Below are 53,989 nucleotides of genomic sequence, written 5' to 3'. Positions count from 1 at the left end.
CATCGCCACCGTTGCGGTGGTGAGCGAGGCCGACCGCGGCTCGAACGCCGAACGCCTCGCCGATGAATCGGTGGTCATCGGACCGGCTCCCGCGGGCCTGAGCTACCTCAACCACGACGCCGTCCTCTCGGCCGCCGCCGAGACCGGGGCCGACGCGATCCACCCGGGCTACGGCTTCCTCTCCGAGAACGCCGATTTCGCCCGCAAGGTCATCACCGCGGGGCTCACCTGGGTCGGCCCCGATCCCGACACGATCGTGCTGATGGGCGACAAGTCGCGCGCCCGCCGCGCGGCGATCGACGCCGGCGTGCCCGTGCTCGCGGGTACCGAGGGCGCGCTCGACGTCGAGAGCGACATCGAGGCCATCGCCGACGGCATCGGCTATCCGCTCGTGGTGAAGGCCTCGGCGGGCGGCGGCGGTCGAGGCATCCGCCGCATCAACTCGCGCGAGGAGGTGCGCAGCACCGTCGAGGTGGCGCAGGCCGAGGCGCTCGCCGCGTTCAACTCCAACGAGGTCTACTTCGAGCGCTTCGTCACCCGCGCCCGCCACGTCGAGGTGCAGGTGTTCGGCGACGGCGAGAGCTGGGTGCACCTCGGCGACCGCGACTGCTCGATGCAGCGCCGCCAGCAGAAGGTCATCGAGGAGGCCCCCGCTCCCGGCCTGCCCGACGAGCTGCGCCAGCGCATGCGCGACACCTCGGTCGAACTCGCCAGGCAGTCGGGGTACGTGGGCGCGGGCACCGTCGAGTTCCTCTACGATCCTCAGCTCCAGGAGATCGCGTTCATCGAGATGAACACCCGCCTGCAGGTGGAGCACCCCATCAGCGAGGCCATCACCGGCATCGACCTCGTGCGCGAGCAACTGCGCATCGCCGGCGGCGAGAAGCTCGGCTACACGCAGCAGGACATCGACTTCGAGGGGCACGCGTTCGAGTTCCGCATCAACGCCGAGGATCCCGACAACAACTTCATGCCGAGCCCCGGCCTGATCGAGGCGCTCGAACTCTCGGGCGGCCCCGGCGTGCGCGCCGACTTCGGCTTCTCGGCCGGCCAGACGGTCATGCCCTTCTACGACTCGCTGCTCGGCAAGCTGATCGTGTGGGATACCGACCGCGAGCGGGCGCTCGCCCGCGCGGCCCGTGCGCTCGGGGAGGCGGAGATCGTCGGCATCAAGAGCACCGTTCCCCTCATGCGCCGCCTGGTCGCGCTCGACGACTTCGCCGCCGCGCAGCACTACACGACCTACATCGAATCGGTACCCGGCCTGTTGGGAGAAGCATCATGACTCTGCCTGAGCACGCGCGCTACACCTGGGGCGGCGACGAGTTCCTGGTCGTGGAGATCGCCCCCGACATGTCGCTCGAGGCGAACTTCGTCTCGAACTCGATCGCGGTGGGTCTCGAGCAGCGCGAGCTGCCGGGCATCGTCGACATCTGCCCGGCGAACGCCTCGCTGCTGATCCGCTTCGATCCCGACGAGCTGGCGCACACCGAGCTCGAGCGCGTGGTGCGCGAACTCGAGGTCGAGGTGCGCCGGGTCGCCGGCGGCGTGCTCGAGACCCGCATCATCGAGGTGCCGGTCTGGTACGACGACCCCTACACCCGCGAGACCGGAGAACGCTTCCGCGAGGGCTACCACCAGGATCCGAGCGGCACCGACCTCGACTACGCCGCGGCGGTCAACGGGCTCGCCGACGCGCAGGAGTTCATCCGCCGTCACCACGAGCGTCCCTGGATCGTCTCGATGGTCGGGTTCGTCGCCGGCCTGCCGTTCCTCTTCCAGCTCGCGCCGAGGGAGGAGCAGCTCGAGGTGCCCAAGTACCTCAGCCCGCGCACCGACACCCCGCCGCTCACCGTCGGCTACGGCGGCTGCTTCACCGCCCACTACTCGGTGCGCGGCGCGGGCGGGTACCAGATGCTCGGCATCGCACCGGTTCCCATCTACGATCCGGAGCAGACGCTCGCCGACTTCGCCGACTTCTCCGTGCTCTTCAAGGCCGGCGACATCGTGAAGTACCGCCCGGTCGATGAGGCGGAGTACCGCGAGATCCAGGCGCAGGTGGAGGCGGGCACCTATCGCTACAGGCAGGCCCCCGTCACCTTCTCGCTCTCCGAGGCGCTCGCCGACCTCGAGGGGCACAACCGCTCACTTCTGGAGGCTCTCGATGTCGCTTGAGATCATCACCCCCGGGCTCGCGACCACGGTGCAGGATCGCGGCCGCTTCGGCTACTACCGCTTCGGCATCCCGCAGGGCGGCTCGATGGACCAGTACGCGGCCGCGCTCGCGAACCGCCTCGTCGGCAACACCGCCGACGAGGCCGTGCTCGAGTGCACGTACATGGGTCCCAAGTTCACCACCGACGCCGACGCCGTCGTCGCAGTGACCGGAGCCCCCGTCGACGTGCTCGTCAACGGCGAGCCGGTCGAGCAAAACGCGCGCCTCGAGCTGCGTGCGGGCGATGAGCTGTCGTTCGGCGTGATCAAGGGCGGCACGAAGTTCTTCATCGCGGTCGCGGGCGGCATCGACGTGCCCGTGGCGCTGGGCTCCCGCTCGACCTACCCGATCGGGCGCATCGGCGGCGTCGAGGGGCGCGCGCTCGCCGCGGGTGACGTCGTGCCCGTGGGCGCCGCGCTCCCCGAGAGCCTGCCGCGGCTCGAGCGCATTCCGGCCGATCTGCTGCCGAGCTACGAGCGGCAGGTCGAGGTGCGCATCATGCTGGGGCTCTACGACCACAAGCTCACCGAGGAGGGGCTCCGCAACCTGACCGAGGCCGAGTGGACCCTCACGCCCGTGGCCGACCGCATGGGCCTGCGCTTCGACGGCCCGGGGGTGGCGTGGAAGGACGAGCCCCAGCCCTTCGGCGCGGGGCAGGATCCCTCGAACATCACCGACGCGGGCTACCCCGTCGGTTCGATCCAGGTGCCGGGCGGAACGCAGCCGATCGTGCTGCACTACGACGCCGTGTCGGGCGGCGGCTACGCTCAGGCCTGCACGGTGATCAGCGCCGACATGGATCTCTTCGCGCGCATGTCGCCGGGCACCAGGGTGCGGTTCGTGCCGGTGACGATGGGGCAGGCCCTCGCCGCGCGCGCGGAGCGCAGAGCGAGACTCGCGCGGGTCTGGTCGTGAGGGGCGCGACATGCCGCTTGTGACCGTCAAGATGTTCGAGCACCGCCTGCAGCAGGATCCCGCGCTCGCGCAGCGCCTCGCCGTGGCGATCGACGCGCTCGTGGCCGAGCACTGCACCGGAGCCGACGGGAAGCGGCCCGACACGTGGGTGCTCGTGGAGGGAGTGCCGCGCGAGCAGTGGACCTTCAACGGAGATACCCGCTGAGGCACGATTCGGGAACCATCGGTGTGCGGGATAGTGCGAAGCCTCTGCATAGGCCATGATGAAATCATGCACCGCAATCGTGGTGCGATCCCGTTCTCTGTAAGGAGTTCTCATGGCTTCCTCCGAAACCAATCTGCTGCAGCGCGCCGGCGACGGCGTGCGCACCGCCCTCGGTGTCGGTGGCCTCATCGCAGTCGTGCTCGGCTTGCTCATCCTGTTCTTCCCCGCGAAGTCGGGCGCCGTGGCGATGCAGATCGTGGCCGCGGTGATGGCCGCATACGCGCTCGTCGTCGGCGTCGTATACATCGGATCCTCGATCTTCAGCCGCTCGCTCGGCGGCTGGGCTCGTATCGGGCACATCCTGCTCGGCCTGCTCTATGTGATCGGCGGCGTCGTGATGATGGTCAACCTCGGCGCGACCGCCGCGGTGCTCGCGATCTTCCTCTCGGTGACCATCGGCGTGCTGTGGTTGTTCGAGGGCATCATGGCGTTCACCGTGGTGAATCAGAGCGAGAACAAGGTGTGGACGATCCTCTACGGCGCGATCAGCGTGATCGCCGGCCTCAGCCTCATGTTCTCGCCGCTGCTCGGCGTCGTCACCCTGTGGCTGCTGCTCGGCATCGCGATGGTCGTGATGGGCGCGGTGCAGGTGGTGCGCGCGTTCACGCTGAAGAGCGCGGAGTAGTCGCCGGACGCGGCTCGCTGTTCGGCGGTCGCTGAGCGCATCGCGAACGGGGCCGGATCCTGCAGGATCCGGCCCCGTTCGCGTGCCGGGCGGTTCTAGCGCAGCGCTGCGAGCGTCTCCGAGGTGATGGGGTCGTCCCCCGCCGCGAGAGAGACGTACTTGCGCAGCACCACGAGCGCCGCGGAGGCCTTGTCGAACTCCGCCGCCACGAAGCGATCCGAGCTGATCAGCGCGAGTGCCTCCCGCGCCGGCATCACCGCGCCCTTGAGCTGGTCGCGGCGGTCGGCCGGAACGATGGCGCGCAACTCGTCCATCGAGGTGAAGATCGGCAGCACGAGCTGGCCCTTCGTCGAGCGGATCGTGCGCACGCGGGGGCCCTTCCGCTTCGAGGAGGTGCCCGTCACGTCGACCACCAGGTACCCCTCGCGCAGCGCCTCGAGGAACGCCGCGAGGTGCTGGTAGTCGGGCGTCTGCTGCAGCGCCCGCAGCGCCTCGCGCACCTGCTCGTTCGCGTAGTCGGCGTGCACGTCGTCGGGGATGCTCGGCTGCGCGTCAGGAGTCTCGGGGGTCTGCGATGCGTCGTCTCGAGCCATGCCCTCTAGCCTACGGGTCGCTCGGCGGCTGGCGACCCCTCACTCCTCGCCGATGCCGCGCGCGGCCAGCGCCTCGCCGGTCGCGTGCGCGTGCGCCACGGTGCGCACGACGAACGGCACCAGCAGTGCCCGCGGGTCGCGTTCGAGGCCCCGGGCGCGGGCGGCCTCGCGAGTCTCGGAGGCGATCCCGAGAATGCTCGGGATCGCGCGGATCACGAGCGAGAACGAGAGGGCCACGCGGTCCGGTTTGACGCCCAGGCCGCGCAGTGGGCCGAGCGCCCAGGTGATGGTGTCGATCATGTCCTCGACGGCGGTGCTGGCGGTGACGGCGCTCGCCGCGAGGATCAGCGCGAACAGATCGCCGACCACCTCGAATCCGCGCTCCCAGCCGTGCTGCCAGGCCTGAAACGCGAAGAGCGGGATCGCGACGAGCGCGAAGCGCCGTCCCACCCGCCAGAGATCTCGCCCGCGCAGGCCGGCGAGGATCGCGAGGGCGACGGCGATCCCGAGCCACACCGCGCTGACGAGCACACCCGAGGTCCACATCACGATGATCGCGAAGCCGAACAGCCCGAGCAGCTTGGCGCCCGGCCGCAGCCGGTGCAGCGGGCCGCGCCCGGGCCGGTAGGAGCCGAGCGGCGAGGCCGCGGTCATGAGAGGGCCTCGCTCAGGGCCCGGTAGTGCGCCACCGCCTCGCCCGGTGCGCCGTCGAAGACCACGCGCCCGGCGTCGATCACCAGCGTGCGGTCGGCCCGCGCCGCCAGCTCGAGGTCGTGGGTGACGAGCACCACCTGCTGCGGCAACGACAGCAGCAGCTCGCCGATCATGCGGGAGTTGCGCAGGTCGAGCAGGGTGGTGGGCTCGTCGGCGACGAGGATCGCGGGATCGGTCGCGAGCACCGAGGCGATCGCGAGCAGCTGCTTCTGGCCGCCCGACAGCGTGTGCACGCTGCGCTCGGCGAGCGCCTCGAGACCGAAGCGCTCAAGGGTCTCGAGCGCCGCCCGCCGCCGCTCGCGCTTGTCGCGGTGGGCGCGGCGCAGGGACAGGGCGACGTCCTCGGCGGCGGTCGGCATGATGAGCTGCGCGTCGGGGTTGGAGAAGACGAAGCCCACCTCGCGGCGCACCGCGGCGCCGTGCGCGACCGTGTCGAGGCGGCCCCGATCAGTGGTGATCGCGACGCTGCCCGCCGACGGCTCGACCACGCCGTTGACGAGGCGGGCGAGCGTCGACTTGCCCGAGCCGTTGGCCCCGATGATCGAGACGCGGCGCTCCGCGAGCGTGAGCGCGGTCGGATGCAGGATCGTCGCGGTGCCCTCTTGCGCGGGCACCGCGACTGCTGCGTGCTGGAACTCGATCACTCGGCGATCCTACGGGGTCGGCGGAACGGGGGGCGGGGATTGCGGGCCGGGAGGCGCTCAGCCCCGCTGGCGGCGGGGGAGCAGCGCCGGGAAGGCGCGATGCACCGCCGCCGCGATGATGGCGGCGAGCAGGGCCTTGACGACATCGCCGGGCAGGAAGACGACATCCACGAGCGCCGCCTGGCCGAGCGTCATATCGGCGCGCCAGACGAGGCCGAGGATGCCGAGTCCGTGGTTCACGACGACGCCGGCGAGCGCGGCGAGGAAGATGAACAGGGTGCTCAGCGCGACCCCGCGGCGCGGCAGCCGGCTCACGATGAAGCCGGTCGCGGCGGCGGCGAGCGGGAACGACACGAGGTAGCCGACCGTGGGGCCCGCGAAGGGCGCCAGGCCCGCCGATCCGCCGGCGAAGACGGGCAGTCCGATCGCGCCGATCGCGAGGTAGAGCAGCGCGGCGAGGAAGCCGCGACGGGCTCCGAGCACGGCGCCCGTCAGCAGGATCGCGAAGGTCTGCAGCGTGAACGGCACCGGGCCGGCGATCGTGATCGCGGGGATGATCGCGCACACGGCGATGAACGCGGCGAAGGTGGCGATGAGGGCGAGATCCGTCGCCGCGTTGCCGCGCTTCGGTCGCGGTGTTGCGTGATCGCCGGCTGCGGGTGCCGTGGCGGCCGCGGGTGCTGCTGCGGGTGCCGGGGCCGGCGTGGCGGCCGAGGTCGCGGGGGTCTCTTCGGCTGCGGTCTCTGGGTTCGACATGGTGTCTCCGGTCTCTGGCTCACGAGGGATCTCAGCCGTGCTCGTATCGAAGCAACCTGAACGGTGTTCAGCTGAATGGTGTTCAGGTTAGCTCGATGATGCCGGTCCGCGCAACTCGTCAGTGTTCTCGCTCGTTGCCCACCGCAGCGCGACCCGTGTTCGCGACCCGTGTTCGCTATCCGTGTTCGGACGGTCTCGGAAACGCGAAGTAGGCGTCGTGGTGCAGCCGGCATCCCGGGTTGAAGGGCGCGCCGCAGGCGGGGCAGCCGCTCGCTTCGAGGTACTCCTCGATGCGCAGCTCGTGGTCGCACACGCCGCAGAGCACCGCTCGTCGCTCGAGATCGTCGATGGCCCACCGCTCGATCGGATGAGCCGGCGTCGCGTACTCCTCGTGGCAGCGCAGGCAGGGGAAGTACGCGTCGCAGCACTTGAACCGCATGGCGATGACGTCGGTGGGGCCGTGGTAGTGGACGCACCTCGTCTGGTCGTCGACGACGCCCCCGAGCACGCGCATGATTCTCCTGCCTCGCCGGCGACGGCAGCGGCTGCAGCCGGTCGCGCTCCGCGGTGTTCGGCCGGAATTCGTTCCGCCCGAACGCGGGCGCGGGCCCGGCGCCGCCCATGTGAATGGTGTTCAGGTTACGGCTATGCTGAGGGAATGCGCAACACCCTCTCCGACGTGGTCGCCGCGGCGCTGCGGGTGCTCGATGCGCAGGGCCTCGAGGGGTGCTCGATGCGGCGGGTCGCCGCCGCCCTCGATGTGCAGCCGAGCGCGCTCTACCATCACGTGCCCAACAAGCAGACGTTGCTCGCGCTCATGGCCGACGAGATCGTGCGGGGCGTCGGCGCATCCGCTCGCGATCCGCGCGCCTTCTGCATCGAGTTGCGCGACGCGATGCTGGCGGTGCGCGATGGCGCCGACGTGGTGGCGACCGCGTCGGCGTTCCGCCTCGGAGCGTCGCAGATCGAGGATCGCCTCGCCGAACTCGCGGGCGTCGAGGGCGCCCGCACCCTGCTGCTCTACACCTTCGGCCATGCGCAGTCGACGCAGACGCACGTGCAGGCCGCGGCGCTCGGCGCGTTGCTGGCCCCCGCCGAGCCGGGCGCGCAGGGAGAGACCGCTGGCGACCCGTCGGCCGACCTCGACGCCTCGTTCGGGCGCGGCCTCGACATCATCCTCGCGGGGCTCTCCTCCGGCCGAGACTGAGCCCATTCGCCGGAACAGGGGTGTCCAGAGGCGATGACCGGCGCCGTTTCGAACAGCGGGCTCGTGTTCGACGGGAGAACCTGTTCCCCATCACGGGCGGCGCGGGTAGTGTGGCGGAATGGGAGATGCAGCGCAGGAAGACTTCTCGATCGACGATGACGTGATCGCGGTGGGCGGCGCTCGCGGCACCATCTGCGACATCCGCACGATGGCGAACGGGGTCCCCGTGTACGGGGTCCAGGATCTGACCGGCGCGGTCCGCTACTACGTCGCCGACGGGCTCAAGCGGTTCCTCTAGCCCCGGGGCGGTGCGGGTTGCGGCGGGGTGCGCCCGCGGGCCGCGGGGTGCGCCTGCGTCTTGAGTGCAGCGCGCGCAGGGGGGCATGAGTGTGCCCCCAGTCTCGCCGTTGTGACTGGGGGCCGGGTGGCCGCTGAGAGGTAGATCGCGACCGATATCGACGATAGACGGGTACCGTTTCAGGACCGTTTCGGTGCGATCACAAGAACCGGCGGAGTGCTCGAGTGGAGTGCGCCGCGCTGCCCGGGCCGTGCGGACGGCGGGCTCTGCGGACTTCGCGCGAGCAGCGGGTGCCGCAGCGGCTGCCTCCGTGGGAGCACGCGGGACCTCTCAGAACAGCGTGTTCTGGTCCTCCATGCCGCGCATCGCGTCGTAGTCGAGTACGAGGCAGCGGATCCCGCGATCCTCGGCGAGGGTGCGTGCCTGCGGCTTGATCTCCTGCGCCGCGAAGATGCCCGTGACCGGGGCCAGCTTCGGGTCGCGGTTCATGAGCTCCAGGTACCGCGTCAGCTGCTCCACGCCGTCGATGCCCCCGCGGCGCTTGATCTCGATCGCCACGGAGGCTCCCGAGGCATCGCGGGCCAGGATGTCGACGGGGCCGATCGCCGTCATGTACTCGCGGCGCACGAGCGTGTGACCCGGTCCCGCGAGCTCGATCTGATCGGCGAGCAGCTCCTGCAGGTGCGCCTCGACGCCGTCCTTGATGAGGCCGGGATCGACGCCCAGGTCGTGCGACGAGTCGTGGAAGATCTCGAACACCGAGACGACCAGCTTGTCGGCGGTCTTCTTGTGCGTCACCTGCCAGGCCTCGACGATGCCCGCGGCGGCCTGCTCCTCGTCGAGATCGAGCGCTGCGAGGGTGCAGGGCGGGCTCATCCAGTTGAGCGGCTTGTACGAGCCGCCGTCCGAGTGCACGAGGATCGAGCCGTCGTTCTTGAGCATCAGCACGCGCTTCGCCCGCGGCAGGTGGGCGGAGAGACGGCCCGCATAGTCGACGGAGCAGTCAGCAACAACGATTCGCACTCGCGGTAGTTTAGCCGCTCACCCTCGTTGCCGCTCGCGCGCCGCGCTCGCGGCGAGTCCACCGAGCAGCGCGACGGCCGCGAGCAGCCAGAACGCCGACAGCAGGCCGATGTGCTCGCCGAGGAAGCCGAAGGCCATCGGGCCGAGCAGCATCGCCGTGTAGGCGACGGCCGAAACCGCCGCGACGTCGCGCACCGCGGTCTCCGGGTTGTCGGCCGCAGCCGAGATCCCGACGGGGAAGCCGAGCGCGCAGCCGATGCCCCAGCAGATCGCGCCGATCACGATGGCCCAGGTGTGCGGCACCAGGATGACGGTCACGACGCCGACGGCGCAGAGGATCGCGCCGCCGCGCAGCACCGCAACGCGCCCGAAGCGGTGCAGGATCGGGGACCCGGCGACACGGGTGACGGTCATCGAGACGAAGAAGACGCCGAGGATCAGGGCGCCGAGCTCGTTGGAGAGGCCGCGTCCGTCGACGAGCGCGAGCGGCAGCCAGTCTGCCGCCGTGCCCTCGGCCAGGGCCATGCTCATGGCGATGAAGCCGATGAGCAGGATGCGCGGATCCGTCCACGGGCTGCGTGAGCGTGCGGCCTGCGGGGCGCCGCTGCCGGTGCCTGCGTGAGCGGCTGCCGCATCGGCGGCGGGATCGGCGGTGGGATCGGCGGAAGATTCGCCGGAGACGATCGGGATCGGGCCGGTCTTGGTCGCCGGGACGGGAGGAGCAGCGGATCGGGCGGTCTCGACACGGTCGTTCCGCGGGATCCAGCGCAGCACCGTCAGCGAGATGCCGATGATCAGCAGGAAGATGCCGATGAGGTGCAGAGGGACCGAGATCCGCAGCGCCTCGGCCGCCGCTCCGACCCCCATGGCGCTCACGCTGCCGAGGCTGAAGCCGGCGTGCAGCAGCGGCAGCCGGGCCCGCCCCAGCGCGCGTTCGGCCGAGGCGCCGCTGATGTTCATGGCGACGTCGGAGTTGCTGAAGGCGAAACCGTAGCCGAAGAGGAGCACGAGACCGAGCGGCATCTGCCCGCCCCACAGCAGGAGCACCGCCGACGGCATGAGCACGGCCTGTGCGGCGATCCCGAGCTGCAGGGCGCGCCGAGGGCCGAGCCTCGAGATGATCCGCCCGGCGAGCAGCAGCCCCGTCACCGACCCGATCGCCAGGCAGAGGCCGTAGACGCTCATCTGCAGGGTCGTCGCGTCGAGATGGTCGCGCACCGCCGGGAGCCGGGAGAGCCAGCTGCCGAACCCGAATCCGAGCATGGCGAAGATGATGACGAGCGCGGTCACCCAGCGGGTGACCGCCCTGGCATCCGAAGCGTGGTGATCGGTCACGGTACTCCTGCGCGGTCGGGGTCGAGCGAAGCCGACGATTCAGCGTAGCGCTGAACCGCACCGCACCGCCCGGCCGCGTGCGAACCCGCCGCGCCTCACATGAAGCGGCTCGGCGCGCGCTCGAACTGCACGGCCCGGATCCCGAGCGTGACGGCCCGCGCCAGCATGAACACGATCGTGAACCCGATGGTGAGCGCGACGAGCGCCGCCGTGCCGCTCGGCACCAGCGTGGTCAGGACCCAGAGCGCCGGCAGGTAGACCGCCAGGTTCACGAGGCTCGTCCACGCCAGGTAGCGGGCGTCGCCGGCACCCATGAGCACTCCGTCGAGCACGAAGACGAGGCCCGCGAGCGGCAGCGAGATCCCGAGCACCAGCGCAGCGGGCGGCAGGATCGCGAGCACCCGCTCGTCGCTCGTGAAGACGCGTCCGATCACGGGGCTCGTGGCGGCGAGAAGGATCCCGAACCCGACCCCGCAGGCGACGCCCCAGAAGACGGTGCGCCGCACGATGAGCCTGGCTCGCTGCTCGTCGCGTCGTCCGAGCGCGTCGCCCACGAGCGCCTGGGCGGCGATCGCCAGCGCGTCGAGCGCGAAGGCCGCGGTCGAGAACACGGTGAACACCACCTGGTAGCCGGCGGTCGCCGCGGTGCCGTGGCTCGTCGCCGCGAATACGGTCGCCAGCAGCGCCGCCCGCAGCCCGATCGTGCGGATGAACAGCCAGCCGCCGCTGCGTCCCGCGTGCGCGATCCCGTCGCGGTGGGGGAGGAGGCCGGATCCGGCCCGCCGCGCGTGCCGCACGATCACCAGGAGGTAGACGGCCACCATGCCCCACTGCGCGAGCACCGTTCCCCACGCGCTGCCCGCGATCCCGAACCCGAGGCCGTAGATGAACCACCAGTTCAGCAGGGCGTTCGCGGTGAAGCCGATGCCGGCGACCGCGAGCGGAGTGCGGGTGTCCTGCAGGCCCCGCAGCAGGCCGCTCGCGGCGAACACCACGAGCATGGCGGGGATGCCGATGCACGAGATCGTGAGATAGGTGAGGGCCTGCTCGGAGGTCTCGGGCGATGCCCCGAAGGCGGTCACCAGCGGCCCGCTCGCCGCCCACAGGACGGCACCGACCGCGATCCCGATCCCGAGCGCCAGCCACAGTCCGTCCACGCCCACCTGCACCGCGCCGCGCAGGTCGCCGGCTCCGCGGCGGCGCGCGACGAGCGGGGTCGTGGAGTAGGCGAGGAAGATCATGAGACCGACGGCGGTCTGCAGGATCGCGGCCGCCACCGCCAGCCCCGCCAGCGGCGCCGCGCCGAGGTGCCCCACGAGCGCGGAGTCGACCACGAGGAACAGCGGCTCGGCGATGAGCGCGCCGAGGGCCGGAAACGCGAGGTTCGCGATGCTGCGATCGATGCGCTTGCGGTCGGTGGGCTCGTGCGCGACCCGCGCGGAGCCGGCGTGCGGCGTCTGGCGCGCCTCCTGGCGCTCGTCGAAATGCGGGTCTGGCATGTCGACCACGCTAGCGCCCTCCTCTGACGTCGAGGGTGCGGTTGGTCGAGGGCGCGGCTACGAACATCCTCACGGTGTTCTGCCGCCGCGTCTGATGCGGAATGATGTCAGGGCCTGCGGATAGGCTGGGCCCATGACCGACGCAGCTCCCGCCTCGCCCGCTTCAGGTATCGACCTCGCCGAACTCGACCCCGCCGTCCGCCCGCAGGACGACCTCTTCCGGCACGTCAACGGCAAGTGGATCGAGCGCACCGAGATCCCCTCCGATAAAGCGCGCTACGGATCGTTCGCGGTGCTCGCCGAGAACGCTGAGGAAGCGGTGCGCGACATCATCACGGGCACCGCCGCGCCCGCTGCCGGCCTGGTCGAGGGCGGCACCGACGCCGAGGCCGACAAGGTGGCCGCGCTCTACGCGAGCTTCATGGACGTGGAGCGGGCCGACGAACTGGGTGCGGCACCCATCGCGGCGGATATCGCGCGGGCGCTCGCCGTCGCATCGGTGCCCGAGCTGGTGGCGCTCGTCGGCGAGCTCGAGCGGCAGGGGCTCGGCGGCTTCTACGGCATGTTCGTCGACAACGACCCGGGTGATCCCTCGCGCTACATCGTGTTCGTGATGCAGGGCGGTATCGGGCTGCCCGACGAGTCGTACTACCGCGAGGAGCAGTTCGAGTCGATCCGCGAGCAGTACCGCGCGCACATCGCGCGCATGCTCGGCCTCGCGGGAGTGGCCGACGCCGAGCGGCTCGCCGGCCTGGCCTACGAGCTCGAGCGCCGTATCGCCGCATCGCACTGGGACAAGGTCGCCAGCCGCGACATTCAGAAGCTGTACAACCTGCGCACCTTCGAGGGGCTGCGCGAGATCACGCCGCAGCTCGACTGGCCCGCATACCTCGCCGCGATGGGGGCGCCGGAGACGGCCTTCGCAGAGGTCGTCGCGGCCCAGCCCGAGGCGCTCGCGGGGCTCGCGGAGCTGCTGGCCGACGAGGAGCTGGAGGCCTGGCGCGCGTGGCTGGTCTGGGCGATCGTGCGAGGATCGGCCGCGCTGCTGTCGCAGGAGATCTCGCGGGCCAACTTCGACTTCTACGGCACCGCGCTCACGGGAGCGCCCGAGCAGCGGGACCGCTGGCGCCGCGGCGTCTCCTTCGTAGAGGGGGCGATGGGCGAGGCCGTGGGCCGGCTCTACGTGGAGCGCCACTTCGACGAGTCGTCGAAGGCCGTGATGGACGAGCTCGTGGGTCACCTCATCGAGGCCTACCGCGATTCGATCCAGCGGCTCGAGTGGATGGGGGCCGACACGCGCGCCCGCGCACTCGAGAAGCTCGACCGCTTCACCCCCAAGATCGGCTACCCCGTCAAGTGGCGCGACTACTCGGTGCTCGCCGTCGACTCGGGCGACCTCGTGGGCAACTCGCGCCGCGTCTCCGAGTACGAGTTCAAGCGGGAGCTGGACAAGGTGGGTCGACCGATCGACCGCGACGAGTGGTTCATGACGCCGCAGACGGTCAACGCCTATTACAACCCCGGGTTCAACGAGATCGTGTTCCCCGCCGCGATCCTGCAGCCGCCGTTCTTCGACGCCTCGTGGGATGCGGCCGTCAACTTCGGTGCCATCGGAGCGGTGATCGGCCACGAGATCGGGCACGGCTTCGACGACCAGGGATCCCGCTACGACGGTGACGGCAAGCTCACCGACTGGTGGACCGAATCGGACCGCGAGGCGTTCGAAGCGCTGACCGGCGCGCTCATCGGCCAGTACAACGCGCTCTCGCCCGAGGGCGCCGACGGCCAGACCGTCAACGGCGAGCTGACGATCGGCGAGAACATCGGCGACCTGTCGGGGCTCGAGATCGCGTGGAAGGCCTACCTGCGCTCGATCGAGGGTGCCGAGCCCCCGGTGGTCGACGGGCTCACGGGCGCCGAGCGCTTCTTCCTGGCGTGGGCGCAGGCGTGGCAGCAGAAGTCGCGGCCGGAGGAGACGGTGCGGCTGCTGACGATCGACCCGCACTCGCCCAACGAGTTCCGCTGCAACCAGATCGTGCGCAACCTCGCGCCGTTCCACGAGGCCTACGGCACGCAGCCGGGCGACGGCCTCTGGCTCGATCCGGCGGAGCGCGTCAGCATCTGGTAGCCGGCGTCGTGTAGCAGCGCACTGCGCTACACTCGCAGGCAAGTGACACGGGGTGCCGCCATGCGCGGCTGAGATCACACCCGTCGAACCTGATCTAGTTCGTACTAGCGAAGGGATGTCGCAATGAGCGATCCTGTTTTCCGCACGCCCGGCGACCTCGTGGAGGCCGCAGCCGACCTGCTCGCAGAGCTCAGGCGGCGCCAGCCGCTGACGCACAGCATCACCAACAGTGTGGTGACGAATTTCACGGCCAATGCGCTGCTCGCACTGGGCGCCGCCCCGGCGATGGTCGACATCGTGGGCGAGGCGGGCCCCTTCGCGAGGGTCGCCGACGGGCTGCTCGTGAACCTCGGCACCCCGACACCCGAACAGCGCGACGCCATGCGCGAGGCGGTCGCGGCCGCCGCGGATGGCGGCACGCCGTGGGTGCTGGATCCGGTCGCCATCGGCGCGCTGCCGATCCGCACCGCGCTCGCCGCAGAGCTGGCGGCGGAGCGCCCCACCGCGGTGCGCGGCAACGCCTCCGAGATCCTCGCCCTCGCCGGTCTCGGCGCCGGAGGCCGCGGAGTCGACGCCGCCGACAGCCCAGATGCGGCCGGCCCCGGCGCCCTCGCCCTCGCGCAGCGCCTCGGTGGCGTGGTCGCGGTGTCGGGGCCGGAAGACCTCATCACCGACGGCGCGACTATCGTGCGCGTCGCGAACGGGCACGAGCTGCTCACGCGGGTGACGGGCGGCGGGTGCGCGCTCGGCGCCGTGATCGCGGCCTTCCTCGGGGCGCGCGGCGACCGCGCGGCGATCGAGGCGGTCGTCGCGGCGCACGTCGTCTACGGCATCGCGGCGGAGCGGGCCGCGGCCCTGGCCGCGGGATCCGGAACCTTCGCCTCCCACCTCCTCGACGCGCTGGGTGCGGTCTCGCCCGAGGACGTGCGCGCGGGCGCGCGTGTGCGCGATGAGGATCCCGAGCCGCATCGGGCTCGGCTCGGCGAGATGGCCGCTGACGCCTCGGCGCCAGCCGTCCCGGGATCCCTCGTCCCGGCGGAGGCGGCCGGATGAGCCTCGGCCTTTACCTCGTCACCGACCGCGCGCTGTGCGGCGCGCGTGGTGTCGTCGAGACCGTGCGCCGCGCGGTCGACGGCGGGGTCGGCATCGTGCAGCTGCGCGAGAAGCACGCCGACGACGCCGAACAGCTGCGACAGGCCGAGCGGATCGCGGCGGCGATCGACGGCCGCGCGACCTTCGTCATCAACGACCGCCTCGACGTCGCTCACGCCGCACGAGAGCGCGGCATTCCCGTCGACGGCGTGCACCTGGGGCAGGGCGACGCCGCGGCGCTCCGGGCCCGTGAAGAGCTCGGACCCGACGCGATCATCGGCCTCACCGCCAACACCCCCGAGCACCTCGCCGCGCTCGCGCGCCTGCCCCGAGGCACGGTCGACCACCTCGGGGTCGGAGTGATCCGCCCCACCAGCACCAAACCCGATCACCCGCCCGCCCTCGGCATCGAGGGCTTCGCGCTTCTCGCTGCCGCAGCCCCTGTGCCGTGCGTGGCGATCGGCGGCGTCGGCCTCTCGGACGCGGCGCAGCTGCGGCGGGCCGGAGCCGCCGGGATCGCTGTCGTATCGGCCCTGTGCGCAGCACCCGATCCCGAGCTCGCGGCGCGCGAGCTACTGGCGGCATGGAACGAGGGAGCGGACCGCGGGGCGCCGGGCGGCATCGAGACGAGCGGAGCGAGTCGATGACCACCACCGAGAACATCGTCAACGTGCTGGCGATCGCGGGCAGCGACCCCTCGGGCGGCGCCGGCATCCAGGCCGACCTGAAGTCGATCGCTGCCGGCGGCGGCTACGGCATGGCCGTCATCACCGCGCTGACCGCGCAGAACACCCGCGGTGTGCGCGACGTGCACGTGCCGCCCACCGCATTCCTCACCGCGCAGCTCGATGCCGTCTCGGATGACGTGCGCATCGACGCCGTGAAGATCGGCATGCTCGCCGATGCCGAGGTGATCGAGGCCGTCGCCGACTGGCTGCGCCGGGTGCGTCCGCCGCACGTGGTGCTCGACCCCGTGATGATCGCGACGAGCGGCGACCCCCTGCTGGAGCCCGGCGCGGCCGAGGCGCTGCAGCGGATGATCCCGCTCGCCGACCTCATCACTCCGAACCTGCCGGAGCTGGCCGTGCTCGTGGGCGAGCCCGAAGCCGAGACCTGGGAGGCGGCGCTGGATCAGGCCCGCCGCGTCGCAGCCGCCCACGGGGTGCTTGTGCTCGCGAAGGCGGGGCACCTGCCAGGCGATCTCGCCCCCGACGCGCTGGTGCGCCCCGAAGGAACGGTCGTCGAGTTCCCCGGCACGCGTATCGCCACCGAGAACACGCACGGCACTGGCTGCTCGCTGTCCTCGGGCATCGCGGTGCGCGCGGCGCGCTTCAGAGGTGGGTGGGAGCGGGCCGCTCGTGAGACGAAGGCCTGGCTGCGTGAGAGCATCGCGGCGGCCGACGCGCTCTCGGTCGGTGCCGGGCACGGGCCCGTCAACCACCTCACCGGGCTCTGGTCGCGCGGCGGGCTCGAGACCTCGCCGACACCCGAGCGCCTCCGCGACGAGTGGTGGGACGGCATCTCTGGTATTCGGCGCGAGACCGACGAGCTCGCCTACATCCAGAGCCTTGCCGACGGCACGCTGCCCCGAGAAGGATTTCTGAACTACGTGGCGCAGGACGCCCTCTATCTGCGGGCCTACGCGCGCGTGCTCGCGCACCTGTCGACCTTGGCGCCGTCGCCGGAGGAGCAGATGTTCTGGTCGCGCAGCGCCCAGGGGGCGCTCCACGTCGAGTTCGAGCTGCATCGCGCGCGGCTCGGCGGGGTGCTCGATGTCACTGCGCCGCCATCGGCGGTCACCGACGGGTACATCAATCACCTCACCGTCGCGGGTACTCGCGGATACGCGGAGGCTGCGGCTGCAGTGCTGCCCTGCTTCTGGATGTACGCCGACCTCGGGACCCGTCTGGTGCGCGGCGAGTTCAACGAGTACGCGTGCTCTCCCGAGCATCCGTACGCCGAGTGGATCGCCGCCTATGACAGCCCCGAGTTCGAGGCCGACACCGAGCAAGCGATCGGTATTGTGACGCGGTTCGCCTCGCGTGCGACCCCTGAAGTGCGCGAGCGCATGTGGCGGGCCTTCGAGACTTCGGCGGTCTGGGAGCGGGAGTTCTTCGGGCAGACCGCCGTGGAGTGACCGGCAGGGGAGCGGGAGCGGATACGAGCGTCCTGCACCGCGTGCTGCCCTGACGCGGCGCCGGTACTGCGGCCGCTTGCTGCCCGAGCTGCTGCCCGGCCGGATCAGGCCCCGGGCATCTCCCCGGTGTAGAAGCCGTAGGTGGCGTCGGCGGCGCGGGTGGCGGCCTCGCGGTCGGCGCCCGCGGCGATGTGGGCCTTGCCCCAGCCGTCGGCCGCGGCCCGGTAGAACGCCTTGCCCTCGTCGGTGACGGCCCACGCCTCGGCCTCCTCGGGAGCGAGCGAGCCGTCGACCGCCCCGAGGTGCAGCGACAGGCCCAGGAGCCCGCCGTCCCAGCCCACGCCGGTCGCACCCGGTCCGAAGGTGTCCCACATGTCGGCCGGCACGTCGGCGACGCGGGCGGCGTGCTCGAGCTCGAAGCGGGTGCGCTCCGGCCCCTCGTCCGTGAGCCGGACCGTCACCCAGCTCATGCCGCCGCCGAACTCCCACGTCACGCGGTACTCGGCCGTGCCGTTTGACGGGGGAGCGCACTCGAGGACCTCTCCGCCGGCGTTGCCCTCGAGCTGGTAGCGCCCGCCGAGCCGAAGCTCGCCGGTGATGGGCAGGAACCAGCGCGCGATGCGCTCGGCGGTCGTCGCCGCATCCCAGACGTCCTCGATGCTCGCGGGGTACTCCTGTGCGAGGATCTGGATGCGCGTCTCCTCGCCGTCCACGTCCTCCGTGCGCAGCGCACGCGTGACGGCCTCGATCTGCTTCGATACATCGACCATGATCATTCCTTGCTCTCGTGGTGCCGGGGATCGACGGAGCGGGTGCTCCAGCCGGATGGTGTCTGCGGTGCGGGGTGCGCGGGATCGGGACGCGTGGCGCGGGGGCGGTCGTCGTCGCGATCCTCACCGGGCTGACTGGCACCGGGGCGCTCGGCCTCGAGCCGGCACTGCCGCTTCCCGCGCGCGAGTTCCGTGCCGAGCGCCGCGAGCGGCCCGCGCCAGAACCGCTCGAAGGAGCTCAGCCACTCGCTCGCCTCGCGGGGCCCCTCCGGGTCCACGGCGTAGAGCCGCCGGGTGCCCTCGGGGCGCACCGTCACGAAGCCGTTCTGCCGCAGCACGCGCAAGTGCTGGGAGACCGCGGGCTGGCTGATCCCGAACTCCCTGGAGATGACCTCGGCGATGGATCCCGCGGGCTCCTCGCCGTCGACGATGAGCTCGAGGATCCGCCGGCGGACCGGGTCTCCGAGAACATCGAGCGCGTGCATGCCTCTATTGTTCAACCGGAGCTTATATAAGTCAAGGGTGAAATAAGCGACCCGGGCGCTGCATCCTGACTACGAGTCCACGCCCGTCGCGGCCGAGCCGATGCTCGTGTGCGCGCTGCAGCTCGCGTCCTCGTGCGCCGCGCACGCTACGAACCGATCCCTGCAGGACGGATCCGCGCAGTTCGCCAGACGGTTCGACGCCGCGCCGCACACGACGCAGCGCCCCAGTACGGCGGCGCCGGGCGCGAAGTCCAGCGCCTCCCGGCCGTCGAAGACGGCGAGGGATCCCTCCCAGAGTCCGTCGTTGCCGAACCTCTCGCCGTAGCGGACGATCCCTCCGTCGACCTGGTAGACCTCCTCGAAGCCTCGCTCGCGCATGGCCGCGGAGAGGATCTCGCAGCGGATGCCACCCGTGCAGTAGGTGACCACCGGCCGCCCCTTGATGTCGTCGAAGGCGCCGCTCTCGATCTGGGTGATGAAGTCGTGCGTGGTGCGGGTGTCGGGCACGATCGCGCCCTTGAACCGCCCGATCTCCGCCTCCCACGCGTTGCGACCGTCGAAGAACACGACCTCGTCGCCGCGCTCCTCCACCAGCCGGTTCACCGACTCGGGCGAGAGATGCTCGCCACCGCCCACGACGCCGTCGGCGTCGACCCGCAGTTCGTCGGGGATCCCGAACGCCACCAGCTCGTCGCGCACCTTGACGCTGAGCCGGGGGAAATCGGCGATGCGGGCCCAGGGTGCCGCCCGATCGATGCCGTGCAGCGGTTCGGGCTCCGCCTCGGTGAGGCCGGTGCCGTCGCTCCACTTCACTTCGAGCCCCGCGAACGGGCCGTACTCGCGAGTGCGGCGCAGATAGCGCTTGCACGCGTCGATCTCGCCGCCCACAGTGCCGTTGATGCCGTGCTTCGAGATGATGATGCGGCCCCGCAGCCCCAGCGACTCGCACAGCTCCCGCTGCCACAGTCGCACCGCCTCGGGGTCGGCGACGGGGGCGAAGACGTAGTACAGCAGGATCTTGGGGTCGCTCACCCGACCATGGTAGTCGCGGAGGTGCGGTGCGGTGCCGGTCCGCGTCGTGCCGGAGCCGGGCCGGTGTTGATCCCGCGTCGTAGCGGCGTTGATCCCGCGCCGGGCCGGTGTTGATCCCGCGTCGAACCGGGGTCGATCCCGCGCCGCCCTCCCCGCCGCCAATGCGGAGTCCCGGATGGCTGCTTCGCATCTTCGCGTAGCAGCCATCCGGGACTCCGCATTCCGAAACCCGCTGCCGCCGGCGCACCACTTGCGCGCGCCGACCCCGACCGCGCACACTGGCAGCATCGGCTTCGTAGAACGCGGCCGCTACAGACAGCACGTCGGGCGTGGGACACCGGACCCGACCGAGCGAGAGGCCAACGATGACCGACGAGGCGGCACAACCGACGCAACCGGCACAACCCGCGCACACCCGCATGCACTCCGTCTCGCCCGAGACGCAGGACATCGTCGACCTGGTGCTCGACTACTCCCGCCGTCGTATCCTGGCGACCGACACCCCGCTCGACCACGCGGCCTCGCCGAGCGAGCTGCGGCGCCTCGCGGGCACCACGATCAGCGAGGAGGGCCTCGGCAGCCGGCGTGCGCTCTCGGTCTTCGAGCTGGTGCTCGCCCCGGCCTGCATCACGACCGATCATCCGCAGTACCTCTCGTTCATCCCGAGCGCCCCCTCGAAGGCGGCCGTCGCCTTCGATCTGGTGGTCTCCGCGAGCGCGCTGTACGGCGGCTCCTGGATGGAGGGCTCCGGCGCGGTGTACGCCGAGAACGAGGTGCTGGCGTGGCTGGCCGGCGAATTCGGGCTGCCCGCCGGCGCGGGCGGGGTGTTCGTGCAGGGCGGCACGATCGGCAATCTCTCCGCGCTCGTCGCGGCGCGGGATCACGCCCGCCGTGCGCGGGTGGCGGCGGGTCTCGGTCGGCGTCCTGAGGGCGGCTGGGCCGTGGTGTGCAGCGCGGAGGCCCACTCGTCGGTGAAGTCGGCCGCCGAGATCATGGACGTCGATGTCATCGCGGTGCCCGGTGGCGACACCGGTTCGCTGTCGGCCGCTGCGGTGCGCACGGCGCTCGAGGAGCAGGGCGAGCGGGTGTTCGCGGTCGTGGCCACCGGCGGCTCGACCAACTTCGGCATCGTCGACGACATCGCCGGCGTGGCCGCGCTCAAGGACGACTTCGAATTCTGGCTGCACATCGACGGCGCCTACGGTCTCACGGCGATGCTGTCGCCGCTCGCGCGCGACTCCTTCGCGGGCGTCGAGCGCGCCGACTCCGTGATCGTCGACCCGCACAAGTGGCTGTTCGCGCCGTACGACGTCTGCGCGCTCATCTACCGGGACCCCGAGCAGGGGCGCCTCGCGCACACGCAGCACGCCGAGTACCTCGACGTGCTGACCGATCGCGCGCTGTACGACCCCTCGGACTACTCGATCCAGCTGACGCGGCGCCCGCGCGGCCTGCCGCTGTGGTTCTCGCTCGCCACCTATGGCGCAGCGACGTACCGCGACGCTGTGACGCACTCGATCGCGCTGGCCCGTGAGATCGCCGAGGAGATCGAGCGGCGGCCCGGGTTCTCGCTGGTACGGCGGCCGCAGCTGTCTGTGGTCGTGTTCGAGCGCGACGGCTGGGAGAAGGCCGACTACGAGCGCTGGTCGGACGCGCTGCTCGAGGAGCAGCGGGCGTTCGTCGTGCCCAGCTCGCACGCCGGCCGCACCAACGCGCGCTTCGCGATCGTCAACCCGCTCACCACCTTCGAGCAGCTGAGCGCGATCCTCGACACCATGGAGTAGCCCTCCTGTCCCGGTTTCGCACCCGGCTCGTCCCCGGTGCCGCCCCCGGGGTTGCGACGGCGCCCGCCCCCGCATGAGATATGGGATCTGCGCAAGATATGCGATTCCGAGCGGTATCCACCAGATGTTCTGCAGATCGCATATCTTCGGCGGCGACCATCGGAGGCAGGGGCGCGGACGCTGCGAAAGTCCGGCGGAGCCAGCCGAATCCCGGCCTTGACCTTGACGTAACGTCAACTCCTACCGTGGAATGGTCCACCGGGAACGCGGCAACGGCACGAGAGGAGAGACCGACGTGGAGTACTCGATCCAGGAGACCGCCAGGGCTGCGGGGGTGACCTCGCGCACGCTGCGGCACTACGACGACATCGGTCTCGTGACACCGAGCCGCGTCGGCGGCAACGGCTACCGCTACTACGACGACCGCTCGCTCGTGCGGCTGCAGCGCGTGCTGCTGCTGCGCGAGCTGGGTCTCGGGCTCGAGGCGATCGGGCAGGTGCTCGCCGCGCAGGACGCGCAGTCGGCCGATTCGGCGGGGGATCCCGCTGCGGCCGAGGCGCGGATCCTGACCGCGCACCTGGACCTGCTGCGGCAGGAACAGGGACGGATCGCGGCCCAGATCGGCTCGGTCGAGCGCACCATCGCGGCGCTGCGGCGTCCGCTTTCCGGTGAGACATCGCACACAACGGAAAGAGAGGATCTCATGTCGGAGAACATGTTCGAGGGTTTCGACCACACGCAGTATCGCGAGGAGGTCGAGCAGCGCTGGGGCGCCGACGCGTACGCGAAGAGCGATCGCTGGTGGCGCGGTCTCGGTGAGGAGGGGCGGGCCGAGTGGCAGAGGCGGGTGGCGCAGCTGTCGGCCGACTGGTCCGCGGCCGCGGAGCGGGGAGAGGACCCGGAATCCCCGGCTGCTCAGGACCTCGCCCGTCGTCACGTCGAGTGGCTGCGGGGCGCTCCGGGAACCCCGGCTGCCGAAGCCGGCGGCGATGTCGCGGGCTACGTGCTCGGCCTCGCCGAGATGTACGTCGCTGACGAGCGCTTCGCCGCCAACTACGGCGGAGTCGAGGGTGCGGCCTTCGTGCGCGACTCGCTGCGCGCCTATGTGGAGCGCGAGCTCCGAGCCTGATCCCGAGCAGGGGTCGAGTCCGGATCGCCGACGGCATCGGCGGCATCGACAGCACCGGCGGTACCGGCGCCGTCGACGCCATCGGCTCCGTCGAGCAGCGCTCGGGCGGACTCGTAGGCGTCTGAGACGTCTCGGACCGGGAGGTCGAAGACTCGGCTGGGCCCGCGGCCCGCGGCGTCGGCGGGCCAGCCGGGATCGCCGGTGCGGGCGAAGGCGACGAGAGCGCCGTGCGCGGCGTCCGCCAGCACCTGCGGCGGATCCTCTCCGGCGACCCGGTCCACCCCGGGGGCGTCGAGGCGGTCGAAGAGGAAGGGAACGTCGCTGCAGTGACCGGCCCGCGGCGGGTCGGCCGGGTGCCATGCGAAGCGATAGCTCCACGTGGGGCCGGCGCCGGTCGCCGCCCGAGCCGCTGCCGCCCGGGGGACCCAGGAGCGGAGGATCGCGTCGGTGGCGTAGCGGCCGAGCAGCACCGCGGTGCTCTCGGTCGCCTGCGCGCGCGGCGCCGCGAGCCAGCGCCTCGCGGCCTCCGCCGAAGCTCCGAGCGCGCGGAGCAGAGCGCGCCTGGGGGCGCGGTCGAGCAGTCCTCCGGGATGGAACAGCCCGGTGATCTCATCGTCGGTGCTGCCGAGCACGAGCGGCACCTCCGCGTTCGCGCCCGACGAGACCGCGGTCACGGTGTCGCCGGGCACGATCTCGCCGTCCGCGACCGGACCCAGCAGGAGCCCGTCGCGCAGGATCTCGTGCAGATCGTGCAGCAGGTGCGGTGCCGCGGGCGCGGTGATCTTGGACTGCAGCTCAAGGAGGCGCGTCTCGGGCACGCTCTCGAAGCCGGCGAGGTCGGGTGCCACTCCTGCCAGGCGGGCGAGATGGTGCGCGCGCGATCGAGACGCGTCGAGAGAAGGATCGGCCACGGCTGCGGAGACCGCGTAGGCGCCCTGGAAGAGCCCCGCAGCGGCCGGTACACCGAGCAGCGTGAGCACGGCGCCGCCTCCCGCGGACTGCCCGGCGATCGTCACGCGAGAAGGATCGCCGCCGAATGCGCCGATGTGATCGCGCACCCACTCGAGCGCGCAGACCCAGTCGAGCACCCCGCGATTCGGCGCCGCCCCGTCGATCCAGCCGAATCCGGAGAACCCGAGCCGGTAGGAGATCGTGACCAGCACCACGCCGTCGCGGGCGAAGGACCGCCCGTCGTACCAGGGGCTTGCCGGCGACCCGGAGATGAAGCCACCGCCGTGGATCCAAACCACGACGGGCAGGGCGGCGGCGGGATCCGGGGTCCACACGTTCACGCTCAGTGTGTCATCGCCCGGCACGGCGTGCTCGGGGATGAGGGTGATCCCGGTCTCGCCGCGCTGCGGCGTCGCCCCGAACGCCGTCGCGTCGAGCACGCCGTCCCACGCGGAGCGCGGGCGGGGCGGTGCGAAGCGCAGCTCGCCGACAGGCGGCTCGGCGTATGGGATTCCCCGGAACACCGCGATGCGATCGCCGTTCGGATGCGAGGAATCGACCGGGGCCCAGTCCCCGCGCACACTGCCGGACGGGGTGCGGACGATCGGTGCCTCGGTCCCGAAGGGTGCAGCGCTGCTCATGCGGGCATCCTATCCGCAGCGCTCCCGCCCGGGTGATCCCGATGAGCGCGCGTCAGTAGTTACTGCCTCGCGGCAAGTTTGGTGACAACTACTGACGCGTGAAGGAGGTTCGAAGAGGGGATCGAACGAGGCGCCTGACGTGCGGAGAAAATACCACGTGCGGAGGAAAGACCACGCGCGGAAGAAACACCGACGCGCGGAGGAGGTGCCTGGAGTGCGGGGTGGGAAGAACGCGCGGCTAGATGCGCGCCTTCTCGTCGGTGCCCTCGCGCTCGTCCTGGGCCTCCTGCGCCTGGTCGATGCGCTGCTGCTGCTCGGGCGTGCGGGTGAGCGGCGGTACGACCTCGTGCTGGTCGTTGACGATGACCACGTCGTGATCCACGTGGTTGACCATCGCGTGCACGGCATCGATGAAGTCGCGACGTCGGATCGCGTCGAGCACGCGGGCGTGATCCCGCTCCATCTCGGCTCCGGTGGCCACGTTGGCCAGCCGGCCGCGGTGCTCGGGTGTGCGCAGCTGGTCGTTGATGCCCGCGTAGAGCGAGGCGAGCAGCCGGTTCTTGGCCGAGTCGAAGACGAGCCGATGGAACTTGCTGTCGAAGGCGTTGTCGTCGCTGCCCGAGGCGAGTCCGAGCACGGGGCAGCGGGTGCAGCCGACCTCTTCGGCCGCCGCCCGCTCGAGCGCGGCGATGTCCTCTTCGGTGCGGTGGATCGAGGCCTGCTGCGCCGCCTCGACCTCGAGGGCTCGGCGATAGCTGAGGATCTCCTCGAGTGTGAAATCGGCGAGGAACTCGTTGAGCAGTGTGCTCGTCGGCGCCGCGGAGCGCACGAACGTGCCCCGGCCCGGCAGGGTCTCGAGCATGCCGATGCTGGCGAGCGAGCGCACGGCTTCGCGCACGGTGGAGCGCCCGACCCCGGTCTGCTCCGCGAGTTCGGGTTCGATCGGGATCCGGCTGCCCACCGGCCACTCGCCGGTGGTGATCTTGCGGCGCAGGTAGGCGAGCGTCGCGCGAGCGCGCTCGGATCCTGTCGTCATTGCCATGGTCACTCCGCTTCGGTTTCGAGGCGCCGTCGTCCGCTTGCTTGTCGAGGCGCCGTCGTCTGCTGTTTGCGAGTATACCGGCCGCGGGTGACACCCTCTGGAGACCGGGAGGAGTGCGGCCTATGCTGGGCGTAACTCACGGATCGCGGGATCCGAGGATCGAGACACCGAGGGAGAGCAATGACGCAGCCGAGCCGAGGCCCGATCAATCCATACGCGGGAATGCGCGAGGTCGCGGGGTTCACCCTGACCAGCACCGACATCGAGGACGGCGAGCCGCTGCCGGCCGAGCTGTACGCCGAGTACGCGGGCGGCTCGAACCGGTCGCCGCAGCTCAGCTGGTCGGGGTTCCCCGAGGGCACCAAGAGCTTCGCCGTGACCTGCTTCGACCCCGATGCCCCTACCGGGTCGGGGTTCTGGCACTGGGCCGTCGCGAACATTCCCGGCGATACGACCGAGCTGCACGCCGGCGCCGGTTCGCTCGGCAGCTCGTTGCTGCCGGAGGGCGCCATCGCGATGCCCAACGAGAAGCGCGAGCCGGCCTTCACCGGGGCCGCCCCGCCCGAGGGCACCGGTGTGCACCACTACTGGTTCGTGGTGCACGCGCTCGACGTCGAGCGCATCGACGTGGATCCCGGGGCGACGCCCGCCGTGATGGGCTTCATGATGCGCGAGGCGGTGCTCGCCCGTGCGGTCATCGTGGCGACCGGCGAGTACGGCCAGGCGGACTGAGAAGCACCGCCGCCGGTTGAGCGGAGCGCAGCGGAGTCGACACCCGATCCCGCGACGGCGCCCCGCTGCTCCGCCGCCCCGCTGCGCCACCCCGCCGCCGCTCCTTCGGCTCTCACCGTTCCTGCGGACGGATCGAGGGAGTTTCATCCGCAGGAACGGTGAGAGCCGAAGATACGGCAGCCATCCCCTTCCGGGCTCACGCCCCGTGCGACTCGAGCCTGAACGCCGCGGGCGGCTGCGCGATCCCGAGCGTCGCGTCGGCGAGCACGCGCCCGATCGCCGGCACGAACTTGAAGCCCTGGCCCGAGAATCCGGCGCCGACGGTGACGCGGCCGCGGGTGTCGAGCACGAACCGCTCCGAGGGGGTGAGCGTGTAGGTGCAGCTGATCTCGACCGCGGAGTCGGGGTCGAGGCCGGGGAACCAGTGGGCCACGTGCTCGCGCAGCTGGGCGCGCGCGGCGTCCGGTGAGCGGAAGCGGCGGTGATCCGGATCGACCTCGTCGCCCGTCGCGTGGTAGCCCACCTTGATGCCCTCGCCCGGCGTGAGCATGCCGTAGAGGTTGCCGCGGTAGCCGGTGAGGCGCTCGTCCGGCTGGAAGTGGTTGAACGAGGGCCACTCGGCCGATGCGAACTCGGGGCGCGCTGTGAAGTGCGCCGGGTGCTCCTCGGTGACCCGCAGCCGCGGCAGTTCCACGAGCCCGGCGAGCAGCTGCGCGCTCCACGCGCCCGCCGTCACCACGACGCCCTCGGCCTCGTACACGGCCGTCTCGCCCGCGGGGGTCTCGGCGGTCACGGCGACGCGATCTTCACCCGGCTCGATCTCGAGCACCCGGTGCTCGTAGCGCAGCACCGCCCCGTGCTCCCGCGAGAGCGCGTCGAGCACCTCGAGTGCGGTCGCGGCGCGGATCCGTCCCGCGTCGCGGTTCACGAGCACCTCGCCCTCGAAGCGCATGCCGGGCCAGCGCGCCTCGGCCTCGGCCGGGGTGATCAGCTCGATCGCCGCTCCGCGCGCCGCCAGTGAGTCGTGGGCGGCGCGCACGCGCGCAGGATCGCCGTGCGTGACCAGTCCGCCGAGCGTGAGCAGCTGCCGCCCCGAATCGGCCTCGAGCTCGCGCCACAGCCGCAGCGCCTCGTCGTAGAGGTCGAGGTAGTGATCCTCGGCGTAGGCGTTGTTCATGTTGCGGGTGGCCCCGTGCGAGGCGCCGCGGTCGTGCCCGGGGGTGAACCGCTCGAGCATCAGCACGCGCAGCCCGCGGCTCGCGAGCTGCCAGGTCGTGGCGAGGCCCATAGCGCCGCCGCCGATGACGATCCGGTCGAACTGCTCGGTCATGTTTCCTCCGTCGTGTGCGTGGCCGGCAGGGGGCCGTGCGCCGGGCGCGGGTCCCGGCGATCGTACGGCTCGCGCGGCGATCGGTGCTCGGGGCGATACACCGATCGTACGGTTCGACCGTGCCCCGCGTCGGACAGATGTCTCATGAGACTGCGCCCGGTTGTCGAGGAGACGCGGGTCGGGCCGGGGCCGTGCCATCGCAGCGCCGGATGACGGCGGGGCGGCGCTCGGGGTCGGGTCAGCCCGCGAACGGCAGACCGGTCGCCAGGGCCGCCTGCTCGAGCGAGCCGAGGTCGGTGAGATTGGTGAAGCCGGCCTGCTCCATGAGCGCGATCGCCTGGCCGGAGCGGTTGCCCGAGCGGCAGTAGACGAGGTACTCGGCATCGGGATCGAGGCTCGGGATCGCGGCGGCGACCTCGCCGCCAGAGAAGTCGAGCAGCCGCGCGCCCTCGAGGCGGCCCGTCGCGTACTCCTCGGCGGTGCGCACATCGAGCAGGATCGTCTCATCGCCGACCGCTACCGATCCTGCTCCATGGGCCGAGCCCGGCGCTGCCGGGCAGGCGGCCAGACCCATGAGCAGGGCGACCGCGGAGACGGCGGAGACGGAGAGGGAGAGGGTGCGGCGCATGACGGCGCTCCTTTCGGGTCGGGGCATCTGAGTGGGCTGGGTGCCGAGCGCGCTGGGTGCCGAGCAGGGCGGGTGCCGCGCAGGCCGAGAAGTGCTGAGCGAGCGGCTCAGGCGGCGACGGGCTCGTTGCCGGGGATCGCCGACCATGCGGCGTAGCTGCCGTCGAGTTCGGCGACGTCGTAGCCGGCTCGTCGCAGCGCGCTGGCGGTCACGCTGCCCCGCACGCCGCTCTGGCAGTAGGCCACGATCGTGCCGGCTCCGGGCTCGGGGAGCGCGTCGAGGTGCCAGAGCACCCGCCCGCCGGAGAGCTGCGCGGCGCCCGGCAGGTGTCCCGCGGCGTACTCGGTGCGGTTGCGCACGTCGAGCAGGAAGGCCTGTTCGAAGCCGTCGAGTTCCTCGGGCCGCACGACCCTCGGGCGCGTCAGCTCCAGGCCGTCGAGCGAGGCAACATAGCCGCGCACGGTGTCGATGCCCACGCGCACCAGGTGGTCGCGGATCTCCTCCGCCTCTGCCCGGGATCCGGCAAGCAGCACGAGGGGTCGCTGCTCGACCCGAGGGTCGTAGACCCAGGCTCCGTAGCTGGCTGCCTTCGCGGTGCCCGGGATGTTCAGCGAGCGCTCGACGGTGCCCGCGTGCACCTCGCCGTGGTGCCGGGTGTCGACGAGGATCGCGCTGTCGTCTGCGAGGGCCGCGGCCAGATCCTCGCGCGTGTACTCGACGAGTTCCGGCGCGTCGCCGAGGAGGGCGGGGCCGACCTTGTTCTCCAGCTTCATACGGGCGAAGTAGGCGTGCGCGTCGGGCTGGCCGCTGAGCAGCTCGTCGACGAAGCCCTGCTCGTCGTCGTTCCGCAGATACTCGCCCCACCACGAGAAGTTGCGCTCGTAGCCGACGGTCGAGGCGGGGATCGCACCGAGCGCCTTGCCGCAGGCGGATCCCGAGCCGTGCGCCGGAAGCACCTGCACGTAGTCGGGCAGGGTGAGAAAGCGGTCGCGCAGGCTCGCGAAGAGATCCCTCGCGCCCTGGAAGCGGGTGTCGATGAAGCCCGCGGCCTCGTCGAGCAGGTCTGGGCGGCCGAGGTCGCCGACGAACACGAAATCTCCCGTGAGCATGAACCCGGGTTCGCTCGACTGCGCGCCGTCGGTGACGAGGAAGGACAGGTGCTCGGGGGTATGGCCGGGGGTGTGCACCGCCTCGACGGTGATGTTGCCGAGCTGGATGGAGTGGCCGTGCCGCATGCGAACCGCGTCGTCGAAGTCGGCGCCGTACGTCCAATCGGGCCCGCCCTCGTTCGAGACGTGCATCTGCGCGCTGGTCCTCTCCGCGAGTTCCCGTGTTCCGGAGAGGTAGTCGGCGTGGATGTGGGTCTCGGTGACGGCGATGATCCGCATGGCGTGCTTCTCGGCGAGGTCGAGATAGACGTCGAGATCGCGGCGCGGGTCGACGACGATCGCCTCGCCTTTCGCCTGACAGCCGATGAAGTAGCTCGCCTGGGCGAGATCCTCGTCGTAGATGCGTTCCAGCAGCATGTTCGGTTCCTCCTTCGTCAGGGGTGGGTGCGCCCGGTCAGGAGCATGAGCAGCGGTCGGATTCGGGCACGCCGAGGAGGGCGTCCTCGATGTGCTGGCCGCAGCCGGTCCAGGTGGGCTTGCCGCAGGTGGAGCAGGCGACGCGTGCGCACATGGTGGGGTCCTTTCTGATGTGCTGGATCGGTGGGTTCCGGCGATGGAGTGCAGTCGATGTGAGGGGTGGTCGGAGCCGAGGAGGCCTGGCCGTCGCTGCGGCGCGGCGCTCGAAGCTCGGGACCCGAAGATCAGCGCCCGAAGAGCCGGGAGAAGAATCCGCCCCGCTCGGCCTTCGCCGCGTCGATCTGCGCCTGGGTGTGCCTGCCGTCGCACCACTCCGACGCGGGCACGCTCATCTCGACCATCGCGACGTGCTGACCGCAGCCGGCCCAGGTCGTCTTCCCGCAGGTCCGGCACCTCGTTGCTCGGCACATCGCGTGCTCCTCTCGCTCTCTATCGCGGTTCACAAATACCCGTGGGGGTATTTTCTCTTTCTGAACTATACCCATGGGGGTATCCTGTCTGTCAAGCCCAGTCGGTTCATCTCGAGAAAGCAGGCACAGGCCATGGCGCACGCGACCGCAACCAGTACCCCTCCGACGCCGCACGACGCGGAGGCCAAGCGCAAAGTCGTGAACCGGCTGCGCCGTGCGCACGGGCAACTCGCGGCGGTGATCGGCGCGGTGGAGCAGGACGCGCACTGCCGAGACGTGGTGCAGCAGCTCGCGGCGGTCTCGAAGGCGCTCGACCGCGCCGGGTTCCTGGTGATCTCCAGCGCTCTGAAGGAGTGCCTGACCGATCCGGACGGCGATTCGACCGCCGATCAGGACGAGCTCGAGAAGCTCTTCCTCTCCCTCGCGTAGCGATCGGGGAACCCGCGGCCGTCGCTCCGCGGCGGCACCACCGCGTCCGTCGCTCAGCGGCGCGCGGAATCCGCCCCGGTCGTTCTGCGCGCGGTCGCAGAATCCAAGGCGGTGGTGGATTCAATCTCGCGCGGGAAACGGCTCAGCCCCGCCGACGGGGCTCGGCCTCCGGCTCCACCGCGGACTGCACGAGCGGCAGCGTGCGGTTCTTGAAGTGGCTCTCGAGGGCGAGCCGCGTGGAGACCCGCGCGACGCCCTCCGTGTTCGACATGAGGTCGAGCACGCGCTGCAGATCGTTCGTGGAGCGCGTGACGATGGTCGCCATCATGTCGGCGTCGCCGGTGATGGTGTGGAGCTCGACGAGCTCCGGGATCCTCGTCAGTCCCTCGGCGACCCGCTGGTGGCCGATGGACTGCCGGATCTGGATGGTGCAGAAGGTGCGCAGCGGGTACCCCAGCGCGGCGGGATCGATGCTCGGCGCCTCCGAGGCGATGATGCCCGTGCGCCGCAGCCGGTCGAGCCTGCCCTGCGCGGTGGCGCGCGCGACGCCGAGGCGCCTGGCGCACTCGACCACCGAGATGCCGGCGTGGTCGCTGACGAGCGTGATGAGTCGCGCGTCCAATTGGTCGATGCTCATACGTCCTCCTTGACATCGGCATTTCACTAGGCAATCTGTACTGATAATTCGCGATGATGCTATACGAACTGAGCACGTTGCCGTATGAAAAGTGTACCGATTGCGGGAGCGATCCGATGCTCTCTAGAGTGGCGCCCGTCAGGATCAAGACTGGAAGGTGAGTGTCGATGACGCCGCACACGCAGCACGCAACGGACGTATCCCGGGCAGTACGGGCATTCCGTCCCGGGCTCGAGCAGATCGCAGCCTACAAGGCGGGCAAGCCGGCTCCGGTCGGCCCCGACGGGCGCAGCGTGAAGCTGTCCTCGAACGAGAACCCGTATCCGCCGCTGCCGGCGGTCGAGCGCCGGCTGGCCGAGATCCTCCCGGCCTCGATCGCCCGGTATCCCAGCATCGCCGCGACCGAGGTGACCGCGATGCTCGCCGAACGGTTCGGGGTCTCGCCCGACAACCTCGTGCTGGGTGCGGGCTCGGTCGAGGTGGCCGCGCAGCTGATCCACGCCCTCACGGCCCCCGGCGACGAGGTGATGTACGCCTGGCGCTCCTTCGAGGCGTACCCGATCCTCACCCGCGTCGCGGGAGCGGTGCCGGTCGAGGTGCCGCTCGACTCGGCCGCCCGCCACGACCTCCCGGCCATGGCCGGCGCGATCACGGAGCGCACGCGCCTCGTCTTCGTGTGCAACCCCAACAACCCCACGGGCACCGTCGTGGGCGAGGCGGAGCTCGAGGCGTTCATGGCCGCGGTGCCCGAGCACGTGCTCGTGGTCATCGACGAGGCGTACGTGCACTTCGATCGGGATCCGGATTCTCCGAGCGGCATCGACTTCTTCCGCCGCTACCCCAACGTGGCCGTGCTGCACACCTTCTCGAAGGCCTACGGCCTTGCCGGCCTGCGCATCGGCTACGCGATCGCGTCGCGCGATGTCGCCGAGGCGCTGCGCAAGGTCGCGATCCCCTTCGCCGTGTCGCGCCTCGCGCAGGAGGCCGCGCTCGCCTCGCTCGAGGCCGAGGCCGAACTGGAGGCGCGGATCGACGAGATGACCCGCGAGCGGGCGCGCCTGGCCGAGGGGCTGCGCGCCGCGGGCATCGACTTCGCGCCGTCGCAGGCGAACTTCGTGTGGCTGACGGCGGGCGCGGCGAGCGAGGGGATCGCGGCGGCCTTCGAGGCGCGGGGCATCTCCGTGCGCTGCTTCCCCGGCGAGGGCGTGCGCGTGTCGATCGGCACTCCCGAGGAGAACGACGCCGTGCTCGCCGCCATCGCGGAGCTTCCCTGACCGGACCTCTTCCCGCGGTTTCGCCTGCGCGCAGGATGGTCGCGGAATGCCCTGCAGGGCTATGCAGCTTGTATAGCTTATTCCCGGAAACACCGTTCTAGATGTCTCATATGTCTAGAAAATCAGTGGCAGGTTTACTATGGAGAGGCCCCTGATTAATATCGGGCACCGGACGGCGTTGTCCCCCGGCGCCGCGAGATCCATCATCTTCCTCGGCGCATTCCCGCCCGAGGCATCACCACACTCGAGTGAGGAAACCCCATGGCAGTCACCAGCTTCCGCGGCAAGGCGCTCGCCTTCGTCGGCCTGGCCGCAACCGCTGCGCTCGCACTGAGCGCCTGCTCGTCGAACGGCAGCGACGCCGGCTCCGGTACCGACACGGTCAAGGTCGGCATCAGCCAGTTCGTGCAGGCGCCGCCGCTCGACGCGGCCGTCGCGGGCTTCAAGCAGGCCTTCGCCGACGCCGGGTACGTCGAGGGCGAGACCGTCGAGTTCACGGAGCAGAACGCCAACGGCGAGGTGCCGACCGCCACCACCATCGCGCAGACCTTCGTCGGCGACGACCTCGACCTCGTGCTCGCGGTCGCCACGCCGTCGGCCCAGGCCGCGATGCAGAACATCGCCGATATCCCGGTGCTCTTCACCGCCGTCACAGACCCGGTGGCCGCCGACATCGTCGAGTCGGCCGAGGCTCCGGGCAGCAACGTCACCGGCACGAGCGACATGAACCCCGTCGCCGACCAGATCGCGCTCATCAAGGAGATCGATCCCGACGCGAAGAAGGTGGGTGTCGTCTACAGCTCGGGTGAGGTGAACTCCGAGGTGCAGGTGGAGCTGGCGCGCGAGGCCGTCGCGGCCGAGGGCATGGAGATCGTCGAGCAGACCGTCACCAACGCGGGCGAGCTGAAGCAGGCCACCGAGGCGCTCGGCGACGTCGACGCGATCTACACCCCCAGCGACAACCTGGTGATCTCGGGTCTCGGCTCGGTCGTCGCCGTGGCCGAGGAGCGCGGCATCCTCGTGGTCGGCGCCGACGCCGAGCACGTCGCTGGCGGCGCGGCCGCCACGCTCGGCATCGACTACGAGAAGCTCGGCTACCAGACCGGCCAGATGGCCGTGCGCATCCTCGAGGAGGGCGCCGATCCCGCGACCATGGCCGTGGAGACCCAGAGCGAGTTCGAGCTCACCGTCAACCCCACCGCCGCTGAGCGCTTCGGCTTCGAGCTGCCCCAGGACATGCTCGACCGCGCCGCGAACGTGATCGAGTAACCCATGATCGGTGCTCTCGAACTCGGACTCCTCTACGGAGTCATGGCGCTGGGTGTGTACCTCACCTTCCGCGTGCTCAACTTCCCCGACCTCACGGTCGACGGCAGCCTGACCACGGGTGCCGCGGTCGCCGCGGCGCTCATCACCGCCGGGCAGAACCCGCTGGTGGCCACCCTCGCGGGCACAGGGGCGGGCGTCGTCGCCGGCGTCGTCACCGGCCTGCTGCACACCAAGGGCAAGATCGACGGTCTGCTCGCGGGCATCCTCACCATGATCGCGCTGTGGTCGATCAACCTGAGGATCATGGGGAAGGCGAACACACCGCTGTTGCGGGAAGAGACCCTCATGACCCCGCTGCGCGATGCCGGCTGGATCGGCAAGACCTGGATCGCGGTGCTGATCTTCGCCGCGCTGGTGTTCGTGCTGAAGCTGGTCGTCGACTGGTTCCTCTCGACCGATCTGGGTCTCGCGATCCAGGCCACGGGCAACAACGAGCAGATGATCCGCAGCTTCGGCGTCAACACCGACGGCATGAAGATCCTCACCCTCGCGATCTCGAACGGCCTCGTGGCCCTCGCCGGTGCCCTCGTGGCGCAGTACCAGGGCTTCGCCGACATCAGCATGGGCATCGGCGTGATCCTCATCGGTCTCGCCTCGGTCATCCTCGGCCAGGCGGTGCTGGGCCAGCGCAACATCTTCATGGCCAGCCTCGCCGTGATCGTGGGATCGATCCTCTACCGCCTGATCATCTTCTTCGCGCTGTCGGTGGGCCTCAACCCCAACGACATGCGCGCGATCACGGCGATCCTCGTGGTGCTCGCGCTGCTGCTGCCGCGCTGGGGCTTCCTGAAGAAGCTCCCGTCGCTGCGGGATCGCGGCAATCGCAGACCGAGGGATCCAGAGCCCGACGCGGTCGCCTCGGCGACCACCGGGGTCACCGTTCCCGCGGCAGAGAGGTAGGAGCACCATGCTGAACATCGACCGCATCTCCAAGACCTTCTTCGCGGGCACCATCAACGAGCGCAAGGCGCTGGTCGACCTGAGCCTCACGCTCGACGAGGGCGACTTCGTCACCATCATCGGCTCGAACGGCGCGGGCAAGTCGACGCTGCTCAACACCGTCGCGGGCCGCTACAGCGTGGACACGGGATCGCTCACGGTCGACGGGAAACCGGTGACCAAGCTCAAGGAGTTCCAGCGGGCCCGCTACGTGGGCCGCGTGTTCCAGGACCCGATGGCGGGCACCGCGCCCGACCTGACGATCGAGCAGAACCTGTCGCTCGCGCTGCAGCGCGGCAAGACGCGCGGCCTCGGCCTCGGCGTGACGAAGTCGCGTCGCGTGCGCTTCGTCGAGGAGCTCAAGTCGCTCGAACTGGGCCTCGAGAACCGGCTCACCGCGAAGGTGGGCCTGCTCTCGGGCGGTCAGCGCCAGGCGCTGTCGCTGCTGATGGCGGGCTTCACGCAGCCGCGCATCCTGCTGCTCGACGAGCACACGGCCGCGCTCGATCCGCAGCGCGCAGCTCTCGTGACCGATCTCACCGAGCGGATCGTCTCCTCGGGGGGACTGACCACGCTCATGGTGACGCACAACATGGAGCAGGCGCTCAAGCTGGGCAACCGCCTCATCATGATGCACGAGGGCCGCATCGTGTTCGAGGCCGACGCCGAGCAGAAGAAGAAGCTCACGGTGCCACTGCTGCTCGCGGAGTTCGCGAAGATCAAGGGCGCGAGCTTCGACGACCGCGCGCTGCTCGCGTAGCCGATCGGCTCGGGCAGTCGCTCTCGGGGCGGCGGGGATCCTCAGGATCTCCGCCGCCCCTTCCCGTTCCCGCGGCGCGCGTGCCCGCCCCCGTGCGAATCCGGGTCGCGTTTTCACGGTGCTCGCTGTCGGCACTGTGCTGTCGGTACCGCGCTGCCAGCACCGTGAAGAAGTGGCCCGGATTCCGGTGTTCGAACCGGGACACGGTGCAGCGGCGCGCATCCCCGGGAATGTCGGCCGCGCGGCATACAGTGGGGCACATGGCTGCAGAAACCTTGGGCCCGGGTGCGCTGTGGGGCGTCGTCGCCGACCGAGCCGACACCCGCGTCACCGAGTGGATCGCCGCGCTGCGCGAACGACCGGATGCCGCCGAATCGGCGGGGCGGGATCTGCTCGGCAGGGGAGACCCGGAGACCTTCGAGTTCACCCGCCGCCTGCTCGAGCTGGTCGCCGGCACCGAGGACGCGGCCGCCTCGGCGGCGGGTCTGCACGAGATGGCGCAGGAGGTGCCGCGCTCGCTGTCGGCCAGGGACCGTCTCGCGGTGCGGGCGGGCGGGATCGCGTCGCTCGGACTGCCCTGGGCCGTGATGCCCGTTGCGCGGCGCTGGCTGCGCGATCGCGTGTCGAAGCTCGTGCTCGCCACGAAGCTGCCCGCCGGTGCCGCGTCGCCGGGACGTCTCAGCCGACTCACGGAGACGCTGCGGCGTCACGGCGAGGAGGGCTTCGTGCCCGTGACCGTGCCGCTGGGCGAGGACGTGCACGGACCCGCCGGTGTCGAGGCCGAGATCGTGCGGCTGGTGGCGCTCGCAGCCGTGCCGACGGTGACGCACCTAGTGGTCGACCCCGCGCGCCTCGCGCCCGGCGGCAGCGACTGGTCGGCCGAGGACGACGTCGCTCGCGCCGCGCAGGCGCTCCGCCCCGTGCTCGAGGCCGCCATCGAGCACGACACGACGGTGCACCTCGAGCCGCGCAGCGTGCGCTGGGCGCGACTCGTGCCCGATCTCGTCGTGCGGGCGCTCATCGATGCGACTCTCGACCGTGCGAGGATCGGCGTGCGGCTGATGGCCGAGCTGCCCGAGTCGCGGGAGCACTACGACCGTTTGAGCCGCTGGGCGCAGCGGCGCGTGGCCGATGGCGGAGCCCCCGCCGAGGTGGTGATCGGCGTCGCAGGTGCGGCCGGAGCCGAGCGCATCGTGTCGCTGCAGAGCGGACTGGCGGTGTCGGTGCTCGAGGACCGTCGCGAGGTGCTCGCGCAGCTGCTGCGCCTGATCGAGCTCGCCCTGCACCCGGGACGAGCCGCAGTGCTGCGCCCCGTCATCGCCTCCGAGGATCTGCTGGTGCTGGGAGGTGTCGCGGCGCTGGCCGAGCACCTCGACACGGCCGCGCTCTGCTCGGTGCAGCTGCGCACCGGAGTCGCGCCCGGTCTCGCCGAGACGATCTCGGGGCTCGTGTCCGAGGTGCGGATCGCGGTACCGGTGATCGCCCCGAAGGAGTTCGCGGGCGCCGTCGACCTGCTCGTCGGGCTGGTGGCCGAGGCTGCCGATCCGCAGTCGGCGATGTCTCGACTCGCGGCGCTGGTGCAGGATCCGGATCTCGAGGGTGCTCCTGAGCTGCAGGCCGAGCGAGAGGTCTTCCGAGCAGCGGTCGCGCTCGCCGCCGAGCCGGCCCCGGCCTCGCACCGCACGCAACGGCGGGCGAGGGAGTGGAACCCGAGCGAGCGGGACAGCGCGCTCTTCTACCGCGAGCCGGACGAGCCCGCGCGCCTCGAGACGGGCGGGCTCACCGCGGCCGTGCTGGGGCTCACACGGGGTGCGACGGGCGAGCTGACACTCGAGGAGTTCGTGCCGCCGCGCGCCATCCCGGTCGTGTCGCAGTCGGGTTTCGCGAACGAGCCCGAGACCGATGCCGGGGTCGCCGCCAATCGGGACTGGGCGAGAGAGCTGCTCGTCGGGGCCGCGGAGATCGTCGAGCAGCGGGACACCGCCAACGAGACCGTGGCGCTGTCGGCGGCCGACCTCGACCCCGAGCACGCCACCCGTGAGGCGCACGAGGCGGCGCTGCGGTGGGCCGACCTGCCGCACGCGGCGCGGGCCTCGCGGTTGCGCCGCGCCGCGCTCGGCGTCGTGGCCGCACGCGACCGCCTGCTGCAGGTGCTCGCAGCCGACACGGGCGCGCCGGTGGCCGAGCTCGACGCCGAGATCGACGACATCGTCGACGCAGCGCGCTACTGCGGGCAGCTCGCGGAGGGGCTCGCGGCCGTGCGCGGTGCGAGCTTCGTTCCTCAGGGCCTCGTGCTGGTGGCCGCCGACGGGAGCACCCCGCTCTCGGTGCAGGCGGAGGCGGTGCTCGCGGCGCTCGGAGCCGGCAGCGGGGTGCTGTGGTCGGTGCCGCAGCGGCTGCAGCGCTCGGCCGCCGCCCTGCTCGAGGAGTGGCAGGCGGGCGGGCTCGCGCTCGGCGCTGTGCGACTGGAGGCGGTGATCGTCGGCCGCACGCTTGCCGAACTCGCCGCCAGTCCCGAGATCGATCGGGCGGTGGTGCTCGGCGATCGCGCGGCCGCGCGCGAGCTGGCGAGGCGTCGTCCCGATCTGCGCGTCGAGGGGCGGTTCCACGCCCGCGGCGCGATCCTCGTCACCCCGGCGGCGGACCTCGATCGGGCCGTCACCGACATCGTCGCATCGGGATTCCGCGCCGCCGGATCCGATCCCCGTGCGGCGCACGCCGTGATCCTGCTGGGCAGCACCGCGCGATCACGGCGCTTCCGCGACGCGCTCGCCGACGCCGTGCGCGCGCTGCGCGTCGGCGACACGGCGCGACCCGGATCGGAGGATCCGCTCGGCTTCGACCTCGGCCCGCTGCCGGCCCCGCCCGACGAGGCCGGGCTGCGGGCGCTCACCCAGCTGGGGCGCGGTGAGGAGTGGCTGGTGGAGCCGCGACGGCTCGACGAGGAGGGGATGCTGTGGAGCCCCGGAGTGCGGCTCGGCGTCGGCGCCGCCTCGTCATTCTGGGACGATGCGCGGGGCGTCCCCGTGATCGGCGTCGCGCAGGCGCACACCCTCGGCGAGGCGCTCGCCATGCAGAACGCGGCGGGCAGTGGGGCGGTCGCGGGGCTGCAGTCGAACGACGCCGACGAGATCCTCGCGTGGCTCGACGGGATCGAGGCGGCCGCGGTGTCGCTGAACCGTCCCACGACCGCTGCTCGCATCGAGCGGCAGCCGAGCGGCGGCTGGAACGATGCCACGATGGGTCTGCCGGCGCTGAGCGGCGGGCCGAACCGGCTCGTGCCGCTCGGGTCGTGGCAACTCCGTTCCGGCACCCGCAGCGACACGCTGCATCTGCGCGGCCTCGACCCCGAGGTGCAGCTGCTCGTCGAGGCGGCGCGCCCGGTGCTCGACTACGAGGACTTCGACGAGGTGCGCCGCGCCGCACTCTCCGACGCGCTGGTCTGGCGCACCTCCTTCGGTGCGGCGCGCGACACGATCGGGCTCGGGATCGAGCGCAACGTGATCCGCTACCTGCCCGTCACCACGCAGCTGCGGCTCGCGCAGGGAGCGCGGGTCGTCGCGCTGGTTCGGGTGCTGGCGGCGGCGCTGCTCGTGCGCGCGCCCGTGTCGGTGTCGACGGGGGAGGTGCTGCCCGCAGAGTTGAGCGCCTTTCTCGAACAGCTCGGGATCGAGGTGTCGCTCGAGCGGGACGACGACTGGGTGCAGCGGCTCGCGGTGTCGGGGCCGGTGGGCGCCGACGGGATCGCGGCGGACCGGGTGCGGCTGATCGGCGGCGACGCGGTGCGCGCCGCCGAGTGGATGGGCGGGCTGGATCGCGCCGCGCTCTGGGCGGAACCGGTGACGATGGCGGGTCCGGTCGAGCTGCTCACGCTGCTGCGGGAGCAGTCGGTGTCGGCGCGGGCGCACCGCCACGGGCTCGCGGTGCCGGTGCCCGGCCTCGACGAGTTCGTCGAGTAGCGGCGGGCTGCCTCGCCGCTCGGGCCCGCCCGCCGGTTGAGCTTGTGCCCGCCGGTTGAGCTTGTCGAAACCAAGGTCCCGCACCGCACGCGGCGCCGAGAGTTGAGCTCGGCGTCAGCCGATCCTCAGCCGATCCTCATCGGCAGGTGCGGGATCCCGTCCTCGAGGAACTCGTCGCCGCAGGCGGCGAAGCCGAAACGCCCGTACCAGGACTCGAGGTGCGCCTGCGCGTGGATGAGGATCGGGTGCCCGTCGCACTGCGCGATGGCCGCCTCGAGCAGCGCGGCGGCGATGCCTTGACCGCGCCAGGCGGGAGCGGTGACGACGCGCCCGATGCTGCGCAGACCCGGCTCCTGGTGGCTCTCATCGAGGATCCGCACGGTCGCGGCGACCGTGCCGTCGGCGTCCTCTACCCAGAGCTGCACGGTGGTGTCCTCGAGGTCGCGGCCGTCGAGGTCGAGGTAGACGCAGTCCTGCTCCACGACGAAGACTTCCTGGCGCAGCTTGGCGATGCGATAGAAGGTGGGCGTGGGGATGCCGTCGATGCCCTGCGCGGTGCGCAGCGTGAGTTCGGAGGGGAGCTGAGCCATACTCCGATTCTTTCACGCGGACCGGCTACTGAATCAGCCGGCACCGCCTAGGGCACTTCGGGGCTCGAAACGGCGGGCGGGCAGACGCTCGGGTCGCGGGCAGGCTCCCGGCGCCGGATCGATTTCCGTTCCGCCGCGCGAGGCGGTAATGTGGTTTCTCGGTCGTGTTCGCATGACCAGCGGCGGGTTACCCGAGCGGCCAAAGGGGGCTGACTGTAAATCAGCTGGCACTGCCTACGGGGGTTCGAATCCCTCACCCGCCACAGAACGAGATCCCCCGACTCACCTGGCCAACACCAGGGAGTCGGGGGATTTCTCTGTTTCGGAATCGTCTTGTGGCAGACCTTGACAGCACGCCGCGACAGCACGGCCGCGCCGTAATCGCCTGCGCGAGGCGTCTCGAGAGGGCCTCGGGGCCTCCGTTCGGGGGCAGTGCGAGCACGCCGGCAGACCAGGGCGGTGAGGCGTGGCCGCCCGCTAGGGTGAAATCATGACCGTCGACAATCCGACCGCGCTGTTGTTCGCATCCATCACGCTGTGGGTATGCGGGTTCCTTCTCGGGATCCTGATTCTGTGGTGGATCATCCGCGGAGCCGTCCTGTCGGCGCTGAGGAAGCACGCCGACGAGCAAGCCGATCTCGGACGCCGCACGACCCCTTAGCGTTTCTCGACCGTCGTCCTGCGTTGCCACCCCATGACCGACGGTCGACGGACCGCTGAAGATCCGAAGCCGGAATCCGGTACGTCACTCGCACGCGACCGGGATCGGGATGCCGAGGGAGTCCGTCGTCGATGCGGTACAGACGCAGGGGGTCGCAACTCCGCGCCGGTCTGCAGCGGCCGCGGAGAGCCGTGATCCTCCGAGAAAGAATGCCTCGCTCATCAGGCATTCGCTTTCCTCTCGGAACTCGGTTATGGTGCAGTCATGGCACATGTAGCGATCGCTGCACGGCTTGACTCCCTTGCAGCGAAAGACCGCAGAACAGCCGACGCTCTCGAAGCGCTCGCGAACTCGACCGGTACCCGTGACGACGGCATGGAATCCCTCATCGAGCGGCACAGGCGACTCGCCGCCGACCTTGAAGTCGCCGCTGAAGCGACCCGTGAGGGCAGCAGATAGGCGATACGGGTGCAGACCTTCCGAGCTTCATGAAGTGATCGAGAGGAGTTGATATGTCCGGTAAGAACCACGGCCAGAAGTCCGCGAAGAAGCCCGCTGCGCAGACGCTGAAAGAGAAGCGCGCTGCGAAACGCAGCAGGCTCGAAGCAGAGAGCTCTCTGCTGAAGAAGCACTCGTGACGCGACCGAAGGCGGGGTGCGGTTTCCCGCGCCCCATCTCCGACCGCACGGCAGCCGACCCTCCGCGGTAGAGACCGCGGGACGAAGAACCCCCGCGCCCCCGCGATCGAGCGGGAGCGCGGGGGTTCACGCCGTTGCGCTGCGACTAGTTGTCGCGGAGCTCTTCCTTGGCCTCATTGCGGGCCTTGGTCGCGTCGCGCTCGGCCTCCGCCTTCTTCACTTCGGCCTCGGCCTTCAGCTCGTCGACCTTGTCCTTGGCCCGGTCCACACCGTCCTCGACGGTCCGGCCGACCTTCTTCGCCGCCGCCTCGGCGGTCTCCTTCGCATCTTCCAGGAAACCCATTGAGTACCTCCCCTGATCGAATGGACTAGCAGACTGACACGAACGAGACGGCTGGTCAACCTGTTTGATGGATCTCCTCAGTTGCGACTCAGTCGCCGTCGTAGTTCTCGACGGCTCGGCGGCGCGGGCGCGGCGCGGTGCCGGCCTTCAGGAACAGTCGCACGAGGCCGCGCTTCTTCTCGAAGTAGGCGTGCCGCTCGATCTCGCCCGCCGAGAACTGCGCCTCGAGTTCGCCGATCACCTCGGCCGCATGCGCGGCGTCGTACCGCGAGGCACTCGCCTCCAGGCCGCCATTCTCGCGAATCGCCATGGTCCTCCCTCCCGATGCAAGCACACACCGGACCACCGACACTCACTCGTCCGAGTCGAGCCGCTCCAAACCGCATTCATCGCATTTCCACCCGTCGCGGATGGGCCACATGAGCATGATCCTGCAGCTCGGGCATATCGGGAGTCCTCTGGAGGAAGCGCTCTCGATTTCCATCAGTCCAGTGTGCGCTTCGACTGAGCGCACGTCTACCGATAAGCGGAGGACTGTGCACAACCTGCAATCGGAGCGGGATCCCCTGCCGGCCGATTTCACAGATCCCCCTATCCCGGCTGATCCGCCCGAGGGGTCGCGTCGCTCCTCCATACCGGCCCGCCGCCGCCGCGCCAACGGCCTCACACTCTGCGGCTGACCCGCGTAGCGTGAAGCCATCGAATCGAGGAGCGCGAGGAGGGGCAGTCATGTCCGATCGTGAGAAGAATGAACCGCACGAGGCGACCGAGACCGAGGCCGGCAACGGCGAGGGCACGGTGTCTGCGCTGCCCGAGGGCGAGACGCAGGATCGTCCCGTGCTCGACGGCTCCACCGACCATCTCGGCCACGACGGCAAGCAGCAGAATCCCCGATACGGAATGTCGGACCCGGGCCTGATCAGGCACCCGGAAACGGGCGAGAAGACGCCGATCCCGGACGAGGAGGCATGAGGATCCCGCTCGCTGCAACGGGGCCTCACCGCCGGCACGCGGCGTGCGATCGGTCTGCACGCGACGGAAGCGAGCGATGACGAGACCTGCGTCGCAGTGATTCGCGAAGCGCAGCGCTTAGCCGCGCGCAGCGGTCGGCGGCGGGATCTGGACGAGCGGTAGCAGGTCTCGGCCGAGCGGTTGTAGGGGGCTATCGGGTCCGGGCGATCCGGAGCTGGGCCATCCTTTCCGGGGCGCCCAGCCGGGTCGGTCGCGGCCTACGCGGGAGAGAAGCGGTTGCGCAGCTCTGCCGCGCGGCGAATGTCGCCCTCGATCGAAGCGGTCTGCTCGGAATTGAGCGAGCCCGACTTCTTCGTCTCGTCGAGTTGCTCGAGGCCGGACTGCACTTCGTTGTCGAGTCCGTCGAGCACGAGCTGCTGAATGCTCTTGGGAAGTCGCTGAAAGCTCGAAGTATCCATGCTGAAAACGCTACACCCGACCCGGTGGTGTTGCCCACCCGGCATGCTGACGCGGCCCGCACGGACCGTCCCGATACACTCGGTGGCATGAATGACCTCGTCGTCTCGCTGCCCACCGATCCCGGCTTGCGCGAAGCGCTCGGGGAGGTCGAGGGCGTCGAATTCGTCACGTGGGATCTCGACACCGCGGCCCCGCGCGAACGCTTCGACATCGTGGTGCCGCCCTACTGGGGAGGCAACCGGAAGCTCGCACGGCTCGCGGGCGTCGAGACGGCTCTCGTGCAGTGGCAGTCGATCGGATACAACGGCGTGACGAAGCATCTGCCCGAGGGAGTGCCGTTCGCCAATGCGGCGACCGTGCACGAGACCTCGACCGCCGAACTCGCCCTCGCGCTCGCCCTCGCGGCTCAGCGGGGCATCCCCGGGTTCGTGCGCGACGGCGAGGCCCACCGCTGGCAGACGCAGTCGTTCCCGAGCCTCGCCGACCGGCGGGTGCTGCTGGTCGGATACGGCGGGGTGTCGCAGGCGATCGAGGCCCGGCTCGCGGGCTTCGAAACCCGGATCACGCGGCTGGCGCGCTCGGCTCGCGAGGAGCGGAACCCGGCGGGGGATCGGGTCTCGGTGCACGGCTTCGAGGATCTGCACGCCTGCCTCTCGGAGGCCGAGATCGTGATTCTCGCGGTGCCGCTCACCGACGAGACGAAGGGGCTCATCGATGCCGACGCGCTCGCCGCGATGCCCGACGGGGCTCTGCTGGTGAACGTGGCCCGCGGCCCGGTCGTCGACACCGATGCGCTGGTCGCCGAGCTGCAGGCGGGTCGCCTGCGTGCCGCCCTCGACGTCACCGATCCCGAGCCGCTGCCCGTCGACCACCCGCTCTGGGACTGCCAGAACGCCCTCATCACCCCGCACGTCGGCGGCGATTCGAGCGCCATGCTGCCGCGCATGGTCGCGCTGATCCTGCGCCAGATCGCGCACCTCCGGGCGGGTGAAGCGCCCGAGAACCTCGTGCTCGGAGCCTGAGCACGATCCGCAGACGCCGCTGAGAAGTCGTCTGCGCGGCTGAAGCCGCCGAGGCAGCCGAGGCTGCGGCGGTGCCTCGGCGCCGCCGCGCCTGCGGGCGCCCGCCTCGCGTAGCCGGCGAGCGGCGTGCCGGGGAGGGCCGTGCCGGGGAGAACCGTGCCGGGGAGGGCCGTGCCGGAAAGAGCCGCGCCGGGGAGAGCGAGGACGGAGAGAGTGACGCCCCGGCGTGAGGATTCTCTACGTCGCGTGGAGCCAAATCATAACGTTCGCATAACTTTTGGCGATCAAATGGGTGCAATACCGGTCGCGCAGGCGATCCGGAATCCGACTCCCCGACGTCAGGAGCACCCCCGTGACCACCAGCAGCCTCGTCCTCATCGCCGTCGATATCATCGCCGCGTTGATCCTCGCCCTCGGCCTCTACTACCCGCGCCACCGTCGCCGGGACCTCGTGGTCGCCTTCCTCGGAGTCAACGTGGGTGTGCTCGCGGTCACCTCGGTGCTCGGCGGGGCCGAGATCGCTGCGGGCCTCGGCCTCGGGCTGTTCGGGGTACTGTCGATCATCCGCCTGCGCTCCTCCGAGATCTCGCAGCGCGAGGTGGCGTACTACTTCTCGGCGCTCGCCATGGGGCTCATCGGAGGCCTCTCCTCGTCGACGGTGCTCGTCCCGTCGCTGCTCATCGTTCTCATCCTGGCCGTCATGTGGGTGGCGGATCACCCGGCGCTGCTCGCGCGCAGCCGGCATCAGGTGGTGCGGCTCGACCGTGCCATCACCGACGAGACCGAGCTGCGCGCCGAGCTCGCCCGCCGGCTCGGCGCCACGGTCACCGCGGTGACGGTGCAACAGCTCGACCTCGTGAACGATTCCACGCTGGTCGACGTGCGGTACCGACTCGACCCGGCCTGGACGCGCGCCGACGACGCCCGGGCCGAGCACCGCGCCCGCCTCGCATCGCCCCGGCGGGCGGGCGGCACGAGCCGGGATGCGGGCGGCGCGGATGCCTCGGGCGGCGCGGGCACCTCCGGCGGCGCGGGATCGCGGCCGCGCGGCACGCGATCCTCACGCGCTGAGCTCAATGCCGCCCTCGCCGGGGGTGCACGATGAGCCCCCGCGCGGCCGGCCTCCCGGAGGCCATCGCCGCGGCGCTGCCCCCGGCCGCCGCGGCTCTGCCCTCGGACGCCGCTGCGCGGCCGGCGCAGGATATGGGATCTGCCGAAGATCGATTCGAGCCGAAACTCCATATGGCCTGCAGATCCCATATCTTCTGCAGGACTCGCCGCCTCGAACCCGGCCCCGAGCCCGGCCCCGAGCTCGGTCTCGAGCCCGCCCGCGACCCCGTCGCCCGCGACCGGCGCACCGACCGGCGCCGAGCCCCTGCAGCTCGAGCGGTTCGCGCCGGTCTCGCTCGACGAGATCGTGTCGGAGGCCGCGCTGCTGACCCGGGTCGACCGCAAGTACCTCCTGCCGCGGGAAGCAGCGGCGGCGATCCTCGCGCGCGCCGACCCGGCCACGCGGGTGCTCGAGATCGCGGGGCAGCGGGAGTTCGCCTACGACTCCGTCTACTTCGACACCCCCGACCATCTGAGCTACCGTCTCACCGCGCAGCGCCGGCGTCGGCGCTTCAAGCTGCGCACCCGCAGCTATCTCGACACGGGCACGGCGTACCTCGAGCTGAAGACGAAGAGCGGTCGCGGCAGCACGGTCAAGGATCGCATGGGCTACGACCCCGCGGACCGGGCCCGGCTCACGACGGAGGGCCGCGCCTACCTGAGCGGACTGCTCGAGGGCCACGGCCACGATCCGGTCCTCGTCGAGCGGCTGCGCCCATCGCTCGTGAGCCGCTACCACCGGGCCACCCTGCTGCTGCCCGACGGCAGCCGGGCGACCGTCGACACGCAACTGAGCTGGGGCGACGGCGGGGATCGTGCGATCGCGCTGCCGCACCACGTGATCCTCGAGTCGAAGTCGCTCGGACCGCCGAGCGGGCTCGATCGCGCGCTGTGGCGCGCGGGTCACCGGCCCAGCGGCATCAGCAAGTTCGGCACCGGCACCGCCGCGCTGCACCCCGAACTGCCCGGCAACAAGTGGGCGCGCACCCTGCGCGGCCCGTTCGCGCGCCCCGCGCACACCCCGAAGGAGTCATCATGAAACGCCCTGTCCTCATCACCTCGCTCGCCCTCGCCGGCGCACTGCTCGTCGGCTGCACGGCGGTCGCCGAGACCTCGGCGGGCGGCGATTCCGGGGCCGCGTCGGCGCAGCTCTCCGCGGTGAGCACCGCATTCACCGGTGACCTCAGCCCCGATGAGGTGCTCGCGGCCAACGCCGACTACACGACGGTGAACACCGACGAGTGGTCCGAGACCGAGGCCGTCGACATCGCGCTCTCGGGATCCTCGGCGACGGTTTCGGGATCCGGATCCTCCGGATCCTCTGCCGTGACCGTCGACGGATCCACCGTCACGATCGCCGAGGCCGGCGTCTACCGGCTGAGCGGCGAGCTCGAGGGGCAGGTCGTCGTCGCGGCTCCGGACGATGCGCTCGTCGTGCTGATCCTCGATGGCGCCGACATCTCCAGCTCGACGGGAGCGGCCATCGAGGTGCAGAGCGCCGACGATGCGGCGATCCACCTCGCCGACGGCAGCGAGAACACCGTCTCCGACGCCGCCTCGTACGCCGATGACGCCGAGGCGAACGCCGCGATCTACGCTGCGACCGATCTCACGATCAGCGGCTCGGGATCCCTCGTCGTGCAGGGCAACGGCAACGACGGCATCACCAGCAAGGACGACCTCGTGATCCTCTCCGGAGACATCACGGTCTCGGCCGCAGATGACGCGCTGCGCGGCAAGGACTCGCTCGTGGTCGAGGGAGGCGAGCTCTCCCTCACCGCGACCGGGGGCGACGGCATGAAGAGCGATCAGGAGGATGACGAGACGAAGGGCTACATCCTGGTGAGCGGCGGCACGATCGACATCACCGCCGGTGATGACGGCCTGCAGGCGCAGACCGACACGGTGGTCACCGGCGGCACGATCGTCGCAGCAGTCGCCGACGACGGGGTGAAGGCCGAGGTCGTCGTCTCCGTGGGCGGCGGCGAGATCACGGTGAGCGAGTCGTACGAGGGCATGGAGGCGGCGAACATCGCGATCTTCGCCGGCACCGTCGACCTGACCGCATCGGATGACGGCATCAATGCGTCGGGGCTGAACGACGGGACGCAGAACCGCGAGGCCGACACCGGTGAGCGCCTGGAGATCTCCGGTGGCACGATCACCGTGAACGCCGGATTCGACGGCCTCGACTCCAACGGCACGATCGCGGTCTCGGGCGGCGAGATCACCATCACGAGCGCGGACAACGGCGGCGACGGCCCGATGGACGCGAACGGGGAGATCACCGTGACGGGCGGCACGATCACCGCGAACGGTTCGGAGTACGATCCCGCGACCGCCGCTCAGGGACCCGGCGGGGCTGGAGGCCCCGGGGGCGCCGGGGGCGCCGGCGGCCCCGGTGGCGCGCCCGGCGGAACGGGCCCCGCGGGTGAGATGCCGGGCGGTCAAGCGCCCGGTGCTGCCGGAGGAGGGGCGATCGGCGCTGAGAGCCCCGACGCTTCTTCCGCCACAGGTTCCTGAACCCCGCGGCAGTCCTCGCGCGGCGCACCCGCACCAGCGAGAGTAGGGTTTCTCGGCTGTTCTCGCGAAAACGGCCGGGAAGCTCTACTCTCAAGGGGGCTCGGGGGTCTCGGACTCGCGGTGTCCCGATGGCCGCACCGGTAGACTGGGCGGGTATGCGCGCGGGATCCCGATCCCGAATCCGATCGGGATCCCGATCCGCGCCTCGTTCCCAAGATCCCCGCTTGCCCCTTGGAGTGAAACAGAACTATGGCTGAGCAGTCCCGCCTCGACAAGGTCATCGCCCTCGCCCGCCACCGCGGCTTCGTCTACCAGGCGGGTGAGATCTACGGCGGATCGCGCTCGGCCTGGGATTACGGCCCCCTCGGCACCGCGCTGAAGGAGAACATCAAGCGCCAGTGGTGGAAGGCGATGGTGCAGAAGCGCGACGACGTCGTCGGCATCGACTCGAGCGTGATCCTGCCGAAGCAGGTGTGGGAGGCCTCCGGCCACGTCGAGGTCTTCAGCGACCCGCTCGTCGAGTGCCTGCAGTGCCACCGGCGCTACCGCGAGGACCACCTCATCGAGGAGTTCGAGGAGAAGAAGGGCCGCGAACCGAAGGACGGCCTCGCCGAGATCGTCTGTGCGAATTGCGGCACCCGCGGCCAGTGGACCGAGCCGCGCGCCTTCTCGGGCCTGCTCAAGACCTTCCTCGGCCCCGTCGACGACGAGGCCGGGATGCACTACCTGCGTCCCGAGACCGCGCAGGGCATCTTCGTGAACTTCGCGAACGTGCTGCAGTCCGCCCGCGTGAAGCCGCCGTTCGGCATCGGCCAGATCGGCAAGAGCTTCCGCAACGAGATCACCCCCGGCAACTTCATCTTCCGCACCCGCGAGTTCGAGCAGATGGAGATGGAGTTCTTCGTCGAGCCCGGTACCGACGAGGAGTGGCAGGAGTACTGGATGAACGAGCGCATGGCGTGGTACGTCGGCCTCGGCATCGATCCCGAGAACCTGCGCTTCTACGAGCACCCGCAGGAGAAGCTGTCGCACTACTCCAAGCGCACGGCCGATATCGAGTACCGTTTCGGCTTCACCGGCAGCGAGTGGGGCGAGCTCGAGGGCATCGCCAACCGCACCGACTTCGACCTCTCGACGCACTCGAAGCACTCGGGCAAGGATCTCAGTTTCTTCGACCAGGCGAAGAACGAGCGCTACACGCCGTACGTGATCGAGCCCGCGGCCGGCCTCACGCGCTCGCTCATGGCGTTCCTCGTCGACGCGTACCGCGAGGAGGAGGTGCCGAACGCGAAGGGCGGCACCGACAAGCGCACGATGCTCGCACTCGATCCTCGTCTCGCCCCCGTCAAGGCCGCGGTGCTGCCGCTCAGCCGCAATGAGAAGCTCTCGCCGATGGCGCGCGAGATCGCGCAGGAGCTGCGCGACGACTGGAACGTCGACTTCGACGACTCGGGCGCGATCGGCCGCCGCTACCGCCGGCAGGACGAGATCGGCACCCCGTTCTGCGTCACCGTCGACTTCGACTCGCTCGATGACAACGCGGTGACGGTGCGCGAGCGCGACACCATGCAGCAGGAGCGCGTGCCGCGGGCCGAGCTCCACGCCTATCTCGCCTCGCGCCTCCGGGGCGCATAGGGGTCGCTCCTCACCACTGAATTGTCAGAGGCATAGGGCAGGATCTTCACATGGGGATCCTGCCCTATGCCGTATGCACGCGAAAGACGCGGAAGGACCGAGATGACCAGCGTTGGACCTGAGCAGCCTCACCAGGCGGTGCCGCCGTCCGCAGCGCCCGTCCAGCAGCCCGCGCCGCCCGCGGCTCCTCAGCAGTGGGCCTGGGCGCAGCCCCAGCAGGTTATGCAGACGGTCGAGACCGAGCCGCTCGAGTATCATCGCCTGCTCCGCGGAGCGGCCGGGTACCGGTGGTGGAAGCCGCTGCTCCTGCTGCTGCTGTCGGGTGTGTTCTTCGGGATCATGGCCGTCGCGCTGAGTCTCGCGTTCGTGCCGGTGCTCATGTTCGCCGACCCCGAATACGCGATGGACGTCACCACGGGGGCAGCGGAGGTGCTCGACACCCAGCGGCCGATCTCGGTGCTGCTGAGCCTGCTGTCGATCGTCATCATGATCCCCGCCGTGATCCTCGCGATGCTGGTCATGGGCATGCGGCCCGTGGGGCGGGTCTGGTCGGTCGCGACGCGGATCCGCTGGGGGCTGCTCGCGCGGCTGAGCGGCGTCGCGGTGCTGGCCGTGGTCGTGATGAACGTGGTCGGGATCGGCGTGGAGATCGCGCTGGACCCGGGATCGCTGACGGAGCCGCTGCCGGAGGGAAGCCGCGACTTCGACGTGAACGCGGCGCTGCTCTCGCTGCTGTTCGTGCTGCTGCTGGTGCCGCTGCAGGCGACGGCGGAGGAGGTCGTGTTCCGCGGCCTCTTCATGCAGGTGATCGGATCGTGGCTCAAGAATCCGTGGTTCGCGATCCTGATCCCCTCCGTCGGGTTCGCGCTCGCGCACATCTACAACATCTGGGGGCTCATCGCCGTCGGCCTGCTGGGTGCGGTCGCCGCGTGGCTGACCTGGCGCACGGGCGGCCTCGAAGCAGCGATCGCGATCCACATCGTCAACAACCTCATCGTCTTCACCATCATGGCGTCGGGTGCCTTCGGGGAGACTGCGCAAACGGCGGACGGCGGCGGAATCGGCGGAGTCATCGGCGAGATCGCGGGACTCGCGCTGTTCGTGTGGCTGACGCTGCGCGTCTTCAGGCGCGGCGGACACGGGCGGGAGCGCATCGACCTCATCCAGGTGCCCGTTCCCCCGCAGTCTCCGGCAGTGCAGTTCGCGGGAGGCCAGTACCACGAGGTGCCGACGGGCGCGGCGCCCGGGCCCGAGATGCCGGTGTCTCATGAGCCGGCTGCGGCGGCTCCGCTCGCGGACGCGCCGATTCCCGATGCCGCTGCGACTGAGGTGCCGGTGTCTGAAGTGCCGCCGGTATCCGAGGCGCCGGTATCCGAGGCGCCCGACTCCGATGCCGCGGCTCAGCCGGGCGAAGGAGAAGGGCCGCGACATGGTTGACGTCTACGTGCTCGGAGACGGGCTGCCCGAGCTGGCGGCGGCGCTCGAATTCGCCGAGGTGGGACTCTCGGTGCGCGTGGGGGTGCTGGATCGCGAGGGACGGGACGAGGCCTGGAACGCTCTCGACGATCGAGGTGCGCACGACCCGGAAGGGGCGCTGCGCGGTCTGCTCGATCATGTCGCCGCACCGCTGACGGACGGGGAGCGGCCCACCGAGGCGGTGCAGCCCGTCTCCGAGCCGCCCATGCCGGTGCTGCTGCGCGGAGCGAAGGGCGACTGGGCGCCGCAGCCGACGCCCGCGGTGTTCGGCATCCCCGCGGTCCCGGTCTCCTCCCACGCGCTCGCGCTGCTCGGCGGAAGCGCTGCGGTACGCGCCTATCTCGATCGGATCACCCCCGTGCTCACCATCGGCAAGACCCATGCGCTGGGTCCGCTGGTGCGCTCCCGCCTCGGCCGTGCTGTGCTGGCGCGCCTCGTGGAACCGCTCGTGCGCGAGCGCTTCGGGGTCTCCGCCGACGAAGTGGACGTGGCGATCGCGACTCCGGGCCTCAACGAGGCGCTCACCCTGGCCGGATCCCTCTCGGGAGCGGTGCTCGCCTACTCCGAGCGGGATGTTGCACGTGAAACCCGCGTCGCTCCGCGCGGTGGATGGTCGGCGCTGCGCGACGCACTGCTGAAGCGGCTGGCGCTGTACGGCGTCGAGTTCGGCGAGATCCCGGTGACAGCGGCGCGCCGGGGCGGAGCGGCTGCCGACGATTGGGTGCTCGAGGAAGGCGACGGCGAGGTCTCGGCCCGTGCGCTCGTGCTGGGCGTCGAGGGGTCCGAGACGGTCGCGATCGTGTCCGAATCCGTCGATGCGCTGACCGAGCTGGTCCCAGAGCGGTGGCGGATCGAGGGCGGCGCGACGGTCGAGGATCCGGGCGTTCCGACCGGGCATGAGGGCTTCCCCGCCGTGCAGACGGTGTCCCTGCCGGATGGCGAGCAGTGGTCGGTGCGCATCGAGAGCGTCGGAGAGGCCCACCTGGCGCGTGTCTCGGGGCCGGTGATTCTCGAGGAGAGCGGGGACGGGATCACAGCGGCCGCCGCCCGGGCTCGTGCGCTTGAGGCGATCCGGGCAGCCGGCCTGGGGCCGCGCTCCGCGGGGGAGCCCACTGCAGCGGTGCGAGTGGCGCCGTATGCGTCGACCGAGCAGCGCGACGCGGCCGAGGAGCGGCTGAACCGCGTTCGCGCAGAGGCGCCGGACCTGCTGCCGGTGGGCACGGCTCTGCACGGGGGCGCTCTCTCGTCCGCGGTCGCGGACGCCCGGCTGGCCGCGGTGCTGTTGCGGCGCAGGCTTACCGGAATCTCCGAATAATCGCAACGGGTCCCTATATAACCGTCGGGGTATGCAATCGCGGAGTCGGGCGGAGTAGGCTAGCGGAAGACCACGAGACGCCATCGGCGGGAGGCAATGATGAAGGGCAAGATCGCATTCGTTCTCGGCGCGGCGGTCGGGTACGTGCTGGGTACCCGGGCTGGTCGTGAGCGCTACGAGCAGATCAAGCGCGGAGCTCAGAAGGTGTGGAGCACCGAACCCGTGCAGAAGGGCGTCGGTGTCGTGCGCGACGCAGCGCAGAGCCGCGTCGACGAGGTCAAGGCTGTGGTGGTGCGAGCGGGCAAGGGCGCTGTCGCCGCCTTCCTGAACGACTCGAGCAACGGCGCCCCACGGCAGACCGCTACGGGTCATCGCCCCGCCGAATCGGGCAGCACCCCGAAGACGGCCGGTGTCGAGACCGCGGACGGAGCCGCGGAGGACGCCTCCTCGCGGAACGGGGACGGTGCCTCATGAGCCGCAAGAAGGACCAGGCCGGCACCTTCGAACTGCTGTCGCGTCTGCCGCAGCAGATCGTCACGCTCGCCAAGCTCGAGTACGACAACGCGAAGCGCGAGATCATCGCGAAGGCGAAGAACGCGGGCATCGGCGCCGGGGCCATCGTCATCGCCCTCTTCTTCGTCTTCTTCATGCTCGAGGCCCTCGTGATCGCGGCCATCGCCGCGCTCGCGCTGGTGTGGCCGTGGTGGCTCGCCGCCCTGGTTGTCGCCGCCGGGCTGCTGCTGCTCGCAGCCGCGGCGATCCTCGCGGGGATCGCCTTGATCAAGCGCGGCAACCCCGTGCCGGAGGAGACCCTCGACCGGGTGGGCGGAGACATCGCCGCGATGGGCGAGGTGCGTGTGAACGCCGAGCCCTCGGCGCCGCGAGGAACGCAGATGCCGCGGGTCGGCGAGGAGGGGAACTGGCGATGACCGCACACGAGAAGCAGCAGGGCGTGGCCGATGCCGCCGTGGCCCGAGCCGAGCTGTACGACACCCTGTCGCAGTTGAAGGACCGGCTCAACTATGCTCAGCGCGTCGACGACGCCGTCGACGAGGCGAAGCTGCGCATCGCCGAGCAGAAGCGCCGCAACCCGCTCGGCTTCGCGGCCGGGGTCGCCGGCGCGGCGGCGGTCGCGGGCCTCGTCGTATGGGGCGTCGCGAGCGCAGTCGCGAAGCGTCTACGCTAGCGGGTGGGAAGGTCTGATCCGTAGGTCACATTTCGGTTGCGTTCACGTGCGCGATAGCGCTCGTTTTGCTTCCGGCGTGCCGCGGGGTCAGAATGGGACCAGCGGAAAACCGTGAACGGCCATACCGTGGGTCCACGAATGACTGATCGTATGGCCTTTTGTATTGGTGTCGAGTGAGTGGGGTGTATGTCGACTGAGGCGAAACCGCTCAGTGGCCTGCGTGTCCTGGTGCCCAGGGGCGGAACCTGGGGAGACCTGGTCTCGAAGGCATTGCGTGAGCAGGGGGCCCATACGGTCATCGCTCCGCTTGTGGACTTCGCGCACACGAGCGAGGAGGACAAGCTCGTCGAGGCACTGCGGGAGCTCGAGGCGGGCCGCTTCGACTGGATGACGGCGACCAGTTCGACCGTCGCCGACGTGCTCGCCCATCACAACGCCGTGATCCCGCCCGAGACCAAGGTGGCGGTCGTCGGAGAGGCGACCGCAGTGGCGTTCCGGGATGCCGGATACCACATCACTCGCACGCCCGACCGGGAGAACAGCACGCATGCGCTCCTCGAGGAGTGGTCCGAGATCGACACGGGCGAGAAGCTGCGGGTGCTCACGCTGCGTTCCGACGTCGCGATCCCGGTGCTCACCCAGGGGCTCATGAGCCGCGGTCACGATGTGACGCAGGTGCTCGCCTTCCGCACGGTGGGCGTGCCCGCCTCGGTGCACATCCGCGAGGACATCGAATCGGGCCGCATCAACGCCCTGCTGGTGGCTT

The 53,989-nt window shown here is 70.7% G+C and carries 56 protein-coding genes, 1 tRNA gene and 1 riboswitch (2 of these 58 only partly in view); of the genes, 35 read left to right on the top strand and 22 right to left on the bottom strand.

The genetic code is table 11. From position 1 onward, the window contains the following. The 5 genes from AMS65_RS04580 to AMS65_RS04560 form a co-directional block, all read left to right on the top strand. Positions 1–1,285: the 3' portion of an acetyl-CoA carboxylase biotin carboxylase subunit gene (locus tag AMS65_RS04580; RefSeq protein ID WP_053382993.1), read on the top strand. It extends 71 nt beyond the left edge of the window; the window shows 1,285 of its 1,356 coding nt (coding positions 72–1,356); the start codon falls outside the window, past its left edge; it ends in the stop codon at positions 1,283–1,285. Further along, positions 1,282–2,175 (top strand): 5-oxoprolinase subunit B family protein, encoded by an 894-nt coding sequence (locus AMS65_RS04575; RefSeq protein ID WP_053382992.1) that lies wholly within the window; start codon positions 1,282–1,284, stop codon positions 2,173–2,175. Before AMS65_RS04580 ends, AMS65_RS04575 begins: the two co-directional genes overlap by 4 nt. Further along, positions 2,165–3,130, top strand: coding sequence for a 5-oxoprolinase subunit C family protein (locus AMS65_RS04570; RefSeq protein WP_053382991.1), 966 nt, complete (start codon positions 2,165–2,167; stop codon positions 3,128–3,130). Before AMS65_RS04575 ends, AMS65_RS04570 begins: the two co-directional genes overlap by 11 nt. Positions 3,131–3,140: 10 nt before the next feature. Beyond that, complete coding sequence (locus tag AMS65_RS04565) at positions 3,141–3,335, top strand: tautomerase family protein (RefSeq protein WP_053382990.1); 195 nt, start codon at positions 3,141–3,143, stop codon at positions 3,333–3,335. Between the two features lie 112 nt (positions 3,336–3,447). After that, positions 3,448–4,020 (top strand): HdeD family acid-resistance protein, encoded by a 573-nt coding sequence (locus AMS65_RS04560; protein ID WP_053382989.1) that lies wholly within the window; start codon positions 3,448–3,450, stop codon positions 4,018–4,020. A gap of 95 nt (positions 4,021–4,115) precedes the next feature. Here AMS65_RS04560 and AMS65_RS04555 read toward each other — a convergent pair whose 3' ends face one another. The 5 genes from AMS65_RS04555 to AMS65_RS04535 all read right to left on the bottom strand — a co-directional run bounded on the left by AMS65_RS04555 (position 4,116) and on the right by AMS65_RS04535 (position 7,241). Continuing rightward, the gene (locus tag AMS65_RS04555) at positions 4,116–4,613 is read right to left on the bottom strand and encodes an SseB family protein (protein WP_053382988.1); all 498 of its coding nucleotides are present in this window, start codon (positions 4,611–4,613) and stop codon (positions 4,116–4,118) included. A gap of 39 nt (positions 4,614–4,652) precedes the next feature. Beyond that, positions 4,653–5,267 carry an energy-coupling factor transporter transmembrane component T family protein gene (locus tag AMS65_RS04550; protein ID WP_053382987.1) on the bottom strand — a complete coding sequence of 205 codons (615 nt, stop codon included), beginning with the start codon at positions 5,265–5,267 and terminating at the stop codon, positions 4,653–4,655. Continuing rightward, the gene (locus AMS65_RS04545; protein WP_053382986.1) at positions 5,264–5,971 is read right to left on the bottom strand and encodes an energy-coupling factor ABC transporter ATP-binding protein; all 708 of its coding nucleotides are present in this window, start codon (positions 5,969–5,971) and stop codon (positions 5,264–5,266) included. Before AMS65_RS04545 ends, AMS65_RS04550 begins: the two co-directional genes overlap by 4 nt. Positions 5,972–6,028: 57 nt before the next feature. Next, positions 6,029–6,727: a biotin transporter BioY gene (locus AMS65_RS04540; protein WP_075200846.1), complete on the bottom strand. Its 699-nt coding sequence runs from the start codon at positions 6,725–6,727 to the stop codon at positions 6,029–6,031. Positions 6,728–6,902: 175 nt separating this feature from the next. Next, positions 6,903–7,241: a CHY zinc finger protein gene (locus AMS65_RS04535; protein ID WP_053382985.1), complete on the bottom strand. Its 339-nt coding sequence runs from the start codon at positions 7,239–7,241 to the stop codon at positions 6,903–6,905. A 144-nt stretch (positions 7,242–7,385) separates the two neighbouring features. Between AMS65_RS04535 and AMS65_RS04530 the strand changes: the two genes are divergently transcribed. Beyond that, positions 7,386–7,934 (top strand): TetR family transcriptional regulator, encoded by a 549-nt coding sequence (locus AMS65_RS04530; RefSeq protein ID WP_053382984.1) that lies wholly within the window; start codon positions 7,386–7,388, stop codon positions 7,932–7,934. Positions 7,935–8,052: 118 nt separating this feature from the next. Continuing rightward, positions 8,053–8,232, top strand: a complete 180-nt coding sequence (locus AMS65_RS04525) for a hypothetical protein (RefSeq protein WP_053382983.1) — start codon at positions 8,053–8,055, stop codon at positions 8,230–8,232. A gap of 330 nt (positions 8,233–8,562) precedes the next feature. Here AMS65_RS04525 and nucS read toward each other — a convergent pair whose 3' ends face one another. From nucS to AMS65_RS04510, 3 genes are all read right to left on the bottom strand, one after another. After that, complete coding sequence (gene nucS / locus AMS65_RS04520) at positions 8,563–9,255, bottom strand: endonuclease NucS (RefSeq protein WP_053382982.1); 693 nt, start codon at positions 9,253–9,255, stop codon at positions 8,563–8,565. Between the two features lie 18 nt (positions 9,256–9,273). Further along, entirely contained in the window at positions 9,274–10,590 is a 1,317-nt protein-coding gene (locus AMS65_RS04515; protein ID WP_053382981.1) for an MFS transporter, read from the bottom strand. A 95-nt stretch (positions 10,591–10,685) separates the two neighbouring features. Then, on the bottom strand, positions 10,686–12,089 hold the full coding sequence (locus tag AMS65_RS04510) for an MATE family efflux transporter (RefSeq protein WP_083451522.1): 1,404 nt from the start codon (positions 12,087–12,089) through the stop codon (positions 10,686–10,688). Between the two features lie 133 nt (positions 12,090–12,222). Here AMS65_RS04510 and AMS65_RS04505 point away from each other — a divergent pair, with 133 nt between their 5' ends. The 4 genes from AMS65_RS04505 (at position 12,223) to thiD (ending at position 17,446) form a co-directional block, all read left to right on the top strand. Then, positions 12,223–14,217, top strand: a complete 1,995-nt coding sequence (locus AMS65_RS04505; RefSeq protein WP_053382980.1) for a M13 family metallopeptidase — start codon at positions 12,223–12,225, stop codon at positions 14,215–14,217. A gap of 38 nt (positions 14,218–14,255) precedes the next feature. Further along, a riboswitch (TPP riboswitch) is annotated at positions 14,256–14,350 on the top strand. Beyond that, positions 14,341–15,270, top strand: coding sequence for a hydroxyethylthiazole kinase (thiM, locus tag AMS65_RS04500; protein ID WP_083451483.1), 930 nt, complete (start codon positions 14,341–14,343; stop codon positions 15,268–15,270). It overlaps the preceding riboswitch by 10 nt. Further along, the gene (thiE, locus tag AMS65_RS19015; RefSeq protein WP_083451482.1) at positions 15,267–15,956 is read left to right on the top strand and encodes a thiamine phosphate synthase; all 690 of its coding nucleotides are present in this window, start codon (positions 15,267–15,269) and stop codon (positions 15,954–15,956) included. The genes thiM and thiE overlap by 4 nt, the downstream gene beginning before the upstream one ends. Next, a complete protein-coding gene (thiD, locus tag AMS65_RS04495) occupies positions 15,953–17,446 on the top strand; it encodes a bifunctional hydroxymethylpyrimidine kinase/phosphomethylpyrimidine kinase (protein WP_169787569.1) in 1,494 nt (497 codons plus the stop codon). The genes thiE and thiD overlap by 4 nt, the downstream gene beginning before the upstream one ends. Positions 17,447–17,550: 104 nt before the next feature. Here the strand turns inward: thiD and AMS65_RS04490 are convergent, their stop codons facing one another. The 3 genes from AMS65_RS04490 to AMS65_RS04480 all read right to left on the bottom strand — a co-directional run bounded on the left by AMS65_RS04490 (position 17,551) and on the right by AMS65_RS04480 (position 19,733). Next, positions 17,551–18,216 carry an SRPBCC domain-containing protein gene (locus tag AMS65_RS04490; RefSeq protein WP_053382979.1) on the bottom strand — a complete coding sequence of 222 codons (666 nt, stop codon included), beginning with the start codon at positions 18,214–18,216 and terminating at the stop codon, positions 17,551–17,553. 2 nt (positions 18,217–18,218) lie between these two features. Continuing rightward, the gene (locus AMS65_RS04485; protein WP_053382978.1) at positions 18,219–18,701 is read right to left on the bottom strand and encodes an ArsR/SmtB family transcription factor; all 483 of its coding nucleotides are present in this window, start codon (positions 18,699–18,701) and stop codon (positions 18,219–18,221) included. Between the two features lie 69 nt (positions 18,702–18,770). Beyond that, positions 18,771–19,733 carry a tRNA uridine(34) hydroxylase gene (locus AMS65_RS04480; protein WP_053382977.1) on the bottom strand — a complete coding sequence of 321 codons (963 nt, stop codon included), beginning with the start codon at positions 19,731–19,733 and terminating at the stop codon, positions 18,771–18,773. A gap of 365 nt (positions 19,734–20,098) precedes the next feature. On the opposite strand from AMS65_RS04480, the gene AMS65_RS04475 reads away from it, so the two are divergent. Further along, positions 20,099–21,517: a pyridoxal phosphate-dependent decarboxylase family protein gene (locus AMS65_RS04475; RefSeq protein WP_053382976.1), complete on the top strand. Its 1,419-nt coding sequence runs from the start codon at positions 20,099–20,101 to the stop codon at positions 21,515–21,517. Positions 21,518–21,812: 295 nt separating this feature from the next. Beyond that, a complete protein-coding gene (locus tag AMS65_RS04470) occupies positions 21,813–22,646 on the top strand; it encodes a MerR family transcriptional regulator (protein ID WP_053382975.1) in 834 nt (277 codons plus the stop codon). Here the strand turns inward: AMS65_RS04470 and AMS65_RS04465 are convergent. Beyond that, positions 22,619–24,238 carry a carboxylesterase/lipase family protein gene (locus AMS65_RS04465; protein ID WP_075200845.1) on the bottom strand — a complete coding sequence of 540 codons (1,620 nt, stop codon included), beginning with the start codon at positions 24,236–24,238 and terminating at the stop codon, positions 22,619–22,621. The genes AMS65_RS04470 and AMS65_RS04465 overlap by 28 nt on opposite strands. Before the next feature lie 238 nt (positions 24,239–24,476). After that, the gene (locus AMS65_RS04460) at positions 24,477–25,280 is read right to left on the bottom strand and encodes a FadR/GntR family transcriptional regulator (RefSeq protein ID WP_053382974.1); all 804 of its coding nucleotides are present in this window, start codon (positions 25,278–25,280) and stop codon (positions 24,477–24,479) included. A 180-nt stretch (positions 25,281–25,460) separates the two neighbouring features. On the opposite strand from AMS65_RS04460, the gene AMS65_RS04455 reads away from it, so the two are divergent. Beyond that, a complete protein-coding gene (locus tag AMS65_RS04455) occupies positions 25,461–26,012 on the top strand; it encodes a YbhB/YbcL family Raf kinase inhibitor-like protein (RefSeq protein ID WP_053382973.1) in 552 nt (183 codons plus the stop codon). Between the two features lie 196 nt (positions 26,013–26,208). On the opposite strand, the gene AMS65_RS04450 is transcribed toward AMS65_RS04455, so the two are convergent. The 4 genes from AMS65_RS04450 to AMS65_RS18655 all read right to left on the bottom strand — a co-directional run bounded on the left by AMS65_RS04450 (position 26,209) and on the right by AMS65_RS18655 (position 29,966). Then, positions 26,209–27,342, bottom strand: coding sequence for an FAD-dependent oxidoreductase (locus AMS65_RS04450; RefSeq protein WP_053382972.1), 1,134 nt, complete (start codon positions 27,340–27,342; stop codon positions 26,209–26,211). A gap of 238 nt (positions 27,343–27,580) precedes the next feature. Beyond that, positions 27,581–27,970, bottom strand: coding sequence for a rhodanese-like domain-containing protein (locus AMS65_RS04445; RefSeq protein ID WP_053382971.1), 390 nt, complete (start codon positions 27,968–27,970; stop codon positions 27,581–27,583). A gap of 107 nt (positions 27,971–28,077) precedes the next feature. Continuing rightward, the gene (locus AMS65_RS04440; protein ID WP_053382970.1) at positions 28,078–29,496 is read right to left on the bottom strand and encodes an MBL fold metallo-hydrolase; all 1,419 of its coding nucleotides are present in this window, start codon (positions 29,494–29,496) and stop codon (positions 28,078–28,080) included. Between the two features lie 284 nt (positions 29,497–29,780). Next, complete coding sequence (locus AMS65_RS18655; RefSeq protein ID WP_075200844.1) at positions 29,781–29,966, bottom strand: hypothetical protein; 186 nt, start codon at positions 29,964–29,966, stop codon at positions 29,781–29,783. Between the two features lie 132 nt (positions 29,967–30,098). On the opposite strand from AMS65_RS18655, the gene AMS65_RS04430 reads away from it, so the two are divergent. Next, on the top strand, positions 30,099–30,395 hold the full coding sequence (locus AMS65_RS04430) for a metal-sensitive transcriptional regulator (protein WP_053382968.1): 297 nt from the start codon (positions 30,099–30,101) through the stop codon (positions 30,393–30,395). Positions 30,396–30,537: 142 nt separating this feature from the next. Here AMS65_RS04430 and AMS65_RS04425 read toward each other — a convergent pair whose 3' ends face one another. Beyond that, a complete protein-coding gene (locus tag AMS65_RS04425; RefSeq protein WP_053382967.1) occupies positions 30,538–31,032 on the bottom strand; it encodes an Lrp/AsnC family transcriptional regulator in 495 nt (164 codons plus the stop codon). Between the two features lie 167 nt (positions 31,033–31,199). On the opposite strand from AMS65_RS04425, the gene hisC reads away from it, so the two are divergent. From hisC to AMS65_RS04400, 5 genes are all read left to right on the top strand, one after another. Further along, positions 31,200–32,306, top strand: coding sequence for a histidinol-phosphate transaminase (gene hisC / locus AMS65_RS04420; RefSeq protein ID WP_075200843.1), 1,107 nt, complete (start codon positions 31,200–31,202; stop codon positions 32,304–32,306). 261 nt (positions 32,307–32,567) lie between these two features. Next, positions 32,568–33,575: an ABC transporter substrate-binding protein gene (locus AMS65_RS04415; protein ID WP_053382966.1), complete on the top strand. Its 1,008-nt coding sequence runs from the start codon at positions 32,568–32,570 to the stop codon at positions 33,573–33,575. Positions 33,576–33,578: 3 nt separating this feature from the next. After that, positions 33,579–34,535 carry an ABC transporter permease gene (locus AMS65_RS04410; protein ID WP_053382965.1) on the top strand — a complete coding sequence of 319 codons (957 nt, stop codon included), beginning with the start codon at positions 33,579–33,581 and terminating at the stop codon, positions 34,533–34,535. 7 nt (positions 34,536–34,542) lie between these two features. Further along, positions 34,543–35,334, top strand: coding sequence for an ABC transporter ATP-binding protein (locus AMS65_RS04405; RefSeq protein WP_053382964.1), 792 nt, complete (start codon positions 34,543–34,545; stop codon positions 35,332–35,334). Positions 35,335–35,594: 260 nt separating this feature from the next. Continuing rightward, positions 35,595–39,293, top strand: coding sequence for an aldehyde dehydrogenase family protein (locus tag AMS65_RS04400; protein ID WP_083451480.1), 3,699 nt, complete (start codon positions 35,595–35,597; stop codon positions 39,291–39,293). A gap of 125 nt (positions 39,294–39,418) precedes the next feature. Here AMS65_RS04400 and AMS65_RS04395 read toward each other — a convergent pair whose 3' ends face one another. Then, positions 39,419–39,883, bottom strand: coding sequence for a GNAT family N-acetyltransferase (locus tag AMS65_RS04395; RefSeq protein WP_053382963.1), 465 nt, complete (start codon positions 39,881–39,883; stop codon positions 39,419–39,421). Positions 39,884–40,064: 181 nt separating this feature from the next. Here AMS65_RS04395 and AMS65_RS04390 point away from each other — a divergent pair. The 3 genes from AMS65_RS04390 to AMS65_RS20460 all read left to right on the top strand — a co-directional run bounded on the left by AMS65_RS04390 (position 40,065) and on the right by AMS65_RS20460 (position 41,182). Next, positions 40,065–40,146, top strand: a tRNA-Tyr gene (locus tag AMS65_RS04390). A gap of 227 nt (positions 40,147–40,373) precedes the next feature. Continuing rightward, on the top strand, positions 40,374–40,544 hold the full coding sequence (locus tag AMS65_RS19330) for a hypothetical protein (protein WP_157502077.1): 171 nt from the start codon (positions 40,374–40,376) through the stop codon (positions 40,542–40,544). Between the two features lie 512 nt (positions 40,545–41,056). Next, positions 41,057–41,182 carry a hypothetical protein gene (locus tag AMS65_RS20460; RefSeq protein WP_277620056.1) on the top strand — a complete coding sequence of 42 codons (126 nt, stop codon included), beginning with the start codon at positions 41,057–41,059 and terminating at the stop codon, positions 41,180–41,182. Between the two features lie 145 nt (positions 41,183–41,327). Here AMS65_RS20460 and AMS65_RS04385 read toward each other — a convergent pair whose 3' ends face one another. Continuing rightward, positions 41,328–41,525 (bottom strand): hypothetical protein, encoded by a 198-nt coding sequence (locus AMS65_RS04385; RefSeq protein WP_053382962.1) that lies wholly within the window; start codon positions 41,523–41,525, stop codon positions 41,328–41,330. An 88-nt stretch (positions 41,526–41,613) separates the two neighbouring features. Continuing rightward, positions 41,614–41,835, bottom strand: a complete 222-nt coding sequence (locus AMS65_RS04380) for a hypothetical protein (protein WP_053382961.1) — start codon at positions 41,833–41,835, stop codon at positions 41,614–41,616. A gap of 419 nt (positions 41,836–42,254) precedes the next feature. Here AMS65_RS04380 and AMS65_RS04375 point away from each other — a divergent pair, with 419 nt between their 5' ends. Next, complete coding sequence (locus AMS65_RS04375; RefSeq protein WP_053382960.1) at positions 42,255–42,497, top strand: hypothetical protein; 243 nt, start codon at positions 42,255–42,257, stop codon at positions 42,495–42,497. 257 nt (positions 42,498–42,754) lie between these two features. On the opposite strand, the gene AMS65_RS04370 is transcribed toward AMS65_RS04375, so the two are convergent. Further along, positions 42,755–42,955 (bottom strand): hypothetical protein, encoded by a 201-nt coding sequence (locus AMS65_RS04370; protein ID WP_053382959.1) that lies wholly within the window; start codon positions 42,953–42,955, stop codon positions 42,755–42,757. An 87-nt stretch (positions 42,956–43,042) separates the two neighbouring features. On the opposite strand from AMS65_RS04370, the gene AMS65_RS04365 reads away from it, so the two are divergent. The 11 genes from AMS65_RS04365 to AMS65_RS04315 form a co-directional block, all read left to right on the top strand. Continuing rightward, on the top strand, positions 43,043–43,978 hold the full coding sequence (locus AMS65_RS04365; RefSeq protein WP_053382958.1) for a 2-hydroxyacid dehydrogenase: 936 nt from the start codon (positions 43,043–43,045) through the stop codon (positions 43,976–43,978). 352 nt (positions 43,979–44,330) lie between these two features. Next, the gene (locus AMS65_RS04360) at positions 44,331–45,083 is read left to right on the top strand and encodes a DUF4956 domain-containing protein (RefSeq protein WP_083451479.1); all 753 of its coding nucleotides are present in this window, start codon (positions 44,331–44,333) and stop codon (positions 45,081–45,083) included. Between the two features lie 312 nt (positions 45,084–45,395). Further along, a complete protein-coding gene (locus AMS65_RS04355) occupies positions 45,396–46,127 on the top strand; it encodes a polyphosphate polymerase domain-containing protein (protein ID WP_241489335.1) in 732 nt (243 codons plus the stop codon). Then, the gene (locus AMS65_RS04350; RefSeq protein ID WP_053382956.1) at positions 46,124–47,611 is read left to right on the top strand and encodes a carbohydrate-binding domain-containing protein; all 1,488 of its coding nucleotides are present in this window, start codon (positions 46,124–46,126) and stop codon (positions 47,609–47,611) included. Before AMS65_RS04355 ends, AMS65_RS04350 begins: the two co-directional genes overlap by 4 nt. Positions 47,612–47,860: 249 nt before the next feature. Next, complete coding sequence (locus AMS65_RS04345; RefSeq protein WP_053382955.1) at positions 47,861–49,246, top strand: glycine--tRNA ligase; 1,386 nt, start codon at positions 47,861–47,863, stop codon at positions 49,244–49,246. 102 nt (positions 49,247–49,348) lie between these two features. Next, positions 49,349–50,683 (top strand): CPBP family intramembrane glutamic endopeptidase, encoded by a 1,335-nt coding sequence (locus tag AMS65_RS04340; RefSeq protein ID WP_083451478.1) that lies wholly within the window; start codon positions 49,349–49,351, stop codon positions 50,681–50,683. Beyond that, complete coding sequence (locus tag AMS65_RS04335; protein WP_157502075.1) at positions 50,676–52,037, top strand: hypothetical protein; 1,362 nt, start codon at positions 50,676–50,678, stop codon at positions 52,035–52,037. Before AMS65_RS04340 ends, AMS65_RS04335 begins: the two co-directional genes overlap by 8 nt. A 99-nt stretch (positions 52,038–52,136) precedes the next feature. Next, a complete protein-coding gene (locus AMS65_RS04330) occupies positions 52,137–52,511 on the top strand; it encodes a hypothetical protein (RefSeq protein ID WP_053383328.1) in 375 nt (124 codons plus the stop codon). Beyond that, entirely contained in the window at positions 52,508–52,966 is a 459-nt protein-coding gene (locus tag AMS65_RS04325; RefSeq protein ID WP_053382953.1) for a phage holin family protein, read from the top strand. Before AMS65_RS04330 ends, AMS65_RS04325 begins: the two co-directional genes overlap by 4 nt. After that, positions 52,963–53,223, top strand: a complete 261-nt coding sequence (locus AMS65_RS04320; RefSeq protein WP_053382952.1) for a DUF3618 domain-containing protein — start codon at positions 52,963–52,965, stop codon at positions 53,221–53,223. Before AMS65_RS04325 ends, AMS65_RS04320 begins: the two co-directional genes overlap by 4 nt. A 228-nt stretch (positions 53,224–53,451) precedes the next feature. Then, positions 53,452–53,989, top strand: partial view of a uroporphyrinogen-III synthase gene (locus AMS65_RS04315; protein ID WP_241489334.1) — the 5' portion only. The gene runs 212 nt beyond the window's last position; 538 of the gene's 750 nt are visible here — the first part of the coding sequence; the start codon lies at positions 53,452–53,454; its stop codon lies beyond the right edge, outside the window.

This window comes from Leucobacter celer subsp. astrifaciens (genome assembly GCF_001273835.1).
Classification (GTDB): domain Bacteria; phylum Actinomycetota; class Actinomycetes; order Actinomycetales; family Microbacteriaceae; genus Leucobacter; species Leucobacter celer.
This window is presented reverse-complemented; position numbering and strand designations above follow the sequence as displayed.

Excerpts from the sequence above, each read along its gene's own strand:
- AMS65_RS04575 (WP_053382992.1), top strand. The coding sequence starts at position 1,282 with ATGACTCTGCCTGAGCACGCGCGCTACACCTGGGGCGGCGACGAGTTC.
- AMS65_RS04570 (WP_053382991.1), top strand. The coding sequence starts at position 2,165 with ATGTCGCTTGAGATCATCACCCCCGGGCTCGCGACCACGGTGCAGGAT.
- AMS65_RS04565 (WP_053382990.1), top strand. The coding sequence starts at position 3,141 with ATGCCGCTTGTGACCGTCAAGATGTTCGAGCACCGCCTGCAGCAGGAT.
- AMS65_RS04560 (WP_053382989.1), top strand. The coding sequence starts at position 3,448 with ATGGCTTCCTCCGAAACCAATCTGCTGCAGCGCGCCGGCGACGGCGTG.
- AMS65_RS04555 (WP_053382988.1), bottom strand. The coding sequence starts at position 4,613 with ATGGCTCGAGACGACGCATCGCAGACCCCCGAGACTCCTGACGCGCAG.
- AMS65_RS04550 (WP_053382987.1), bottom strand. The coding sequence starts at position 5,267 with ATGACCGCGGCCTCGCCGCTCGGCTCCTACCGGCCCGGGCGCGGCCCG.
- AMS65_RS04540 (WP_075200846.1), bottom strand. The coding sequence starts at position 6,727 with ATGTCGAACCCAGAGACCGCAGCCGAAGAGACCCCCGCGACCTCGGCC.
- AMS65_RS04535 (WP_053382985.1), bottom strand. The coding sequence starts at position 7,241 with ATGCGCGTGCTCGGGGGCGTCGTCGACGACCAGACGAGGTGCGTCCAC.
- AMS65_RS04530 (WP_053382984.1), top strand. The coding sequence starts at position 7,386 with ATGCGCAACACCCTCTCCGACGTGGTCGCCGCGGCGCTGCGGGTGCTC.
- AMS65_RS04525 (WP_053382983.1), top strand. The coding sequence starts at position 8,053 with ATGGGAGATGCAGCGCAGGAAGACTTCTCGATCGACGATGACGTGATC.
- AMS65_RS04510 (WP_083451522.1), bottom strand. The coding sequence starts at position 12,089 with ATGCCAGACCCGCATTTCGACGAGCGCCAGGAGGCGCGCCAGACGCCG.
- AMS65_RS04505 (WP_053382980.1), top strand. The coding sequence starts at position 12,223 with ATGACCGACGCAGCTCCCGCCTCGCCCGCTTCAGGTATCGACCTCGCC.
- thiM (WP_083451483.1), top strand. The coding sequence starts at position 14,341 with ATGAGCGATCCTGTTTTCCGCACGCCCGGCGACCTCGTGGAGGCCGCA.
- thiE (WP_083451482.1), top strand. The coding sequence starts at position 15,267 with ATGAGCCTCGGCCTTTACCTCGTCACCGACCGCGCGCTGTGCGGCGCG.
- thiD (WP_169787569.1), top strand. The coding sequence starts at position 15,953 with ATGACCACCACCGAGAACATCGTCAACGTGCTGGCGATCGCGGGCAGC.
- AMS65_RS04490 (WP_053382979.1), bottom strand. The coding sequence starts at position 18,216 with ATGGTCGATGTATCGAAGCAGATCGAGGCCGTCACGCGTGCGCTGCGC.
- AMS65_RS04485 (WP_053382978.1), bottom strand. The coding sequence starts at position 18,701 with ATGCACGCGCTCGATGTTCTCGGAGACCCGGTCCGCCGGCGGATCCTC.
- AMS65_RS04475 (WP_053382976.1), top strand. The coding sequence starts at position 20,099 with ATGACCGACGAGGCGGCACAACCGACGCAACCGGCACAACCCGCGCAC.
- AMS65_RS04465 (WP_075200845.1), bottom strand. The coding sequence starts at position 24,238 with ATGAGCAGCGCTGCACCCTTCGGGACCGAGGCACCGATCGTCCGCACC.
- AMS65_RS04460 (WP_053382974.1), bottom strand. The coding sequence starts at position 25,280 with ATGGCAATGACGACAGGATCCGAGCGCGCTCGCGCGACGCTCGCCTAC.
- AMS65_RS04455 (WP_053382973.1), top strand. The coding sequence starts at position 25,461 with ATGACGCAGCCGAGCCGAGGCCCGATCAATCCATACGCGGGAATGCGC.
- AMS65_RS04450 (WP_053382972.1), bottom strand. The coding sequence starts at position 27,342 with ATGACCGAGCAGTTCGACCGGATCGTCATCGGCGGCGGCGCTATGGGC.
- AMS65_RS04445 (WP_053382971.1), bottom strand. The coding sequence starts at position 27,970 with ATGCGCCGCACCCTCTCCCTCTCCGTCTCCGCCGTCTCCGCGGTCGCC.
- AMS65_RS04440 (WP_053382970.1), bottom strand. The coding sequence starts at position 29,496 with ATGCTGCTGGAACGCATCTACGACGAGGATCTCGCCCAGGCGAGCTAC.
- AMS65_RS18655 (WP_075200844.1), bottom strand. The coding sequence starts at position 29,966 with ATGTGCCGAGCAACGAGGTGCCGGACCTGCGGGAAGACGACCTGGGCC.
- AMS65_RS04430 (WP_053382968.1), top strand. The coding sequence starts at position 30,099 with ATGGCGCACGCGACCGCAACCAGTACCCCTCCGACGCCGCACGACGCG.
- AMS65_RS04425 (WP_053382967.1), bottom strand. The coding sequence starts at position 31,032 with ATGAGCATCGACCAATTGGACGCGCGACTCATCACGCTCGTCAGCGAC.
- hisC (WP_075200843.1), top strand. The coding sequence starts at position 31,200 with ATGACGCCGCACACGCAGCACGCAACGGACGTATCCCGGGCAGTACGG.
- AMS65_RS04415 (WP_053382966.1), top strand. The coding sequence starts at position 32,568 with ATGGCAGTCACCAGCTTCCGCGGCAAGGCGCTCGCCTTCGTCGGCCTG.
- AMS65_RS04410 (WP_053382965.1), top strand. The coding sequence starts at position 33,579 with ATGATCGGTGCTCTCGAACTCGGACTCCTCTACGGAGTCATGGCGCTG.
- AMS65_RS04405 (WP_053382964.1), top strand. The coding sequence starts at position 34,543 with ATGCTGAACATCGACCGCATCTCCAAGACCTTCTTCGCGGGCACCATC.
- AMS65_RS04400 (WP_083451480.1), top strand. The coding sequence starts at position 35,595 with ATGGCTGCAGAAACCTTGGGCCCGGGTGCGCTGTGGGGCGTCGTCGCC.
- AMS65_RS04395 (WP_053382963.1), bottom strand. The coding sequence starts at position 39,883 with ATGGCTCAGCTCCCCTCCGAACTCACGCTGCGCACCGCGCAGGGCATC.
- AMS65_RS19330 (WP_157502077.1), top strand. The coding sequence starts at position 40,374 with ATGACCGTCGACAATCCGACCGCGCTGTTGTTCGCATCCATCACGCTG.
- AMS65_RS20460 (WP_277620056.1), top strand. The coding sequence starts at position 41,057 with ATGTCCGGTAAGAACCACGGCCAGAAGTCCGCGAAGAAGCCCGCTGCG.
- AMS65_RS04385 (WP_053382962.1), bottom strand. The coding sequence starts at position 41,525 with ATGGGTTTCCTGGAAGATGCGAAGGAGACCGCCGAGGCGGCGGCGAAG.
- AMS65_RS04380 (WP_053382961.1), bottom strand. The coding sequence starts at position 41,835 with ATGGCGATTCGCGAGAATGGCGGCCTGGAGGCGAGTGCCTCGCGGTAC.
- AMS65_RS04375 (WP_053382960.1), top strand. The coding sequence starts at position 42,255 with ATGTCCGATCGTGAGAAGAATGAACCGCACGAGGCGACCGAGACCGAG.
- AMS65_RS04370 (WP_053382959.1), bottom strand. The coding sequence starts at position 42,955 with ATGGATACTTCGAGCTTTCAGCGACTTCCCAAGAGCATTCAGCAGCTC.
- AMS65_RS04365 (WP_053382958.1), top strand. The coding sequence starts at position 43,043 with ATGAATGACCTCGTCGTCTCGCTGCCCACCGATCCCGGCTTGCGCGAA.
- AMS65_RS04350 (WP_053382956.1), top strand. The coding sequence starts at position 46,124 with ATGAAACGCCCTGTCCTCATCACCTCGCTCGCCCTCGCCGGCGCACTG.
- AMS65_RS04345 (WP_053382955.1), top strand. The coding sequence starts at position 47,861 with ATGGCTGAGCAGTCCCGCCTCGACAAGGTCATCGCCCTCGCCCGCCAC.
- AMS65_RS04340 (WP_083451478.1), top strand. The coding sequence starts at position 49,349 with ATGACCAGCGTTGGACCTGAGCAGCCTCACCAGGCGGTGCCGCCGTCC.
- AMS65_RS04335 (WP_157502075.1), top strand. The coding sequence starts at position 50,676 with ATGGTTGACGTCTACGTGCTCGGAGACGGGCTGCCCGAGCTGGCGGCG.
- AMS65_RS04330 (WP_053383328.1), top strand. The coding sequence starts at position 52,137 with ATGAAGGGCAAGATCGCATTCGTTCTCGGCGCGGCGGTCGGGTACGTG.
- AMS65_RS04325 (WP_053382953.1), top strand. The coding sequence starts at position 52,508 with ATGAGCCGCAAGAAGGACCAGGCCGGCACCTTCGAACTGCTGTCGCGT.
- AMS65_RS04320 (WP_053382952.1), top strand. The coding sequence starts at position 52,963 with ATGACCGCACACGAGAAGCAGCAGGGCGTGGCCGATGCCGCCGTGGCC.